Source organism: Streptomyces sp. CB01201, assembly GCF_002803085.1.
Classification (GTDB): Bacteria; Actinomycetota; Actinomycetes; order Streptomycetales; family Streptomycetaceae; genus Streptomyces; species Streptomyces hundungensis.
Genome location: NZ_NNBJ01000015.1, coordinates 110,466 through 168,136 on the forward strand (window position 1 = coordinate 110,466; position 57,671 = coordinate 168,136).

The window sequence follows — 57,671 nt, forward strand, 5'->3', positions numbered from 1 at the left end:
AGCTGATGACAGAAACGGGCGGTATTGGACATGGGTTGGCTCGTGCGCAAGAAGGCGGTCGGTGCGGCTCTCTTCGGTCTGCTGATGGTCGCGGGGTGCTCGTCCGGCGGCGGATCGGGCAGCACCCCCTCCGCGTCCGCCCCGTCCGGCAAGGCGAGCGGTACGCCCTCGAAGGCGTCCCCGAGCGATGACGCGGCCGCCACCGGGGCCGCGTACCGCAAGTGGGGCCTCAAGCCGTTCGCCGCACCGCCCGCGCCGCCCGCCGAGAAGCCGGTGCACGGCAAGCCCGGCGAGGTCCCGGTGGTGAGCGACATCCCCACCAAGGAGAAGATCGTCTTCGTGACCTTCGACGACGGGGCCGAGAAGGACCCCAAGTTCGTCGAGATGATGCGGGACCTGAAGATCCCGTTCACGATGTTCCTGACCGATGACATCATTCGCGGCGATTACGGCTACTTCAAGCCGCTGCAAGAGCTCGGGAACTCCATAGAGAACCACACGCTCTCGCACCCCAATATGCGCACGCTCGGCGAGGCCGCGCAGAAGAACGAGATATGCACCCAGGAGAAGAAACTGGGCAAGGAGTACGGCAAGGCGCCCCGGCTCTTCCGGCCCCCGTACGGCAACTGGAACGAGAACACCCGCGCCGCCGCCAAGTCCTGCGACGTCCAGGCGATGGTGCTGTGGCGCGAGTCGATGCAGATAACCAACATGCAGTACCAGCGCGGCGACAAGAAACTGCACCCCGGCGACATCATCCTCGCGCACTTCCGCGGCCCCAAGGAACTCAAGGGCACGTCCATGACGGAGATGACCGCGAACATGCTCCGCCACATCCAGGAGCAGGGCTTCACGGTGGCCCGCCTGGAGGACTACGTCTAGGACGAACTGGACGTACGTGACGTCCCGGAAAAGGCGCTGCCGGCACGGGAAGGCGCCGGGAATTCCGAAGGCGCCGGAACAACAAAGAAGGCAAGGAGCCCGTACTCTCCTCGCCACTATCAAGATATAGCGCACCGGGGGGCTTGCGGCAAGGCCCCCATCGTGCCGCAGAATCACTGGCCTCGGGCCAGTACCTGCGGAATTGGGAGATTCACGAAGTGCGTGTGCAGTTGTCGGTTCCTGGATCCTCCAGCGCGTTCGACCTTCCCGACCGTCTTGCCGCCAAGGCCGATCCGGCGCTGATCGGGGGCGACGAGCGGCACTTCGCCGCCATCGCCCGCACCCTCGACCAAACGATCACCGAACTCTCCGCCCGCCTCGACGAGCTGCGCCGGTCGCCCGGCGGCATCGGCCGGGCCGCCATGGACCGGGACATCGAGGTCCACCAGCTGACCGGCCGGCTGCGCACCCTGCGCCGCTTCGGCCTGGACCTCTGCCTCGGCCGCATCGTCGCCGCCGACACCTCCGAGCCCCTCTACATCGGCCGGCTCGGGCTCACCGACAGCGAGGGCCGCCGGCTCCTCGTCGACTGGCGCTCGCCCGCGGCCGAGCCGTTCTTCGCGGCCACCCACGCCGGCCCGATGGGCCTCGCGAGCCGCCGCCGCTACCGCTGGACCGCGGGCCGGATCAGCGACTACTGGGACGAGGTCTTCAGCGCCGACGGCCTCGAAGGACACGCGGCCCTCGACGACCAGTCCGCGTTCATCGCCAGCCTCGGCACCAACCGCTCGGCCCGGATGCGTGACGTCCTGTCCACCATCCAGGCCGACCAGGACGCCATCATCCGGGCCGGTTCGCGCGGCGCTCTCGTCGTCGACGGGGGCCCCGGCACCGGCAAGACCGTCGTCGCCCTGCACCGCTCGGCGTACCTGCTCTACTCCGACCCGCGCCTGGGCCACCGGCGCGGCGGCGTCCTCTTCGTCGGGCCGCACCGCCCCTACCTGGACTATGTCGCCGATGTGCTGCCCAGCCTCGGCGAGGAGGGCGTCCAGACCTGCATCCTGCGCGACCTCGTCACCGAGGGGGCCGACGCCGAGCAGGAGGGCGATCCGGAGGTGGCCCGCCTCAAGGCGTCCGCCGACATGGTGGGGGCCATCGAGAAGGCCGTCGCCTTCTACGAGGAGCCGCCCACCGCCGCCCTGACCGTCACCACCCCGTGGGCCGACGTCCGGCTCACCGCCGACGACTGGGCGGAGGCCTTCGCGGCCCCCGGCCCCGGCACCCCGCACAACGAGGGGCGCGAGCTGGTCCGGGAGGCACTGGTGACGATCCTGCTCGACCAGTACGACGGCGACGACGTCCCGCCCGCGGAGTTCCGCAAGGCGCTGCTCCAGGACCGTGACCTCGCCGAGGCGCTCGGCAGCGCCTGGCCGCTGCTCGAAGCGGCCGACATCGTGGGAGACCTGTGGACGGTGCCGGCCTATCTGCGGATGTGCGCGCCGTGGCTCGGCCCCGACGACGTACGCCGACTGCGGCGCCCGGACCCGGGGGCCTGGACCGTGTCCGACCTGCCGCTCCTGGACGCGGCCCGGCAGCGGCTCGGCGACCCGGAGGCGGAGCGGCGCAGGCGGCGGCACGAGGCGCTGGTCGCCGCCGAGCGCGAGCGGATGTCGGGGGTCATCGACGAGATCATCTCCGCGTCCAACTTCCAGTCGGCGGGCGACGAGAGCGAAGGCGCGCTGCGGATGCTGCGCGGCAAGGACCTCCAGGACACCCTGATCGACGACAGCGCCCTGCCCGCCGCCGAACCCGACCTCCTGGCCGGCCCGTTCGCGCACATCGTCGTCGACGAGGCGCAGGAGCTCACGGACGCGGAGTGGCAGATGCTGCTGCTGCGCTGTCCGTCCCGGAGCTTCACCATCGTCGGTGACCGGGCCCAGGCCCGGCACGGGTTCACCGAGTCGTGGCGCGAACGCCTGGAGCGGATCGGGCTCGACCGGGTCGAGGTGGCCTCGCTCAGCATCAACTACCGCACCCCGGAGGAGGTGATGGCGGAGGCCGAGCCGGTCATCCGGGCCGCGCTGCCCGACGCCAACGTACCCACGTCCATCCGCAGCGGCGGCGTCCCCGTCGGCCACGGCTCCGCCGCCGACCTCGACACGGTCCTGGAGACCTGGCTCGCCGGGCACGACGACGGGATCGCGTGTGTCATCGGGGCTCCGGGCTTCCGGCCCACCCCGCGCGTGCGGTCGCTGACGCCGGAGCTGTCCAAGGGGCTCGAATTCGATCTGGTCGTCCTCGTCGACCCGGAGCGGTTCGGCGAGGGCATCGAGGGGGCGGTGGACCGGTATGTCGCGATGACCCGGGCGACCCAGCGGCTCGTCGTCCTCACGAGCTGAGGCCCGGGTGCGACCGGCCCGGAAGGGCGCTCCCGAAAAAAGTTCGGCGGATTCTCCCGGCGGTGTCGATCCGGCCGTCTCCCGTTCGACGCAAGGGTGAGAGGCGGGGAAGGACCCCCGCACCGCACGGGGTGCACCCGTACGGGATCCGCACAGCACGCAGAACAGAACGGAGAACGGCCATGCCGCGCTACCTGACGATGGTCCGCATCGACGAGAACAACACCCCCGCCAGCGGCGTCACCCCGGAGCTCATGGAGCGGATGGGCGATCTGATCGGCGAGATGACCAAGGCCGGCGTGCTGCTCGACACCGCCGGGCTCACCCCGTCCGCCGAGGGCGCCCGGGTGCGCTGGAACCACGGCGAGCTGACGGTCACCGACGGCCCGTTCACCGAGTCCAAGGAGGTCGTGGGCGGTTACGCGATGATCCAGGCCAAGGACAAGGCCGAGGCGATCGAATGGGCCTCTCGCTTCGTCAAGATCCACGGGGAGGGCTGGGACATCACCTCCGAGGTGCGCGAGGTGGTCGAGGGCTGAGCCCTGTGGGACGCGGCCGGGGCCTCGGCCCCGGCCACCGGGAAATGTTGCCGGGCGCCGGGCCCGGTGCTGTGCTGGAAAGCGCGATGAGTTTCGCGCGGGGTCCCGGTCTACCTGTTGACGCCGCCCGCACGGGGCCCGGCAACGGCTAGGAGGCCGACGATGTCCGCGCAGATCACGCAGAAGATCACCACCTTCCTCTGGTTCGACGGCCAGGCCGAGGAAGCGGCCGAGCACTACGTCTCCATCTTCGGCGGCGACTCGCGCGTCGCGTCGGTCACGCACTTCCCGGCGTCCGCGCCCGGCGAGACCGGCTCGGTCATGACGGTCGAGTTCGTCATCGCGGGCCAGCGCTTCATCGCCCTCAACGGCGGCCCCCAGTTCACCTTCAGCGAGGCGATCTCGCTCTCGGTGGGCTGCTCGGACCAGGAGGAGATCGACCGGTTCTGGACGCGGCTCGGAGCGGGCGGCGAAGAGGGCCCGTGCGGCTGGCTGAAGGACAAGTACGGGCTCTCGTGGCAGATCGTCCCGGCCGAACTGCCCGAGCTGCTCGGCCAGGGCGCGGAGAAGACCGAGCGGGTCATGGCCGCGGTCATGGGCATGAAGAAGATCGACCTCCAAGCCGTGCGGGACGCGTGACCCGGTGTCCCGGCGAATCGACCGTGAGTTCACCGCCGAGCTGGTCAAGAGCCCGAACGAGGGCGGCTGGACGTACGTCGTCTGGCCCGGGTCCGCGGAGTTCTTCGGCACCCGGGGTCTGGTGAAGGTCAGCGGAACCGTCGACGGGCATCCGTTCCGCAGCTCGTTCATGGCGCTCGGCGACGGCACCCACAAGCTGCCTGTGAAGGCCGAGGTGCGCAAGGCGGTCGGCAAGGAGGCGGGGGACACCGTGACCGTGCGCCTGACGGAGCGTCTCGACGGCTGAGCTGCCGCCCGGTCCCGCACAGTTGCCGCCGATCCTGCCGTACGTGCGGGAGCCGCACGTGCGGGAGCCGCACCTGCGGGACGATGTGCCGCCGGAGCGGGATGCGGAGAGCCGCCTCCTACCGATCGGGACGACCGCCGACGTCTCCGGGGCCACCGTCGCCCCGTTCGCGGCCGGCCCCGTGGCCGGTGCCCGGCCGGACCTGGTGACGGCCAGCCCCCCGAACTCGGCCGATAGCCACAGCAGTTGAGGGAGAAGGCGCCAGGGCGACGATGCCTCGCGCCCCACGGAACCGGCCAAGTGCCCCGCGTGTGTCCCAGGGTGGGCGCCGGAAGCAGGGGCACCCCCGATAACCTCTGCCGCATGACGCCCCGCTCGTCGCTCCCTCCTTCGCCGCCCCCGGCCGAGATACGTGCCTGGCCCGACCGCAACGCGCTGCTCGCCGACCGTGCGCTGGCCCTCGACGTGCTGGTCAAGGGCCACTTGGGCGCGAGTCGGCTCGGGCTGCTCTGGCTGTGGGCGGCGCTCTTCGCGCTGGGCTGGTCCATGGTCGGTACCGCGCTCATCTCGCTGACGGACATCCTCACCGCCATCGTCGGCGGCCTGTTCCTGCTGCTCGGTCTGGGCGTGATGATCCCGACCGGGATCGCCGTCGGGTTCGGCCTCCGCAGGGACCGGCGTATCCGTGAACTCCTGCGCCAATGGGGCGAGTTGGACCGGGACCCGATACTCGACCGCAATCTGCGCAGGCCCGGCCTCAGCCTGGCCTGGCTGGTGCCCTCGGTGCTGCTGTGCGCGGGTGGGCTCGCGGTCTGCCTGGTGCTGCCGGCGACGGCCGTGCCGGGCCGCGACACGTACGCGCTCGTCGTGTACGGCATGGGCTTCGGCCTGATCTGCTGGCTGACCGGCCTCGTCGGCGTGGTGAAGGCGGCCGCGCACCGGCGCTGGGTCCAGCGGTCCCTGCGGCGCCTATCCTGAAGGCTCCGCAGCGCGGCGCGATGCGGTGACATCACGGGGGAAGGACGGTCGCCATGGCCTGGTACTGGTGGATTCTGATCGTTTTCTGGATGGGCGGCTTCGGCTGGGCGATCGACAACGCCCGTACGGCGCTGCGGACTCGGCACGAGCGGAAGATGGAGCGGCTGGAGGCGGCGAAGCAGGAGCGCCTCGCGCTGGAGGCGGCTCACAAGGCGCCGGAGCCGGTGTGCGGGTGCACGCATCACCTCGCCAAGCATGACAAGGCGGGCAAGTGCCATGAACGGGTCGAGGTTCCGGTCGCGTGGGACGAGAACAAGAAGCCGCTGCGGTTCGAGTCCGGGCAGTGCAACTGCCAGCAGTATGTGGGGCCCCAGCCCCTCTCCCGGGTCTACGCGGACGAGCTGACTGATCTGGCGTGAGCGGCGCGGGGCGTGGGGGGCGCGGGGGTGCTGCTCGGCTGCGAGCCGTGGGGGCCGTTCGCGCAGTTCCCCGCGCCCCTAACCCCGTTTCCGTGTGCGGGCCGTGGTCGCTTTTCGCGCAGTTCCCCGCGCCCCTAACGCCGTTTCCGGGCGCGGGCCGTGGTCGCTTCTCGCGCAGTTCCCCGCGCCCCTAACCCCGTTTCCGGGCGCGGGCCGTGGTCGCTTCTCGCGCAGTTCCTCGCGCCCCTGTAGGTGGCCCCGAATGGCTCGGTGCTGGCCGGCGCAGGCATACCCAGCCCGTCCGGCGATTGAGGACGAGCGCCCTTTAGGCGCGAACGGGGGTGCAGGGGGCGGAGCCCCCTGCGGGGGGCCGAGGGCGCAGGCCCTCAGGGGCTCTGGGGCGGAGCCCCGGTGGTGTGGGGGAGGGGGTGGCCGACCAGCATCGTGGGGGCGCCGGCCACCCGGGTCAGGAAGACCGTCGCCGAGTTCGGCCCGGCCGGCTTCACGCGGCGCCGGATCTCCTCCGGCTCCACCGCCGACCCCCGCTTCTTCACCGTGAGCACCCCCACCCCCCGCTCCCGCAGCAGCGCCTTCAACTTCTTCAGGTTGAACGGGAGTTGATCGGTGATCTCGTACGCCGAGGTGTACGGGGACGCGTACACCTCGTCACTCGTCACATACGCGATCGTCTCGTCGATCAGCCGCCCCCCGCACCGCTCCACGATCTCGGCGACCAGATGCGCCCGGATGACGGCGCCGTCCGGCTCGTACAGGTAGCGCCCGACCGGCCCCACCGGCGGCGCGGCGAGCGGCGCGGCCGTCCAGAGATCGGCGGAGGCGGGCAGCAGCGTGGCGCGGACCGCGCCGGGGGTGACGCCGGTGCCGAACCACAGCACGGCCTCCTTCACGTCACCCCCGTCCGAGATCCACTCCGCCTCGGCCTGCGGCGGAATCGCCTCGTGCGGGATGCCGGGGGCGATCTTCAGCGCCGCGAAGGGGGCGGCCAGGGCGGCCGTGACCGCCCAGGAGAGCGGGGGCGAGTACGCCTCCGGGTCGAAGATCCGGCCCCGCCCGCCCCGTCGCGCCGGGTCCACGAAGACCGCGTCGTACGGGGCCGTGTCGATGTCGGTCACATCCGCGCAGCGCACCTCGATCAGGTCCGCGAGGCCCAGCGCCTCCGCGTTGGCGCGGGCCACCGCCGCCGTCAGCGGGTCGCGGTCGACCGCGAGCACCGCGATCCCGGCCCGCGCGAGCGCCAGCGCGTCGCCGCCGATGCCACAGCACAGGTCCGCCACGCTCCGTACGCCGCGCGCGGCGAAGGCCTTCGCGCGGTGGGTGGCGACCGAGGCGCGGGTCGACTGCTCGACGCCGTTGGGCGTGAAGAACATCCGGTGCGCGTCGGCCGCGCCGAATTTCGCCACCGCCCGCTGCCGCAGCCGCGCCTGCCCGAGCGCCGCCGACACCAGGTCCGCGTCGTGCTCGCGGCGCAGCCGGGTGGCCACCGCCAGCTCCTGGGACGGGTCGTACGCCCGCAGCGATGCGAGCAGGGCCCGGCCCTCGTCGGCCAGCAGGAGGGAGAAGGTGTCGAGGTCGTTCACCCCGTCATTGTCGCCCGGTCGCCGCCCCGCTGTGGGCCAGGTGGGCGATGGTGGGCCCGTGGCGGCGGTGTCGTACGGGCAGCGGGCCCCGCGCCTGACAGGATGCGGCGCCATGCAACTAGTACGACAAAAGGGAAAGTCCAGGACAAAGATCGCGTGTCTCGCGCTCGGGCTCGGCGCCGCGCTGCTCGCCTCCGGCTGCGCCTCCGAGGGCGGCGACGCCGGCCACCCCGGCGCCCAGGCCGCCAAGAAGGGCCCCGCCGGAGCGCTCGCGGGCTACTCCGAGCAGCTCAAGCAGGCCGAGACCGCGCGGCTCGCGGCCGTCAAGAAGTGGGGGCTCGCCAAGCCGCCGCTGCTCGCGCCCGAGGCGCCCGCCGTCAAGCCGAAGATCACCAACCGGCCGGGGTTCGAGACGGACGGCGGCGACTCGCTGCCGCCGGTCTTCACCACCGTCCCGACCAAGGACAAGATCGTCTTCCTGACGATCGACGACGGTGCGGAGAAGGACCCCACCTTCCTGAAGATGATGCAGGAACTGCGCATCCCCTACAGCGCGTTCCTCAGCGACTACCTGGTCAAGAACGACCACGAGTACTTCAAGAAGATGCAGGGTCTGGGCGTCACGCTCAACAACCACACGCTCAACCACCGGTACATGCCCGCGCTCTCCTACGACGAGCAGCGGAAGGAGATCTGCGACCAGCAGGACAAGATCGGCCAGTGGGCGGGCAAGCGGCCCCGGCTGTTCCGGCCGCCGTACGGGAACTACAACGAGGACACGCTCAAGGCCGCCCAGTCCTGCGGCATCCAGGCCGCGCCGCTGTGGGCGGAGGAGGCCTTCACCGACCACATGGAATGGCGCGAGTGGGACCGGGATCTGCACCCCGGGGACATCATCCTCACGCACTTCCGCGGGCGCGAGGACTGGAACGGGACGATGCCCGACATGGTCCGCCAGGTGATGAAGGTGATCACGGACAAGGGGTACGCCGTGGCCCGCCTGGAGGACTACGTGTAGTCCCCGGGGAACTGCGCCCTGTGCGCGGCTCCCGCGTGGTGGGCGCGACCGGTCTGCCGCCGGTCCGCCTATGGGGGGCGCGGGGAACTGCGCGACCAGCCCGGGACGGTCCGCAGTCGAAAACCCACACGCGGGAGCGTGACTCACCCTCACGCGTGGGGAGCTTCGGCTGCGGACCGTGCGGTGCGTGGCTGGTCGCGCAGTTCCCCGCGCCCCTGTAGGTCACCCGGCACCGGGCAGTACTGAGCCACCCGGGAGCCGCCTCAGCGAGCCGAGCCGAGCCGGGGGACGCTGGGCCGGGCCAAAGGGGTCGGGTGCGTCAACTCGGGCTCGGACGCGGCCCGTTCGGCATCCCGCTGCCGCTCCCCGCTGTCACTGATCCGGATCAGCAGCGCGATCATCACCCAGTTCGCGACCAGCGACGAACCCCCCTTCGCGAGGAACGGCAGCGCCTTTCCGGTCAGCGGGATGAGGCCGGTCACCCCGCCCGCCACCACGAACACCTGGAGCGCCAGGGCCGCCGCGAGCCCGGTCGCGAGCAGCTTGCCGAAGCCGTCGTGCGCGCCGAGCGCCGCCCGCAGGCCGCGCTGCACGAGCAGTGCGTACAGGACGAGGACCGCCATCACCCCGGCCAGGCCCATCTCCTCGCCGACCGTGGTCAGAATGAAGTCGCTGCGCCCGGCGAACCCGACGAGCTCGGGGTGGCCGCGGCCGAGGCCGGTGCCGGTCATGCCGCCGCTGCCGAAGCTGAACAGGGCCTGGGCCGCCTGGTCCGAGATCAGGCCCGCCGGGCGCCGGGCCGGCGGCAGATAGATGTCGAAGGGGTGCAGCCAGGCCACGATCCGGCCCTTGACGTGCGGCTCGGTCGAGCCGACGACGAACGCCCCGACCGCCGCCATCACCAGACCGGTCAGGATCCACCCCGCCCGCTCCGTCGCGACGTACAGCATCACCACGAACAGGCCGAAGAAGATCAGCGAGGTTCCCAGGTCGCGCTCGAAGATCAGGACGAGCAGGCTCAGCACCCAGATCGTCAGGATCGGCGCGAGCTGGCGGCCCGGCGGCAGCCGGACCCCGAACACCTTGCGGCCGGTCAGCGCGAGCGAGTCCTTGTGCACGACCAGATAGCCCGCGAAGAACACCGCGATCATGATCTTCACGAACTCGCCGGGCTGGAGCGAGAACGAGCCGATGAAGATCCAGCGCTTGGCGCCGTAGGTGTCGCCCGGGAAGAAGGCCGGTGCCATCAGCAGGACGAGGGCCGTCGCCATGCAGAGGTAGATGTACCGCTGGAGGCGCCGGTGGTCGCGCAGCACGGCGAGGGTGGCGAGCGCGACCGCGAACCCGATCACCGTCCAGATGAGCTGCCCCGAGGCGGTGGCCTCCGAATGGAACTTGCGCGCGTACGTCGGGTCGAGCCGGTACAGCAGCACCAGGCCGAGGCCCGAAAGGAGCAGGGCCAGCGGCAGGATCAGCGGGTCGGCGTAGGCCGCGAACCGGCGCACCGTGAGATGTCCGGCCAGTGCGATCAGGGCCATGCAAGCGGCGAACTCGTAGGTGGCGCGCGGCAGTTCACCCGTCATGGTCATCGCGGCCGCCGCATGGCCGAACGTGGCCACCGCGACGACGAGCGCCAGGAGCAGTGCCTCGGCGCGGCGGCGCCGGGCGGCGACCGGCCCGCTCCCGCCCCGGGTCAGTCCACGCACGGGATGCCGCCGCCGTCGATGACCGGAGTCGACGGGGCCGAGGACGCATGGCTCGGGCCCGGTGACGGGGAGTCCTTGCTCGGGCCCGGTGACGGTGAGCCCTGGGGGGCGGTGGGCGGGGTCGAGCGCACCGGGTGGAGGGCGTTCGCGACGATCCGCTTGATCTTCGCCGGGTCGACGATGTTGACGTCCTCGCCCCGGTGCTTCGCGAACTTCTCGATCGGCAGCGTCGTGAACTCCACGTTGCCGCCCGACAGGTTCCTGGCCTGCTTGAGGAAGGACAGCAGGTCCCAGCCCTTGTCGGTGACGAGGTCCTGCTTGGCGGTGTTCAGCAGGTGCAGCAGCCGGACCGGGTCGGTGAAGGTGCCGGCCGACGACAGCTTCTGCGTCGCCGAGGCGAGGAAGGCCTGCTGGCGCCGGGTGCGGTCCAGGTCGCCGCCGAGGAGGCCGTGCCGCTGGCGCACGAACGCCAGCGACTGCTGACCGTTCAGGGTCTGCTTCCCGGCCGGGAAGTCGGCGCCCGAGTACTTGTCCTTCACCGGATGCTTGAGGCAGACCGTCACCCCGTCCAGGGCGTCGGCCAAGTGGTAGAACCCGGCCAGATTGACCTCGGCGAAGTGGTCGATGGGCACGCCGAGGAAGTCGCGTACGGTCTCGATCTCGGCCCGGCGCCCCGCCTCGCGGCCCGCCGTCTCCAACTCCCTCTTGTCGCGGACTCCTTGGGCCGCCAGCTTCTCCTCGGTCCGGGCCTTCTCCAGGCCGTACGCCTTCTTGATCTTGTCCTGGCCGTGGCCCGGGATGTCGACCAGATCGTCCCGCGGCACCGAGAACGCCTTCGCCCGGCTGCCGTCGCCCGGCACATGCAGCAGGATCAGCGTGTTGGTGTTGTAGCCGCCGATGTCGGAACTGCCCGCGTGCAGCTTGTCGAGCACCTCGGGCGGCAGATCGTCGCCGTTCTGGTCCTTGCGGCTGTCCAGGCCCATCAGCAGGATGTTGGTGTCCCCGCCCACTGACTTGGGCGCGTCGTCGCCGAGCGCCCGCGAGGTGCCGATGCTGCCGGACAGATCGCGGTACAGGTACCAGGCGCCGACCGCCGCGCACAGGACCAGTACGGCGGCGCAGGCGGCGAACGCCCGCACCAGGCGCACCGGGCTCGAACGCCTGCGGCGGCGGGTGGTTCGGCTGCGGCTCGGTCGACGGCTCATTCGGCGGTGGCTCACGCCGACCGATACTCGGCCCTGCCCGCTGAAGGAAACCTGAGGGTCCTGAAGACGCCTTCAGGAACGCGGATGCGGCTCGGGCCGCCCCGGCAGCCGCACCGTGAACGTGGCCCCCGGTCCCGCCCCGGCCGTCAGCTCGCCGCCGTGCGCCCGGGCGATCTCGCGGGCGATCGCCAGCCCCAGCCCGGTGCCGCCGCTCTCCCGGGCCCGGGCCGCGTCCAGGCGGACGAAGCGCTCGAAGATCCGGGACCGGTCGGCGGCCGGGACGCCGGGCCCGTCGTCGGTGACCTCCAGGACCGCGTCGTCCCCGTCCCGCCGGGCCGCCACCCGTACTCGGGTACGCGCGTGCCGCACCGCGTTGTCGACGAGGTTGGCCAGCATCCGCTCCAGCTGCGCGGGATCGCCGCGCACCGGCACCGGCGCGTCCGCGGCGAGTTCGACCGGGACCCGGGCCGCACGTCGGCGGGCGGTGTCCTCGGCGGCGAGCAACGTGAGGTCGACGGGCTCGGCCGGCGGCTGCGGATGGGCGTCGAGGCGGGCCAGGAGCAGCAGGTCGGCGGCGATCCGCTGGAGCCGCTCGGTGTCGTCGAGCGCGGCCCGCACCGACGCCGAGTCCGGCGCGGCGAGGGCGACTTCGAGCCGGGAGCGGACCGCGGCGATCGGGTTGCGCAGCTCGTGCGAGGCGTCGGCGACGAACTCGCGCTGGCGGACATGGGCCTGTTCGAGCCGGTCGAGGGTGGCGTTCACGGTCCGGGCGAGCAGCGCGATCTCGTCGGCGCCGCCGGGGTCGGGGACGCGCCGGTCCAGCTCGCTGGAGCTGACCTCGGCGAGCTCGGTGCGGATCGAGGTCACCGGGCGCAGCGCGAGTCCGGTGCCGGCCCAGGCGATGGCGGCGGCCAGCGCGATCAGCGGCGGGGCGCTGGCGAGCAGGGCCCAGCCGATGGCGCCGGTCGCGTAGTCGACGTCGCTGAGCACGGTCGTCCCGTACACATAGCTCGCGGGGCCGCCGGGCAGCTGGGCGCGGACGACGACGGCGACCTCGTGGCGGCCGCCCTCGTTCAGGGTCCGGGACGCCGAGTCCTGGTCCTCGGGCGGGCGGAATCCGGCCAACTCCGGGGCGGCGCCGGTCTCCTGGCTCGCCGCGGTCACCCGTCCCCGCTCGTCCAGGACCATGACCAGGTCGACGCCGCCGTCCGGTGGGGGCAGCAGCTCGCGTGCGGTTCCGGTGTCGACCTGGGCCGCGACCTTGCGGGCGGCCAGTTCGGTGCGGCCCGTGGTGTTGTCGAGCAGGTTGGAGCGCAGCACGATGTAGAGCCAGATGCCGCCCGCCGCGAGCAGCAGCGCCATCGCGAGGGCGGCGGCCGCGGCGACCTTCCCGCGGACGGTCCTCGGCAGCGGCAGCGGCAGCGTCGGCCGGTGGCGCCGGGGCCCGGTCGGGAGCCGTCCGCGTCCGGCCCGGCGGGGCTCAGCCGCCATCGGGCGCCATCCGGTAGCCGACGCCGTGCACGGTCAGGATCGATCGACGGCCGAACGGAGAATCGATCTTCTTCCTGAGCGAGGAGACATAGACCTCGACGATGTTCGGATCGATCCCGCCGTCCGCGCCCGCGCCGCTGTCCCAGACCTCGTCCAGGATGTGCTGCTTGGACACGGCCCGGCCCGGCTCGGCCATCAGACAGGCGAGGACGGCCAGTTCGCGGGCGGTCAGCTCGATCTCCCGCTCGCCGCGTCGGCAGCGCCGGGCGCCGGTGTCCAGGGTGAGGTCGCCGGCCTGGAGCGGGCCGGGGCGTTCGGTACCGGCCCGCCGGCCGAGCGCCCGCAGCCGGGCGAGCAGCACCACGAACGAGAAGGGCTTGGTCAGATAGTCGTCGGCCCCCGAGTCGAGCCCGTCGGCCTCGTCGTACTCGCCGTCCTTGGCGGTCAGCATCAGGACCGGGGTGAGGTCGCCGAGCCCGCGCATCCGGCGGCAGATCTCGTAGCCGCTGAGCCCCGGCAGCATCAGATCGAGCACGACCGCGTCGTATCCGCCGGTGAGTGCGAGGTCGAGGCCCCGGTGGCCGTCGTGCGCGAGGTCGACCCAGTGCCCCTCGGCGGAGATGCCCCGACGCAGCGAGTCGGCGAGCCCGGTTTCGTCCTCGACGACCAGAATGCGCATGCCGTCCAGGGTCACACACGTCCCCGAGGACCTCCGGTGCTCCGCCGCGACGGTGGCAGATTGGCACTCCGCTTGACCGAGTGCTAATCGCCGTCCTAGTCTCGCTTCTGGCACTCCCCACCAGAGAGTGCCAAGTAGCGACGGGCAGGTCCGGCACCCGCGACGACGGATCCACCTGGTCGCCACCCCAGACAGTTAACCCCGTGAGATCTCCGAAGGGGGAGACCGGATCGTGACGACCGCCAGCTCCAAGGTTGCCATCAAGCCGCTTGAGGACCGCATTGTGGTCCAGCCGCTCGACGCCGAGCAGACCACGGCCTCCGGCCTGGTCATTCCGGACACCGCCAAGGAGAAGCCCCAGGAGGGCGTCGTCCTGGCCGTGGGTCCGGGCCGCTTCGAGAACGGCGAGCGTCTGCCGCTCGACGTCAGCACCGGCGACATCGTGCTGTACAGCAAGTACGGCGGCACCGAGGTGAAGTACAACGGCGAGGAGTACCTCGTCCTCTCGGCCCGCGACGTGCTCGCGATCATCGAGAAGTAATTCACCGGAGTACGTGAGTACTTCGACTTCGAAGCGAATGCTTTGAGAGCTGCGCCCCTGGTCACCCCGCTGATTGCCGGGCGGCGAGGGGCGCAGTGTCATTAACCCGAGTTTTCGAGAGGGCTGAACCGCTCCCATGGCGAAGATCCTGAAGTTCGACGAGGACGCCCGTCGCGCCCTTGAGCGCGGCGTCAACAAGCTTGCCGACACCGTCAAGGTGACGATCGGTCCCAAGGGCCGCAACGTCGTCATCGACAAGAAGTTCGGCGCCCCCACCATCACCAACGACGGTGTCACCATCGCGCGCGAGGTCGAGCTGGACGACCCGTACGAGAACCTGGGCGCCCAGCTCGTCAAGGAGGTGGCGACCAAGACCAACGACATCGCGGGTGACGGCACCACCACCGCGACCGTCCTGGCCCAGGCGCTGGTCCGCGAGGGTCTGCGCAACGTCGCCGCCGGTGCCTCCCCGGCCGCCCTGAAGAAGGGCATCGACGCCGCGGTCAAGGCCGTCTCCGAGGAGCTCCTCGCGACCGCCCGTCCGATCGAGGACAAGACCGACATCGCCGCCGTCGCCGCGCTGTCCGCCCAGGACAAGCAGATCGGCGAGCTCATCGCCGAGGCCATGGACAAGGTCGGCAAGGACGGTGTCATCACCGTCGAGGAGTCCAACACCTTCGGTGTGGAGCTTGAGTTCACCGAGGGCATGGCCTTCGACAAGGGCTACCTGTCGCACTACATGGTCACCGACCAGGAGCGTATGGAGGCCGTCCTCGACGACCCGTACATCCTGATCAACCAGGGCAAGATCTCCTCGATCCAGGACCTGCTGCCGCTCCTGGAGAAGGTCATCCAGGCCGGCGCCTCCAAGCCGCTCCTGATCATCGCCGAGGACGTCGAGGGCGAGGCGCTCTCCACCCTGGTCGTCAACAAGATCCGCGGCACGTTCAACGCCGTGGCCGTCAAGGCCCCGGGCTTCGGCGACCGCCGCAAGGCCATGCTCCAGGACATCGCCACCCTCACCGGTGCGACCGTCATCGCCGAAGAGGTCGGCCTCAAGCTCGACCAGGCCGGTCTTGAGGTGCTCGGCACCGCGCGCCGCGTCACCATCACCAAGGACGACACCACGATCGTCGACGGCGGCGGCAACAGCGCCGACGTCGAGGGCCGCGTCAACCAGATCAAGGCCGAGATCGAGGCCACGGACTCGGACTGGGACCGCGAGAAGCTCCAGGAGCGCCTCGCGAAGCTCGCCGGCGGCGTGTGCGTGATCAAGGTCGGTGCCGCCACCGAGGTCGAGCTCAAGGAGCGCAAGCACCGTCTGGAGGACGCCATCTCCGCGACCCGCGCCGCGGTCGAGGAGGGCATCGTCTCCGGTGGTGGCTCCGCCCTGGTGCACGCCGCCAAGGTCCTTGAGGGCAACCTCGACAAGACCGGCGACGAGGCCACCGGTGTCGCGGTCGTCCGCCGCGCCGTCGTCGAGCCGCTGCGCTGGATCGCCGAGAACGCCGGTCTTGAGGGCTACGTCATCACCTCCAAGGTGAGCGAGCTCGACAAGGGCTTCGGCTTCAACGCCGCCACCGGCGAGTACGGCGACCTGGTCAAGGCCGGCGTCATCGACCCGGTCAAGGTCACCCGCTCCGCCCTGGAGAACGCCGCCTCCATCGCGTCCCTGCTGCTCACGACCGAGACCCTGGTCGTCGAGAAGCCGGCCGAGGAAGAGGCCGAGGCCGGTCACGGCCACGGTCACGGCCACTCCCACTGACGCACCAAGTCAGCGGTAGCCGCACGTAGTTGAGGCCCGGCATCCCCTTCGGGGGGTGCCGGGCCTCAGCCGTTTCCGCGGCGGTCCGCCCGGCTACGCCGACCTGTCCAGTGACAGCGGATGCACCGGGTCCGCGAACGGCACCCCGGTCGCGAACCGCTCCACCTCGTCCAGGGCCTGATCCGCCATCCGGTACAGCTCGTTGCCCAGCGAGCCCGCGATGTGCGGGGTGAGCAGGACGTTGGGGAGGTCGTACAACGGGGATTCGCGGGGCGGCAGTTCGGGGTCCGTCACGTCCAGGACCGCGTGCAGCCGGCCGGAGAGGAGCTCGGCGAGCAGCGCGGGCTCGTCCACCAGGGAGCCGCGCGCGGTGTTGACCAGGGTGGCGCCCGTCGGCATCAGGGCCAGCTGGTGTGCGCCGATCATGCCGTGGGTCTCGGGCAGTTGGGGCGCGTGGACGGAGACGACGCTGCTGCGGGAGCACAGCGCGTCCAGGGACACCCGTTCAACGCCCAGGGCCACCGCTTCGGTTCCGTCCACGTACGGGTCGTGGAGCAGGACCTCGAAGTCGAAGGGGCGCAGGAGTTCGATCACGCGCCGTCCGATGCGCGACGCGCCGACGATGCCCACCGTGCGCCGGTAGTTGCCGGTGTGCTCGGTCCGGCTCAGCCACTCGGGGGCGGTGCGCAGCTCGGCGTAGCGCTGGGCCGAGCGCAGCACCTCCTTGCCGGCGAACAGGATCGCGGCCAGCGTGTACTCGGCGACCGGCAGCGCGTTGGCCGCGGCGGCCGAGGTCACCGCGATGCCGCGCTCCCAGCAGGCGTCGGTGATGTGGTGCTTGACCGAGCCCGCCGCGTGGACCACCGCGCGCAGCTTCGGGGCCGCGTCCAGGACGCCGGCGGTCAGCGGGGGAGCGCCCCAGCAGGTGAGCAGGACCTCGGCTTCGGCGAGGGCCGCGGCGACCGGTCCGGTGGGCGCGGCGAGCTCGTGCGCGACCAGGTACGGATCGGTACGGGTGAGGGCGGCGAGCCGGGTGCGGTGGTGCTCGGTGAGGAGCCGGTCGGCGATGCCGGGACCCATCGCGAGCAGCAGGGCGGGCCGGTTGTCAGTGGTGTGGTGCATGGTGGGACTCGGGCTCCTCACGAGGCGCTGGCCAGGGGTGGCGGCCGGGGGTAACTGAGCGTCCGGGCCGGTCATTTGACGCTGCCCGCGGTGAGTCCGGCCTTCCAGTGCCGCTGGAGGGAGACGAAGGCGACGATCAGGGGGACGACGGCGAGGAGGGAGCCGGTGACGACGAGAGGGTAGTAGCTCGGCTCCGCGTGGGTGTTGCTGTTCCAGGCGTACAGGCCGAGGCTCAGCGGGAAGAGCTTCTGGTCGCTGAGCATGACCAGGGGGAGGAAGAAGTTGTTCCAGATGGCGGTGAACTGGAAGAGGAAGACGGTCACGAAGCCCGGCATCACCATGCGCAGGCCGATGGACCAGAAGGTGCGCAGCTCCCCGGCGCCGTCGATGCGGGCGGCCTCCAGGGCCTCGTCGGGGATGTAGCTCGCGCTGAACACCCGCGCCAGATACACCCCGAAGGGATTGACCAGAACGGGGATGAGCACCGACCAGTACGTGTTGACGAGGCCGACCTTGCTGGCCAGGAGGTACATGGGCAGCGCGAGCGCGGTGGTCGGCACGAGCACGCCGAGCAGTACGACGCCGAACAGCTTCTCCTTGCCGCGGAAGGCGTACTTGTCGAAGGCGTACCCGGCGGCGACGGACACCAGGGCGCAGACAGCCGCGCCGCCGCCCGCGTACAGAAGGGAGTTGAGGTACCAGCGGAAGTAGACGCCGTCGTTGTACGCGGCGAGCTGGGACAGGTTGTTGGCGAGGTCGAAGCCCTTGAAGGAGAAGGCGTCGCCGGACAGCAGGCTTCCGGTGTCCTTGGTGGCGGCCGTGAGCAGCCACACCAGGGGGAAGAGGGTGTAGAGGACGGAGAGCAGCAGCGCGCCGTTGACCGCGGTCCGGGACAGCCAGCGGTTCGGTGAGCGGTGCGGCGTCGCGGTACGCGGCGGGGTGGCGCTCCCGGTGCGCCGGGCGCGTCCGGCGGTCCTCGGGGCGGCGTTCGCTTCGGTGGCCGTGGGGGAGGTCATGCCTTGGCCCCCTTCCGGTTGGTGAGGCGGGTGACGACGAAGGAGAGCAGGGCCGCGGCGAGCGCGAGGAGCACGGCCGAGGCGGCGGCGAGGCCGTAGTCGTTGCGGCTGAACGCGGCGGTGTAGGCGTACATGTTGGGCGTCCAGGTGGTGGTGACCGTGGAGCTGCCGCCCTGGTTGAGGATCAGTGGTTCGGTGAACAGCTGGAGCGAGCCGATGACGGTGAACAGCGACACCATTACCAACGAGGCCCGGATCAACGGGAGTTTGATGCCGAAGGCGGTGCGCCACTCGCCCGCGCCGTCCATGGTGGCCGCCTCCAGGACCGAGCGGTCGATGGCCTGGAGGGCCGCGTAGAAGATGACCATGTTGTAGCCGAGCCACTCCCACAGCGCGATGTTGACGACGGAGGGGAGCGTGCCGCTGGAGGAGAAGAAGTCGAACCCGAGGCCGCCGGAGTTCATGGCCTTCACGACCGGGCTGAGGCCCGGGGTGTAGAGGTAGACCCAGACCAGCGCGGCGATGATGCCCGGCACGGCGTGCGGCAGGAACAGCGCGAGCTGGAAGAAGCGCCGGGCGCGGGCCAGCGTCGAGTCGAGCAGCAGCGCGAGCGCGAGGGCGCCGCCGACCATCAGCGGGATGTAGACGACGCAGTATCCGGCGAGCACCCAGAAGCCCTCGCGGAAGGCCCGGTCGCCCAGCGCCGCCGTGTAGTTGTCGAGCCCGCTGAACACGGTCGTGGCCCCGCCGAAGCCGAGCCCGGACTGCTTCTCGGTGAACAGGCTCAGCCAGACCGCGTACCCGATGGGCACCACCGTGACGGCGGTGAACAGGACGAAGAACGGGGTGAGCAGCACGCCCGCGGCCGCGTTGGTACGGCTGCGGGCCCCGCGGGGCGCCCTGCGGGCCGGGCCGGATGCGGCGGCCCCGGCGCGTAGGTCCGCCGGTCCTCCGCTCCCGGTCGGGGCCGGGCCGCGACCGCCTCCTTCGCCCGGCGCCGGCACGCGCGGGGTGCCGACGCCCGCTCCGGTGTGTCCCGTGGGCCGCCCCTTCGTCCTCATCCGGTCAGCCCTCGACCTTCAGGCCGCGCTTCTTCAGCTCGGTGACGGTGGCGTCATGGGCGGACTTGATCGCGTCCGTGATCTTCACGGAGCCGCCCGCGACCTTGCCGAGCTGGTCCTTCAGGGTGGTGTTGGTGGTGCCCATGCTCGGGCCCCAGCCCCAGTTGGCGTTGATCGAGCCGCCGGCCGCGTCGAACAGCCGGTAGATGTCCTGGCCGCTGTAGAAGCTGGTGTCGAAGGCCTTCTTGGCGGCGGGCCGCAGCGCGATGTCGGCCGGGAAGGCGCTGGAGGTGCCGGACTTGATGCGGGCGTCGACGCCCGCTTCGGTGGTCGACATCCACTGGGCGAATTCGAGGGCGGCCTCGGTCTTGCCGCTGCCCTTGGGCACGGCCCAGGTGGAGCCGCCGAGCATGCCGCTGGCGGGCTTGCCGTCCCAGGTCGGCACCGGGGCCACCGCCCACTTGCCGCTCTGGTCGGGCACGGTGCCCTTGAGGACGCCCGCGGACCAGGAGGCGCCGAGGTAGCCGACGGTCGAGCCGTCCTTGAGGGAGGCCGTCCACTCGGGGCTGAAGGAGACCGAGTTCTGCACCAGCTTGTCGTCGATGAGGCCCTGCCAGTAGTCGGCGACCTTGTTGGTGGCGGCGTCGGAGGTGTTGAGCTTCCAGGTGTTGCCGTCGGCCTTGAACCACTGGGCGCCGGCCTGCCAGGCCATCGCCTCGAAGGTGGTCGGGTCGTCCGGGAAGAAGGTGCCGATACGGGCCTTGGGGTCGGCGGCCTTGGCCTTCTGGGCGGCCGCCCTGAACTCGTCCCAGGTCTTGGGCACTTCGATGTGGTTCTTGTCGAAGAAGTCCTTGCGGTAGAAGTACGCCTGGGGCGCCGCGTCGAAGGGGATCGCCCAGTTCTTGCCGCCGAGCGTGGTCTGCTGGATGGACTGCGGCAGGAACTGCTTCTTCACGTCGTCGGTGACGTACTTGCTGATGTCCTGGAACGAGCCCTGGCTGACGAACTCGGGGAGCATCGGGTACTCGACGGTGACGAGGTCCGGGGCGTTGCCGGCCTTCACCGCGTTGGAGATCTTGGCGTAGCCGCCGGCGTTGCCGGAGGGGATCTCCTCGAACTTCACCTGGATGTTGTTGTGCGAGGCGTTGAAGGCGTCCACCACGTCCTTGGTGCCCTTCTGCCAGGCCCAGAACGTGATGGTGACGGGCTTGTCGGCGGTGCCCTTGCCCGCGTCGCTCGTCTTGCTGTCCCCACCACCGCAGGCCGTGAGCACGGCGAGAGCGGTGGCGGTGCCGACGAGGGCGGAGGTCGATCTGGTCCAACTGCGGCTCACGGAACGGCTCCTGAACGTAAGGGGACGAGGCGATGGCCGCGATCCTTGGCCCAGTTCTGACCGAAGTCAAGAGCGAAAGTTCGATTGATCGAAAAAAGATCAGAGAGGGACTGAACGCTCGCGCCTCACGAGTGAACGCTCATTGGGCTCCGGAGCGTCTCGGAGGGCGCCCCGCACGAGGACCGCACGCGAAGGCGCGGCAGCAGATCGACATGGCGCCGGGGCGGCTCCTCGCCCCCGGCCGGACGGCGCCCGGCGGTGCCGCGCAGCCGCTCGATCAGGAGCTCGGCCGCGTACCGCCCCACCTCGTGCTTGGGCGGGGCGACCGCGGTGAGCGGGATGTCGGCGAGCGCCGCCACCTCGTCGTCGTAGGCCACGAGCGCCAGATCGTCCGGCACCCGCACGCCCAGCTCGGCCAGGCGCTGCACGATCCGGATGGCGTCCACGTCGTTGTGCACGAGCGCCGCGGTGGCCCGCCCGGACGCGACCGCGGTGCGCAGCGCCCGCACGGCGTGCTCGAACCCGTCGGGGTCTGTCTCCGCGGACACCGAACCGATGGGCGCGACGGGCGACTTGAGACCGAGCGCGTCGAGCGCGTGCCGGTATCCGGCGCGCACTGCGATCGCGGTGGGGCTGTCGGCGCGGGCCACGAGCAGGGGCGTGGCATGGCCGAGGCCGAGCAGATGGCGCACCGCGATGAGCACGCCGTGGCTGTGGTCGGAGCAGACCCGGTCCAGGTCGTCCAGCTCCCGGCCGGGGACCCCGCGCCGCTCCAGGAGCACCGTCGGCACCGGGAGCCCGGCGATCCAGGCGCCGTGCTCGACCGGGTCGTCCGGCTCCTTCCAGCCCGGCGCGATCAGCAGGCCCTCGGCGCCGGCCGCGAGCAGCCCGGCCGCCCGGCCCGCGTCCTCCTGCGGCCGGTAGTCCGAGATGCGCAGGATCAGCCGCGCCCCGGCCGCCGCCGCCGCCTCGTGCGCGCCCCGGATGACCTCGGCGAAGTAGTACGTGGCGTTGGGCGCGAGCATGCCGATGACGAGTTCGCGGGAGCCCGCACCGGCGGCGGGGGCGACGGCCGGTGCCGCCTGCCCGGCGCCCGGCCAGGACACCGAACCGTGCACCCGGTCCAGCCGGCCCTCAGTGGCGAGGAACTCCACGTCACGACGCACGGTCACCGGCGAGACCCCGAGGTGGCCGGCGAGTTCGGACACCCGGGCCGACCCCCGTGCGCGGACCAGCTCCAGCAGTCGGTCATGGCGTTCAGCGGCACTTTCGCGCACGGCGGCATCCCCTTCGCGGTGTGGTGGCCCGGTGGGCCCCGACCCTAATGCAACGTGATCGAACGATGGCTGTTTCGATCATTCGGTCCGATCCATTGACGTTCGATCAACGTGAGTCCTAAATTCCCAGAGATTTCGCGCACGTTCCCCCATCACGCACGCAGCACGTCCCGCCGATGCGGGCCCGCCCCGCCGATGCCGACGCCGCCATGCCTCCGCCGCCATCCAGCCCGCCGCCATCCACCCCGTCACCGAGGGAGCATCGCACCATGTTCATCGCGCCCGAGAACCGCGAGCTCAGCCCGTACACGGGCTGGACCCGCGCGCACTGGGAGCGGTCGGCGGACCAACTCCTGCTGGCCGTCCGGCCGTACGCCTCGCCCGGCCGGGGCCTGATCAACCTGCCGGGCGAGCGGCCCAGCTGGTCGGGGCCGCGCTCCGACGGCCTCGAAGGCTATGCCCGCACCTGGCTGCTGGCCGCCCTGCGGGTGGCCGGAGCCCAGGGCGAGGACCCGCACGGCCACCTCGACCGCTACGCCGAGGGCCTTGCCGCGGGCACCCGAAACCCGGTCGCCACCGGCGAGTTGAGCCAAGCGTCCCCCGACTCCTGGCCGCTGACCACCCCCGTCCGCCAAGCGCTCGTCGAATCCGCCTCCGTCGCCCTCGGCCTCCGGCTCACCCGCCCCTGGCTGTGGGACAAGCTCGACGACCGCACCCGCGGACGCGCCGTCGACTGGCTGCTGCCCGCCCTCGGCCCGTCCCCGGTCGACAACAACTGGTGGCTGTTCGGACTCACCGTCGCCGGATTTCTCCAGGACGCCGGCATCGAGACCGACCGCGCCGCGGCCACCATCGAACGTGCCCTGGACCGCGTCGACCAGTGGTACCTCGGCGACGGCTGGTACAGCGACGGCCCCAACCGCTCCTTCGACCACTACAACGCCTGGGCCCTCCACTTCTATCCCGTCCTGCATGCCCATCTGAGCGGCGACCAGGCGCTCCTGGACCGCTACGGGCCCCGGCTGCACGCCCAACTCGACGCCCACACCCGCCTGTTCGGCTCCGACGGGGCACCGATGCCGTACGGCCGCTCGCTCACCTACCGGTTCGCCGCGGCGGCCGCGCCCTGGCTCGGCGCGCTCACCGGCCACACCCCGCTCACCCCGGGCGCGACCCGCCGCCTGGCCTCGGGCAGTCTGAAGTACTTCCTGGACCGGCCCGGGAACCAGGGCGCCACCGACAGCGCCGGGCTGCTCACCCTGGGCTGGCACGGCCCGTACCCCCCGGTGATCCAGCACTATTCCGGCCCCGCCTCGCCGTACTGGGCGTCCAAGGGATACCTCGGCCTGCTGCTGCCCCCGGAGCACCCGGTGTGGACGGCCGTCGAGGAGCCGCTGCCCGCCGAGACCGCGGACGCCACGACGACGCTGCGGGCGCCGGGCCTGCTGATCCAGTCGACCGCCGACGACGGCCTGGTCCGCCTGCACAACCACGGCAGCAACAACCACGTGGGCGGCGCGACCGGCGAGGACCCCTGCTACTCCCGCTTCGCCTACTCGACCGGAACCGGGCCCACTTCGCACGGCGTGGCCGACAACCACTTCGGGCTCATGTCGCAGGGCGCCTGCACCACCCGGGGCCCCGCGGTGCCGCTCGGCTGCGGTGCGGGCTGGGCCGCGTCCCTGTCCGAGCCGAGGCCCGGGCCGCCCGGCGTGCGGATCGTCTCGCTCACCCTCGCGCACGGCCGCGCCGAACTCCGCGCCCATCTGGTCGTCGGGGCCGCGCCCGGCACCCCGGTGCGCCAGACCGGCTGGGCCGTCACCTCCGGCCGCACCGCCCAGCTGCACCCGGTGTACGGCTATGGCCCGGACGTACGCCAACTGGCCGCCGGATCAACCCTGTTCGGGCCCGCATCGCAGCTGCGGGCGCTGCACGGAACGACCGGCGCCACGCCGTCCCTCTTCGTCGCGCTCGCCTCCCTCACCGCAGAACCGGATCCGGGCCCGGTCCAGGCCCTCGCCGACATCGAGGTCACCGGCCACGCCGTCCGGGTCGCCTGGCGGGACGGCACCACCCATCGGCTCGTACTCGACTCGACCGCGCCGGCCGTCCGTACGGAGGACGGCTGAGGCGACGCAGCGGCGCCGCCCGCCGCGGCCCGGCCCCGCGGGCCGGTACGCGAACGTGCTCAACTCGGGCCGCGCTCGGCCTGCTTGGGCCAGTACCCGGGCTGCTTGGGGCCGCGCCTGGCCCACTCGGGCCCGTACCTGCCCTACTGGGGCCCGTACTTGCGGCCCGTCTTGGAGGTGATCCCGCCGAGCAGGCCGCGCGGCGCCAGCTTCACCGCGCCCATCAGCGCCTTGTAGCGCGGATCGGGGATGGAGAGGGACTTGCCGCGCGCGAGGTCGGTCAGCGCGGCCGCCACCAGCTTGTCGGCGTCCAGCCACATCCAGCCCGGAATGTTGTCGGTGCCCATCCCGGCCCGCTCGTGGAACTCGGTCCGCACGAACCCGGGGCACAGCGCCATCAGGCGCACGCCCGACCCGGCGAGGTCACGGGCCGCGCCCTGGGTGAACTGCACGACCCAGGCCTTGGACGCGCCATAGGTGCCGCGCGGTACGAAGGCCGCGACCGAGGCCACGTTGACGACGCCGCCCCGGCCGCGCTCGCGCATCGCGGCCGTCGCGGCCGAGGTCAGCCGCAGGACCGCCTCGATGTGCACCTTCACCATGGTCAGCTCGTCCGCCATGGACACTTCGAGATAGCGGCCCTTGTTGCCGAACCCGGCGTTGTTGACCAGGAGGTCGACCGGCCTCCTGGGCTGCGAGAGCCGCGCCTCGACGGCCGCGATGCCCTCGTCCGTGGACAGGTCCGCGGACAGGACCTCGGCCTCGATGCCGTGCCGGTCGTGTAGTTCGGTGGCCTGCTCGCTCAGCCGCTTGCCGTCCCGGGCCACCAGCACCAGATCGTGTCCATCGGCCGCGAGGCGCCGCGCGAACGCGGCGCCGATGCCCGCCGTCGCTCCCGTAATCAGTGCAGTCGTCATAGGCGCACGGTAACGCCCGCGCCGGACGCCCGATGACCGCCCCCGCCCGGGCGCCCGGCGGTCCGCGAACCGGTGCCGAACCGGTGCCGACCGTCATGAACTGCCGCAACAACGGCTGTTCTTCACCGCCCGGGCCGCTCCGCGAACCGTGCGCCCCGCCCCTGCCGGAGCCGTTACGAACCGTGCTGCGCCAGATACTTCCGCACCGTCTCGTGCGCCTCGGGCTCCAGGGCGTCGCCCGCGGCCAGGATGCGCGGCAGCAGCGCCCGCTCGGTCGTGAAGGCACGGAACCAGAACGCGACCGAGACTTCGTGATCCGGCCGTTCGATCACCTCGACTTGGTCGCCCACCTTGATCTCACCCGGTTCGATCACCCGGAAGTACGCGCCGGGGACCGCCGCCTGTGTGAAGCGCCGCACCCAGCCCTTCTGGTCGAGCCAGGCCGCGAACGTACGGCAGGGGATGCGGCCGGAGGCGACTTCGAGGACCGCGTCCCGCCCTATCCGCCAGCGTTCACCGATCCGGGCGCCGTTCACGTCCACGCCGTACGTCGTGAGGTTCTCGCCGAACACGCCGTTGGGCAGCTCGCGGCCCAGCTCCTTCGCCCACGCGTCCAGGTCCTCGCGGGCGTAGGCGTAGACCGCCTGGTGATCACCGCCGTGATGGCGCAGATCGCAGACGTCGTCCCCCTCGACACCGCTGGCGCCGACGCCCCTGGGGCCGGGGGCGAAGACGCGGACCGGGCGGCTCACCGGACGTTTGTCGATGCCGGTGACGCCGCCCTGGGCGTCGGAGTAGTCGACGGCCTTGGCGCGGCCGAGATTCACAGACAGAAGCTCCATGGGCGAACGCTAGCCGAGCCAAACTCAAAGCCGCGATCGAATTTATTCCGCGATGTCCAAGATTCGCTTATGCTCAAGGAATGATCGAGGCCCGTCATCTCCGCATCCTGCGCGCCGTCGCCGCCACCGGCTCCTTCTCGGCTGCGGCCCGCGAACTGGGCTGCACCCAGCCCGCCGTCAGCCAGCAGATGAAGGCACTCGAATCCTCCGCGGGCACGCCCCTGCTGATCCGCACCGGCCGCGAGATGCGCCTCACCCAGGCGGGCGAGGTGCTGGTCCGGCACGCCTCCGGAATCCTGGCCGGGCTCACCGCCGCGGAGGAGGAGATCGCCGCGATCGCGGGGCTGCGGGCCGGGCGGGTGCGTCTGGTGTCCTTCCCCAGCGGCTCCTCCACCCTGGTGCCGACCGCCCTCGCGGCCCTGCGCGCGGCCCACCCGGGCACCCGGGTCTCGCTCGTCGAGGCCGAGCCGCCGCGCTCGGTCGAGATGCTCCGCGAGGGCGACTGTGACATCGCGCTGGCCTTCCGGTACGGCTCGAACGCCACGGAGTGGGACGACCTCGTGGTCCGCCCGCTGCTCGTCGACCGCCTGGTCGGCCTGGTGCCCGAGGGTCACGCGCTCGCCGAGGCGGGGACCGTCGACATCAAGGACCTCGCGGACGAACCCTGGATCGCGGGCTGTCCGCGCTGCCGGCGCCAACTGGTGGAGGTCTGCGAGGAGTCCGGGTTCACCCCGCGCATCGACTTCGCGACCGACGACTACCCGGCGGTGATCGGCCTGGTGGGGGCCGGGCTCGGCGTCGCGGTGCTGCCGGAGCTCGCCATCGAGTCCGTGCGGCCCAAGGGCGCGCGTACGGTGGGCGTCGAGCCCGCCGTCGAGCGGGAGATCGTCGCGCTCACCCTGCCCGACCTGGCCCGGGTCCCGGCCGTCGCGGCCACCCTGGACCAGCTGACCAGGGCCGCCGCGCGCGACTAGCGGGCGACCGCGGGGCGTCGGCGACGCCGGGCCGGGGGCCCGGCCGTACGGCACGACCGTGCCGCGCCATGCGCTGCCCGTGCTGTCCGTGCCGTCCGTGCCTGGGCCAAACGGCGCAGGAACGTTTCTTCTGGTCCGGTCCGAACCGGAAACCCCTCAGGCGGGGCCCATGCCGCCGCCGGCCGGTGCGGCGGCGGAGACCAGGCGGTTGCGCGCCCGGCCCATGAGCTCTTCGCGCTCGTCCTCGGTGAGCCCGCCCCACACCCCGTAGGGCTCGCGTACCGCCAGGGCGTGGGCCGCGCACTGCGCACGCACCGGGCAGCGCATGCACACCTCTTTCGCCGAGCTCTCGCGCGCACTCCGTGCCGCGCCGCGCTCGCCCTCCGGGTGGAAGAAGAGCGAGCTGTCGACGCCACGGCAGGCCGCGAGGAGCTGCCAGTCCCACAGATCGGCGTTCGGTCCGGGAAGGCGGGAGAAATCTGCCATTGCTCTTGTCCCCTTGAAACCGTGCTGAGGCGGATGGGAGGGCCGGTACGGGACGGGTGGGCGCGGGGGCACATCCGACACGTACGTACCGACGAAGGTACATCTCCTGTGTAAGTAGATGTAAATATGACTCATTGGGAATCTAGCCACAGACACCAGCAAAAGGGAAGAAAAGCCGCTAAATGGGGCATAGCTCAAAAAGTTGGGCGGCCGACCGGCGGCACTCTGCTGTGTGCACGGTTCCTCACGTAGAGTGCCGAACGTGCCCGCCCGACCCGTAACTCTTTCGAGTGACCGTCGTTGAGAGTGCGGAGGCGGTTGAAACGACAAGCGCTCGGGCAGGTGTCCGAGAGCGTCAATCGCTCAGGTGACACATGTACCCAGCCTGGAGGCTCAAGGTGACGCGCATCAGCTGCGGAGGGCGGCCATGACATCAGTCCTCGTCTGCGACGACTCCCCGCTTGCCCGCGAGGCGCTCCGCCGCGCGGTTGCGACCGTGCCCGGCGTCGAGCGTGTGACGACGGCGGCCAACGGCGAGGAAGTCCTCCGCCGCTGGGGTGCCGACCGCTCGGACCTGATTCTGATGGACGTACGCATGCCCGGTCTGGGCGGCGTGGAGACCGTCCGTCGGCTGCTGTCCGCGGATCCGGGCGCCCGGATCATCATGCTCACGGTCGCCGAGGACCTCGACGGGGTCGCGCTCGCGGTCGCCGCCGGGGCCCGGGGCTATCTGCACAAGGACGCCTCGCGTGCCGAACTGCGCGCGACCGTCACCCAGGCGCTCGCCGACCCGACCTGGCGGCTCGCCCCGCGCAGACTGCGGTCGGCCGAGATGGGCGCGGCGCCCACGCTCACCGCGCGGGAGATCCAGGTGCTCGAAGGCATGAGCCACGGCCGCTCCAACGCCGAGATCGGCCGGGAGCTGTTCCTCTCCGAGGACACCGTCAAGACCCATGCCCGACGGCTGTTCAAGAAGCTCGGCGCCTCGGACCGGGCGCACGCCGTGGCGCTCGGTTTCCGCTGGGGCCTGGTGCGCTGACGGCAGGTGAGACAGCCGGTCGGAGCCCCGTCCGCCACCGGGCGGACGGGCCCGGTCGTCCCGCGAACGGCAGCAGTAGGTGTTGCTTCCGCCGCGATGCCGCATCCTTGTAGGTGTGGAGTTCCTCGGGGACAGGTCGGTCGAGCGGGAGGGGGGTGCAGGGAATGAGTTCCGGCGCACCCGCTCATAACGCTTCGGTGCACAACTACGGACGCGGTGCCACGGACGGGACGACGCCGGGGCACCATGGATCGATGCGCGACGACGAGGCTTCGGCCCAAGGGGTCATCGGTGCACTCGTCCACCGTGCCGTCGACGGCGACGAGCAGGCTACGCATGATCTGCTCGCGCATGTTCACCCCCTCGCGCTGCGCTACTGCCGCACCCGGCTCAACCGGTTGCCGGGTGATGCCCGCCACTTCGTGGAGGACCTTGCCCAAGAGGTCTGCGTCGCCGTTCTGATGGCGCTGCCGCGCTACCGCGACACCGGACGGCCCTTCGAGGCCTTCGTCTTCGCCATCGCCTCGCACAAGGTCGCCGACCTCCAGCGGGCCGCGATGCGCCATCCCGGTTCCACGGCCGTGCCGTCCGACGAGATGCCCGAGCGGCCGGACGACTCGCTCGGCCCGGAGGAGCGCGCGCTGCTGAGCAGCGACGCCGAGTGGGCCAAGAAGCTCCTCGCCAACCTCCCCGAGAACCAGCGCGAGCTCCTCGTGCTGCGGGTCGCCGTCGGCCTCACCGCCGAGGAGACCGGCCAGATGCTCGGCATGTCGCCCGGTGCCGTCCGGGTCGCCCAGCACCGCGCGCTGAGCAGACTGCGCGCCCTGGCCGAGCAGTAGGCGGGCCCCGAGGCGCGTGCCGGGCCCGAACGGGCGCGCGGCCCAACACGCGTGTACGTACCCAACACGTGTGAACGTACAAAGAATCCCGATGATCTTGCTCGTGGAATGAGACACCCGCACAGCCCGTTAGCATGGACATCCGCACCGATCAAGGCCATTGGGGAAGGTGTCATGACTGCAAACGTCGACGGAGTGCCCGAGAAGTTCGCGACGCTCGGGCTGACATACGACGACGTCCTGCTCCTGCCGGGCGCGTCCGACATGGCGCCCGACCAGATCGACACCTCCTCGTACCTCTCCAAGAACGTCAAGGTGAACGTCCCGCTGCTGTCCGCGGCGATGGACAAGGTCACCGAGGCGCGCATGGCCATCGCGATGGCGCGGCAGGGCGGCGCGGGCGTGCTGCACCGCAACCTCTCCATCGAGGACCAGGCCAACCAGGTCGACCTGGTGAAGCGCTCCGAGTCCGGCATGGTCACCGACCCGATCACGGTGCACCCGGACGCGACGCTGCGCGAGGCCGACGAGCTGTGCGCCAAGTTCCGCATCAGCGGCGTCCCGGTGACCGACTCGGCGGGCAAGCTGCTCGGCATCGTCACCAACCGCGACATGGCCTTCGAGTCGGACCGCAGCCGCCAGGTGCGCGAGGTCATGACGCCGATGCCGCTCGTCACGGGCAAGGTCGGCATCTCCGGTGTGGACGCCATGGAGCTGCTGCGCCGCCACAAGATCGAGAAGCTGCCGCTCGTCGACGACGCCGGCATCCTCAAGGGCCTCATCACGGTCAAGGACTTCGTCAAGGCCGAGAAGTACCCCAATGCCGCCAAGGACAAGGACGGCCGCCTCCTCGTCGGCGCGGCCGTCGGTGTCGCGGGCGACGCCTACGAGCGCGCCCAGGCGCTGATCGCCGCCGGGGTCGACTTCATCGTCGTGGACACCGCGCACGGCCACTCCCGCCTGGTCGGCGACATGGTCGCCAAGATCAAGTCGAACTCCTCGGGCGTCGACCTCATCGGCGGCAACATCGCCACCCGCGACGGCGCCCAGGCGCTCATCGACTCGGGCGTCGACGGCATCAAGGTCGGCGTCGGCCCCGGCTCCATCTGCACCACCCGCGTCGTGGCGGGCATCGGTGTTCCGCAGGTCACCGCGATCTACGAGGCCTCGCTTGCCGCCAAGGCCGCGGGCGTCCCGGTCATCGGTGACGGCGGCCTCCAGTACTCGGGCGACATCGCCAAGGCCCTGGTCGCCGGCGCCGACACGGTCATGCTGGGCTCGCTGCTCGCCGGCTGCGAGGAGTCCCCGGGCGAGCTGCTGTTCATCAACGGCAAGCAGTTCAAGTCGTACCGCGGCATGGGTTCGCTCGGCGCGATGCAGTCCCGCGGCGACCAGCGCTCGTTCTCCAAGGACCGGTACTTCCAGGAGGCCGTGTCCACCGACGACAAGCTGATCCCGGAGGGCATCGAGGGCCAGGTGCCCTACCGCGGCCCGCTGTCCGCGGTCGTGCACCAGCTCGTGGGCGGTCTGCGCCAGTCGATGTTCTACGTCGGCGGCCGTACCGTCCCCGAGCTCCAGGAGAACGGCAGGTTCGTCCGGATCACCTCGGCGGGCCTCAAGGAGAGCCACCCGCACGACATCCAGATGACCGTCGAGGCGCCGAACTACAGCAGGAAGTAAGTCCGCAGCACCCGACGAGGGGCGGCCCGGGAGTTCCCGGGGCCGCCCCTCGCCCGTGTGTCGGGGATACTGGAGCATGCAGACGTAGAGGGAAAGGCCCACACAACGTGACTGAGATCGAGATCGGGCGCGGCAAGCGCGGCCGCAGGGCGTACGCGTTCGACGACATCGCCATCGTCCCGAGCCGGCGTACCCGGGACCCGAAGGAGGTCTCGATCGCCTGGCAGATCGACGCCTACCGCTTCGAGCTGCCCTTCCTGGCCGCCCCCATGGACTCCGTGGTGTCGCCGCAGACGGCGATCCGCATCGGTGAGCTCGGCGGCCTCGGCGTGCTGAACCTTGAGGGTCTGTGGACCCGGTACGAGGACCCGCAGCCGCTGCTCGACGAGATCGCCGAGCTGGACGAGGCGACGGCGAGCCGCCGTCTCCAGGAGATCTACGCGGCGCCCATCAAGGAAGAGCTGATCGGCCTGCGCATCAAGGAGGTGCGCGACTCCGGTGTGGTCACCGCCGCCGCGCTCTCCCCGCAGCGCACCGCCCAGTTCTCCAAGGCGGTCGTGGACGCGGGCGTGGACATCTTCGTCATCCGCGGCACCACGGTCTCCGCCGAGCACGTCTCGGGCGCGGCCGAGCCGCTCAACCTGAAGCAGTTCATCTACGAGCTGGACGTCCCGGTCATCGTCGGCGGCTGCGCCACGTACACCGCGGCCCTGCACCTGATGCGCACCGGCGCGGCCGGCGTGCTCGTGGGCTTCGGCGGCGGCGCCGCGCACACCACCCGCAACGTCCTGGGCATCCAGGTCCCGATGGCCACCGCCGTCGCCGATGTCGCCGCGGCCCGCCGCGACTACATGGACGAGTCCGGTGGCCGTTACGTCCACGTCATCGCGGACGGCGGCGTGGGCTGGTCCGGCGACATCCCGAAGGCGGTCGCCTGCGGCGCCGACGCGGTGATGATGGGCTCCCCGCTGGCCCGCGCCACCGACGCGCCGGGCCGCGGCCACCACTGGGGCATGGAGGCCGTCCACGAGGACGTGCCGCGCGGCAAGCTCGTCGACCTGGGCATCGTGGGCACCACCGAGGAGATCCTCACCGGTCCCTCGCACACCCCGGACGGTTCGATGAACCTGTTCGGCGCCCTGCGCCGCTCGATGGCGACGACCGGCTACAGCGAGCTCAAGGAGTTCCAGCGGGTCGAGGTCACGGTGGCGGACGCCCAGCACAAGCGCTGACACCCGGCACCGGGCTGACGCCCAGTACCGCGAAGGGCCCGGATCACCTGGTGATCCGGGCCCTTCGCGTGCGTGCGCCCGTTCGGCGGGCGGCGGCGTTTCTAAGCGGCGGCCTTCTTGGCGCCGGAGAAGGCGGCCACCGCGGCGACCGCGAAGAAGAGGAAGGTGAGCGGGTCCGCGTCGGCCTTCCAGCCCTCGTTCAGGAGGCTGAAGTGGTCGAAGAACAGCTCGGAGACGGTCACGGGAAGCGCCTTGCTGGCGATGATCGCCTCGCCCAGGAGCTGGCCGAAGTAGACCGCGACCAGCGAGAGCACCGCGCCGAGGACGGGCAGCGCGGGGTTGCGGCCGCCGACCTTGCCGGCCGCGAAGCCGACGAGGAAGCCGACACCCACGGCCGCGTAGCCGATCTCGTGCTTGGTGGCGCCGATGATCGCGCCGTAGATGCCCGCCGTGACGACGGCGGCCACGACCGCGGCGATCAGGCCGAGCGCGAAGTTGTTCCGCACCGGGGCCGGCGGCGGTGCCACCGGGTAGCCGAAGGCCCCCTGCGGCGGCTGGCCCTGGTCGAACGGGCCCTGCTGCTGCGGCTGCTGCGGTGGCGGAAAGGACTGGCTCATCTTCGCGTTCCCCCCTGGAAACAAACATGGGCAAGCGCACGGCTGTGCGATTGCGGTCCCGAAGAGTAACAGCCGCACCACGCGTCACATAAGAATTATGTAAGGCAGGGCTCACAACCGGTGCGCCGCCCCCGCCGGGGTCGCGCCACGGGTGTCGAGCAGGAGCTGGGCCTTCACCGCGAGGCCCTGGAGGTCGTAGGTGTGGTGGTGCTGGAGCAGCACCGTCAGATCGGCGTGCGCGGCGGCCTCGTACAGCGAGTCCGCGCGCGGAACCGGCTGGTCGCGGACGCGCCAGGTGGGCACATGGGGGTCGTGGTACGTGATCTGCGCCCCCAGGTCCATCAGGCGCCCGGCGATCTCGCGGGCGGGTGAGCCCTCCTGGTCGGCGAAGTCGGGCTTGTAGGTCACGCCGAGCAGCAGGACGCGGGCGCCGCGGGCCGACTTGCCGTGCTCGTTCAGGAGCGTGGTGGAGCGCTGGACGGCGTAGCTCGGCATGTGCGCGTTGATCTCGCGGGCGAGGCCCACCATGCGCAGGCCCGCGTACGGCAGCGGGGTCGGGTCGAGCGGGAGGCCGTGGCCGCCGACGCCGGGCCCCGGGCGGAAGGCCTGGAAGCCGAACGGCTTGGTCTCGGAGCAGCGGATGACGTCCCACAGGTCGACGCCCATGTCGTGGCAGAGCACGGCCATCTCGTTGACCAGGGCGATGTTGACGTGCCGGAAGTTGGTCTCCAGGAGTTTGGACATCTCGGCCTCGCGCAGGCCGCGGGCGCGGACCACCTTGTCGGTGAGCCGGCCGTAGAACGCGGCGGCCGACTCCGTGCAGGCCGGCGTGAGCCCGCCGATCACCTTCGGGGTGGCCGCGTAGGTGTGGGCGCGGTTGCCGGGGTCGATGCGGCTCGGCGAGTAGGCGAGGTGGAAGTCCCGCCCGGCCCGCAGTCCCGAGCCCTCTTCGAGGATCGGGCGCACGAAGTCCTCGGTGGTACCGGGGTAGCCCGCCGACTCCAGGATGACGGTGGTGTGCGGGCGCAGCCGCCCGGCCAGGACGCGGGCGGCGTCGGCGACCGCCCCGAGGTCGAGGGTGCGGTCGGGGGCGAGCGCGGTGGGCGCGCAGATGACGGCCGTACGCACCCGGCCCAGCTCGGCCGGGTCGCCGGCGGTGTGGAAGCCGCCCGCGAGCATCCGGCGCAGTTCGGCGGGGGTGAGCGAGCCGTCCACGGGGGTGCGGCCCGCGTTGAGCTCGGCCATGGTGCGGGGGTCCGTGTCGTGGCCGACGGTCTGGATGCCGGCGGCGACGGCGGCTTGGGCGAGGGGCAGGCCCAGGTGGCCGAGTCCGATGACGGCGAGGTCTGCGGGCATGTGACCGTCCTTCCCTTAGCCGGAGGGGACATGGAGCGCAAGCCCTGTGGACAGAATGGGCGTGCGGAATGTCAGACTAAGAGGAAATATGACTGATTTGCCGCATTGTGAGGGCCCGGCAAGCCGAGTGTTGTCCACAGGCGGTGGCCGATGTCGGTGGTCCCGTCCAGAATCGAGGGTGTGAGCCGGACCACCCGGTCCGCGCGACCACCCCGATCCACGGGAGGCAAGCCGTGAGGACAGCGACACTGGGACCCGAGCAGCGCGCACAGGCGCTCGCCGCCATGGCCGATCGCGAGCTGGACGTGCTGGTCGTGGGCGCGGGGGTGGTCGGAGCGGGCACGGCCCTCGATGCGGCGACCCGGGGCCTGGCCACCGGTCTGGTCGAAGCGAGGGACTGGGCATCGGGCACCTCCAGCCGCTCCAGCAAGCTGATCCACGGCGGGCTGCGCTATCTGGAGATGCTGGACTTCGCCCTGGTGCGCGAGGCCCTCAAGGAGCGCGGGCTGCTGCTGGAGCGGCTGGCCCCGCATCTGGTGAAGCCCGTCCCGTTCCTCTACCCGTTGCAGCACAAGGGCTGGGAGCGGCTGTACGCGGGCTCGGGCGTCGCGCTCTACGACGCGATGTCCGTCTCCTCGGGCCACGGCAGGGGCTTGCCGACGCACCGTCATCTGAGCCGCCGCCACGCGCTGCGCGTCGCCCCCGCGTTGAAGAAGGACGCGCTGGTCGGAGCGTTGCAGTACTACGACGCCCAGATGGACGACGCCCGTTATGTGACCACTCTCGTGCGCACCGCCGCCGCCTACGGGGCCCATGTCGCCAACCGGGCCCGGGTCGTCGGCTTCCTGCGCGAGGGCGAGCGGGTGGTCGGCGCCCGGGTGCAGGACGGCGAGGCGGGCGGCGAGTACGAGGTCCGCGCCAAGCAGGTGGTGAACGCGACGGGCGTGTGGACCGACGACACCCAGGCCCTGATCGGCGAGCGGGGCCAGTTCCACGTACGCGCCTCGAAGGGCATCCACCTGGTGGTGCCCAAGGACCGGATCCACTCCAACACCGGGCTGATCCTGCGGACCGAGAAGTCCGTGCTCTTCGTCATCCCCTGGGGCCGGCACTGGATCGTCGGCACCACCGATACCGACTGGGACCTCGACAAGGCCCACCCGGCCGCCTCCAGTGCCGACATCGACTACCTGCTGGAACACGTCAACTCGGTGCTCGCGGTGCCGCTGACCCGGGACGACGTCCAGGGCGTCTACGCCGGTCTGCGGCCGCTGCTCGCCGGGGAGTCCGACGCCACCAGCAAGCTCTCGCGCGAGCACACCGTCGCGCATCCGGTGCCGGGGCTCGTGGTCGTCGCGGGCGGCAAGTACACGACGTACCGGGTGATGGCGAAGGACGCCGTGGACGAGGCGGTGCACGCGCTCGACCAGCGGGTGGCGGACTGTGTCACCGAGGACATTCCGCTGCTCGGCGCCGAGGGCTACAAGGCGCTGTGGAACACCCGGGCCAGGATCGCGGCCAGGACCGGGCTCCATGTGGTGCGCGTGGAGCACCTGTTGAACCGGTACGGCTCGATGGCCGAGGACCTCCTGGAGCTGATCACCGCCGATCCCACGCTCGGCGAACCCCTCGCCGCGGCCGACGACTACCTGCGCGCCGAGATCGTCTACGCCGCCTCGCACGAGGGTGCCCGACACCTGGACGACGTACTGACCCGGCGCACCCGCATCTCGATCGAGACCTTCGACCGGGGCACGCTCTCGGCCCGGGAGTGCGCGGAGCTGATGGCGCCGGTGCTCGGCTGGGACAGCAAGCAGATCGACAAGGAGGTGGAGCACTACGAGAAGCGGGTGGAGGCGGAGCGGGAGTCGCAGCGCCAGCCGGACGACCTGACGGCGGACGCGGCCCGGCTCGGCGCGCCGGACATCGCCCCGGTCTAGCGCGGCCGCGCGCGGTTCGGCGCTGGGGATCAGGGAGACAGGCCTCGCCCTCTGCGTACTCGCCCTCGATGTTCGGCGGAAGTCGGCTTCGGGGAGCGCGAGTTCGAGGAGGTACGGCGCCCTCGGGCCGCGGGGCGCCCCCGGTGCGGGGTACCACGCGGGGCGCAGGGGGAGCAGGGGAGCGCGGGGCGCGGACGGTTCGGGTGGGAGTGGGGGAACCGGACCGGTGCTGTCCGCCGTGTAGTTGAAGAGACCGCTGGTGCGAGAGGGCAGGGAGGGCAGGGAACGCCGGGTGAGGTGGCGGTCGACGTTGCCGTGCCCGCGTACAGGACCGGGCGAACGCCGGTCCACGGCGCCGTCGAGCCCAAGGCTGCCCTGGCCGCCTGCCGCAGTACTACGGTGGCCACGAACGACTTGGCAGGGCTGCCCGTAGGGAAGTGGCCGTCGCCGCGCCGAGCAGGGCTCGGAGCATCGGCACGGCGGTCGTCCCTTCCCCCACCGCCAACTTGGCGGAGGCTCGGACCCGGGACCATCACCGGTCCCGGCGTGAGGGACAATGGGGGCTCTGCCAGGGCGGGTTACGGGCCTCGCGCGGACGCCGGGTTCGACGACGGCTCCGGTGCGGCCGGGCACCCGGCAGGACAGACAGGTCGGAGCGGTGAGCCGGTCCGCCACCACGAGGGCAGGTCGCGGAGGGCAGGTCGCGGCAGGCCGCGGGCCGAGGCCGGCGCGGGCGAAGATCAGGAATCGCAGAGGGGACGCATGTCGCAGGCGGAGCAGTCGCGGGAACCCCAGCGGGACGAGCGGCAGGAACCGGAGGCGTCGTCGGCGCCCGCAGAGTCCGCCGCGGACGCGGCGGGCACGAAGTCCGGGCGGCGCCCGGCGGACGCGGCGGGCGCCGCGACCCCGGCCGACCGTTCGGACCGGGTCGCCGAGCCCGAATCCGGCGCTGACGCGACGGCGAAGCCGGGCGCGGGCAAGTCGGTTGATTCCGGACGGAATCCGGCTTCATCCGAGGACAACTCGGGCTCCCGGGAGGGAGATGCGAAGTCCGGCTCGGCCGCAGCCGCCTCGAAGGGCAGGCCCGATCCCCGGGCGTCGGTGGCCAAGTCCGGTGCCGCCGCCTCGGACGCCGAGCCGAGTGCTTCGGCCGCGAAGGCCAAGTCGCCTTCGCGCCCCGGCGGAGCCAAGTCCAGGCAGGGCGGCGGCTCGGCGTTCGCGGCGCCGGGTACGGGTGCGGGTACCAGTGGGGCCGGGGGCGCGGGCGGGCGTGCCGGCGCCCCGGGCGCCGAGCCCGCCGCAGTCCCCGCTGAGCCGAGCCCCGTTGACGCCACGTCAGCATCGAAGCCGGGCTCCGGCCCGAGCGACGCCAAGCCGGCCACCAAGCCGAGCCCCTCGGCCGCCGACGCCAAGGCGAGCCCCTCGGCCGCCGACGCCAAGCCGAGCCCCTCGGCCGCCGACGCCAAGCCGGTTGCCAAGGGCGCCTCCGCGGCTCCGGCCGACGCCAAGGCGAGCCCTGCCAAGTCGACCCCCTCGGCTGCTGCCGCCAAGGCGAGCCCCGCCAAGGGCGCCGCTCAGGCCGCCGCGCCCCTCGTCGAGAACGGCGAAGGGCGGCTGCTCGCGGGGCGGTACCGGCTCGGTGGGGTGCTCGGGCGGGGCGGCATGGGTACCGTCTGGCGGGCCGTCGACGAGACGCTCGGGCGGACCGTCGCGGTCAAGGAACTGCGCTTCCCCTCCAGCATCGACGACGACGAGAAGCGCCGCCTCATCACGCGCACCCTGCGCGAGGCGAAGGCGATCGCCCGGATCCGCAACACCGCCGCCGTGACCGTCTACGACGTCGTGGACGAGGACGACCGGCCGTGGATCGTCATGGAGCTCGTCGAGGGCAAGTCGCTCGCCGAAGCCGTGCGCGAGGACGGCACGCTGACGCCCCGCCGGGCCGCCGAGGTGGGCCTCGCGATCCTGGACGTACTGCGTTCCGCACACCGCGAGGGCATCCTGCACCGCGACGTCAAGCCGTCCAACGTGCTGATCGCCGAGGACGGCCGGGTCGTGCTGACCGACTTCGGCATCGCCCAGGTGGAGGGCGACCCCTCCATCACGTCCACCGGCATGCTCGTCGGCGCGCCCTCGTACATCTCGCCCGAGCGGGCCCGTGGCCACAAGCCCGGCCCGGCCGCCGACCTGTGGTCGCTCGGCGGGCTGCTGTACGCGAGCGTGGAAGGCGTGCCCCCGTACGACAAGGGCTCGGCGATCGCGACGCTGACGGCGGTGATGACCGAGCCGGTCGACCCGCCCAAGAACGCGGGCCCGCTCCTGGAGCAGGTCATCTACGGACTGCTGGCCAAGGACCCGGCGCAGCGGCTCGACAACGCCGCCGCGCGCAAGCTGCTCACCGAGGTGCTCAACGCCCCCGAGCGCCCCGAGCCCGCGCCGGAGCCGGTCTCCGCCGAGGCGACGCGGGTCATTCCGCTGCCCCGCGAGCCGAAGACCGACGCGGCCGCCGAGCGGATGCGCGGCGCGCTCAAGTCCGTACGGAACGCGGCGGCCGAGGCCAAGGCGTCCGCCAAGGAGAAGGCGCAGAGCACCCGCGAGGCGAGGGACGTCCGGTCCAAGGCGGTGCCCGCGCGGACCAGGTCCGGGGCGCCGTCGGGCCCGGTGCCGCCGCCGCGCGCGTCGCTCACCGACGTGGTGCCGCGCCGCACCCTGGTGATCATCGCGGTGGTCGCCGCGCTCGCCGTCCTCGGCACGGTGCTGGCCATCACGCTCAGCTCCGGGGGCGACTCCTCGGGCAAGGCCAAGGGGGACAAGTCGGCTTCCAGCGGGCCCGCGGCCGCGGGCTCTCCGGCGAGCAGCAAGCAGGGCGGCGGCGGCCAGAAGCCGTCCGGCGGGAGCACTCCGTCGGGCCAGGGCGCATCGGCCGGGCAGAGTGAGGGCAAGGGCGACGGCGGCACCAGCGACAACACCGGCACCGGTAGCAGTGCGGGTACCGGCGACGGCAGCAAGGGCGGCGACACCGGCAACGCCGCCACCACGCCCTACAAGTCCGCGCAGGGCTTCTCCATAGGACTGCCCGCGGGTTGGTCGTTCAGCAAGACCGACGACGCGGGCGACCGCTTCAACGGGCCCGACGGGCAGCGGCTCCTCATCGGCTGGACCGACAGCCCGAGGAAGGACCCGGTGGCGGACTGGACGAGCCAGGAGTCCGGCATGACCAGGTCCGGATACAAGCGCGTGAAGATAGCCGCGGTGAACTACCGGAACTGGCCCGCGGCCGACTGGGAGTTCACCTACAACGACGACAGCGGGGCCAAGTACCACTCGGTGGACCGCGGCTTCGTCGTCAGCCTCAGCCAGGGGTACGGGATCATGTTCTCGGCCAAGGACGCGGACTGGTCGAAGCCGGAGACCCAGCGGACACTGGCCACGCTCTTCGCCACCTTCCAGCCCGCCTGACCCCGTCGGGCCCCAAGGCGGCCCCGTCGGGCCCCAAGGACGGCCGGTCCGGAGTAAACGGGCATCCCGAGGGCACGATGTGGCAAGGCCACGTATCGTGAGAGCTCGCGGACCGTACGCAGCCACAATGGGCCGGTAATCGACCGGAATTGGCGTGTTGTGCGGTGCCGAGGGCCATGGTCCGGGGGTACAGCGCGCTGTGGGGAGGCGTCGTGGACGAGTATGCGGGTCGGGTGCTCGCCGACCGCTTTCGGCTGCCGCTGCCCCCTGATGACGGCTACGACCTGATCGAGACCCGCGCCTTCGACACCTACAGCGGCCAGGAAGTCCTGGTCCGCCAGATCCCGTTGCCCGAGATCGTCGATGCCGAGATGCTCGACGGAGACGTCGATGACCCGTACGGGACGCCCGACGCCTATATGAGGGGCGGGCCCGGCAGTGGCCATGGTGCCGCGCCCGGCAGTGGTTACGGTTCCGCGCCCGGTTACGGGCGGACCACGCGCCGGCCCGCGGATCCGGATGTGCGCCGGGCCGTCGAGGCGGCTCAGGCGGCCGCGCAGATCCCCGATCACCCCCGCCTCGACCAGGTCTTCGACGTCTTCGCGCAGGACGGCTCGCTGTGGATCGTCAGCGAACTGATAGCGGCCCGGCCGCTCTCCGCGCTGCTCGCCGAGCGGCCGCTGAACCCCTTTCGCGCGGCGGAGGTCGCCTCCGATGTGCTGACCGCACTCGCGGTGCTGCACGCGCACGGCTGGACGCATCGCAACATCACCGCCCGTACGGTGTTGATATGCGATGACGGCCGGGTCGTGCTGACCGGCCTGGCGGCGGGCGCCGCCGAGGAGGCGCTGTGCGGGTACGCCCCGGTGCCGTTCCCGCAGGACGGCAACGGCTTCGGCGAAGCCCCGCCCCCGTTCCCGCCATCGGTGCCGCCCGGCTTCAACGACCTTGCCCCGCAGGCCACTTCACCCGGACCGTCCGAGCCGCCCCACGGGTCCGAGCCGCCCGCCCCGCAGCCGTCCCCCGGGCCGCCCGGCCCGGCCGTACCGCCCGGCGCCGCCGCGCGGGCCGGGGTCGTCGCCGCGTACCGCGCGGGCGCCAGGGCCGCGGCGGCGCGCTCGGCCGCGGACGCCGCCCTCCCGGCCCAGCGCCCCGACCCGGAGGCCGACCACGGCGACGGGACCGGCCGGACCGATCACACCGGCCGGACCGACTACACCGACAGGACCGACCGCACCGGCCGCGCCGAGCACGCCGACCGGGCTGACGAGGGCATGTACGACCCCGTGCGCGGCGTACGGGTGCCGAACGGTGCCATCGCCAGCCCGTACGCCGACGAGGACGGGCCGGACTCCGGCCGCACGCGCCGCCAGTACGACCCGGTGACCGGCCGCTGGGTCCCGCGCCCCGCGCCCCGGCAGTCCGAAGCGCGGCCGGAGGGCCCGCGCCAGATCGGCCCCGGGCCGTCCGAGGAATGGCAGGGCTCGCCACGTCCGGCCGCGGCCGGTCCGAGCGGGCCGCGCGAGCGGGACGACGCCCCGGCCGTCAACTCCGGCCGCCAATCGGCCGGTTCGGCCGCCAATGCGCCCGCGCCCCGAACTCCCGCGCTGCCCCCCGGCTTCCGCGCCGACGCCTTCCGTGCCGACTCGCAGCGCCGCCCGCACCCCAGCGCGCCGCTGCCCGTCCCGGCCCGGGAGCGCACGCCCGCACCGGAGCGCGGCCAGGCCCCGGCCGAGCCGGGCTCCGCCCCCTATCGCGGCCCGGCCAACCGGCTGGCCGCCGAGCGCGCCCGGCACACCCGGATCGCCGTGATCGGCGCGGTCACCGAACGCTGGGCGCCGGAGCAGGCCGGGCCCATACACGAGAACTGGCGGCTCGCCCCGCCGATCGGCCCCGCCACCGACCTGTGGGCACTCGGCGCCCTGCTGTTCCGCGCGGTGCAGGGCCACGCCCCCTACCCCGAGGACAGTGCGGCCGAGCTGGTCCAGATGGTCTGCGGTGAGCCGCCCGCGTTCGCCGAGGAGTGCGGCCCGCTACGGCCCGTCGTCGAGTCGCTGCTGCGTCAGGACCCCACCGAACGGCCCGAGTTCGAGGAACTGCGCGGCTGGCTGCGCTCCCTGGTGCGCTCCGCGCCCGAGCCGGACGCGGGCGCCCGCATCACCCCGCTGATGGTGCCCGACGCCAAGCGGCTGCCCATTGTGCGCCGCCGGGGCGAACTGGTGCGCCGCAGAAGGCGATCGGCAGCCGTGGCCGCCACCCCGTCCGTGGAGCACGGGCGCCATCGCCACCGCCAGGCCGCCCCGCAGCGCGGCCGACCGCGATCGCTGGGACGGTGGTTGCTCGTCCTGATCCTCCTGCTGCTCGCCGGGGCGATCGCGTACGCGGTGCTGCTCATGCCCCGGAACGACTCCGCGCAGAGCGCCGGCAGCGCCAACCCGCCCCGCCCGAGCGGGCAGCAGGGGACGGGCGCACAGCCCGGCGACTCCACCGTGCCCACGCCCCGCGGCACCCCGCCCTCCCAGCAGACGCAGACCACCGGTCCCGGCGGTCCCAGCCCCACTCCGGCCGCGGGGTACGTCGTGCGCAAGGACGAGGAGGGCTTCCAGGTCGGCGTCGACCGGAGCTGGCAGCGCCAGCCGATGAACGACGCCGGGCAAGTCCGTTATGTCGGTGGTGACTTCACGCTGATCGTCGTTCCCGGTAGAGATTCGGTGAAGGACAACGGCTCGGACCCGCTGGCCTATCAGGCCGACAAGGAGCGCGAACTTCAGCCGTTCCGGGACTCCAGCTGGTCCACTTCCACCGGCCTCCGGAGCATCCAGGTGGGGCAGCAGGTCATGGCCGAAGGGCAGTTCACCTGGCGTGACAGCAGTGGTCGGCAGGTGTACGTCCGCAATCTCGCCATGATCATCAATGGCCGGTATCACGTGGTCCAGGTCATCGGCCCGGAGTCGCAGCGTGACAAGGTGACGGAGATCTTCGGGCAGGCAACGGGCGCCTATCGGGCCACCCGCTGACGGTCGGTCACACTCCGCAGTCTCCTAAATCACCCTGCCTGTACGGGATTCGGCCGATTCGCTCGGTGGGGTGCCGGGGCGAATGGCCTGATCACTGCGGGACCAAGGGCCCGTATGGTCACGGTTGGGTGCCCCAAGGTTCCCTGGCCGGATTCCGCTCCGTAATCTGGCTCCGAAGGAAAGTCTGGTCGGGCGGGGGACGTGGAAAACACTCACAGCACGAACGGCTCCGGCGCAGGACTGCTGCTGGCCGGGCGCTATCGGCTCGGCGACGCGATAGGCCGCGGCGGGATGGGCAAGGTCTGGCGTGCCCACGACGAGGTGCTGCACCGCACCGTCGCCGTCAAGGAGCTCACCGCCGCTCTATACGTGGCCGAGGCCGACCGGGCGATCCTGCACGCGCGTACCCAGAAGGAAGCCCGCGCCGCCGCCCGCATCACTCACCCCGGCGTGGTCACCGTGCACGACGTGCTCGACCACGACAACCGGCCCTGGATCGTGATGCAGTACGTCGACGGGCCCTCGCTCGCCGACGCCGTGAAGGCCGCCGAAGGCCATCGCATCGACGCCCGTGAAGCCGCCCGCATCGGCCTGCACGTCCTCGGCGCGCTGCGCGCCGCGCACGCCGCAGGGGTGCTGCACCGCGATGTGAAGCCCGGCAACGTCCTGATCGCGAGCAACGGGCAGGTGCTGCTCACGGACTTCGGGATCGCCGCCATCGAGGGCGACGTCACCATCACCAAGACCGGCGAACTCGTCGGCTCCATCGACTATCTGGCGCCCGAGCGCGTCCAGGGCGGCCACCCGGGGCCCGCCTCCGACCTGTGGTCGCTGGGCGCGACCCTGTACGCCGCGGTGCAGGGCGAGTCGCCGTTCCGCCGGGACTCGCCGATCTCCACCATGCAGGCCGTGGTCGCCGAGGAGCCCCCCGCGCCGGACCGGGCCGGTGCGCTGGCCCCCGTCATCGTCGCGCTGCTCCGCAAGAAGCCGGAGGAGCGCCCCTCGGCCGAGGAGGCCGAGCGGATGTTCCTGGAGGCGATGGAGGGCCGGGCCGCCAAGTCCGCCCAGGCCTATGTGCCGACGCGTCAGGTGTCCGAGCAGGAGCTGCGCTCGGCCGACGCCTCGCGGACGGGGCCCACCGAGAGGCAGTCGCCCCCGCTGCCGCCCCCGGCCCCGGTGCGGCCCGCGCCGGAGCCCTTGGCCGGCCGCCCGGAGCCGCGCAGGCGCCGCTGGCGGACCGCCGCGCTCGTGGTCGCACTGGCCGCGGTGGTCGGTGTGGGCGCCGGGTTCGCGGTGATGAAGTACCAGGAGCACGGCGGGAGTTCGGGTTCCGTGAACTCCGGTACCCCGTCCGTCTCCCGGACGCCCACCACCCCCGATGCCGGGCACCCGTCGGGCGGGGGCGACAATTCCGTCCCCGCCGGCTGGCAGCGCGTCAAGGACCCGGTCGGCTTCAGCCTGCTCGTGCCGAAGGGCTGGAAGCGCCAGCTGGACGGCAACGAGATCGACTACACCCCGGACAACGGCAAGCACCGCATCCGGATAAGCGTCGACAAGCTGCCCGACTTCGAGAACCCGTACATGCACATGCTCAACATGGAGAAGTCGCTCAAGGACCGGCTGCCCCAGTACAAGCGCGTCACCCTGCACAGCAACACCTACCGCGACCAGGTGAAGTCGTCCCTCTGGGAGTTCACCTACGTGGAGAAGCAGGACTTCCCGGGCAAGCGGCACGCCATCGACCAGATGTATTACGGGGACGGCGGCAGGCCCGAGTACGCCCTCTACATGTCCGGTCCCGAGGAGGACTGGGCGACCACCCGCCAGCAGTTCGACACGGTGCTCCAGGGCTGGCAGCCCCCTTCCTCGACCGCGGGCTGATCCGCCCGCTCCCGCCCGCGGCGAACGCCGCCGGAGCCGCCCGGGGTGCGGCATGATGGGCCCTTGCAGGTGTGCGGGGGAGATCGAGGGGGGCCCGGTGCCCACAGCGGAGCAGGATCCGAAAGAACCCCAGGACCGTCAGGGGCGCCTCAACTCCCGTCTGGTGGCCGGACGTTACCGGCTCGTCGGGCGGCTCGGCCGGGGCGGGATGGGCACGGTGTGGCGGGCGCACGACGAGCTGCTCGGTCGCCATGTGGCCGTCAAGGAACTGCACCCCGACAGCGGCGTGCCCGCGACCGCGGCGCTGCGCGAGGCCCGCGCGGTCGCCCAGATCAAGCACCCGCATGTGATCGTCGTCCACGACGTCGTCCAGGAGCCCGCCCCCGAGGGGCCCCCGGGGGCCCGGCGTTCGTACATCGTGATGGAGCTCGTCGACGGCGGTTCGCTCGCCGACCGGCTCGCCTCGGCCGGACCCGTCGGGGTCCAGGAGGCCGCGCGCATCGGGGTCGCCCTGCTCGGCGCGCTCGCGACCGCGCATGCCCGGGGGGTACTGCACCGCGACCTCAAGCCCGCGAACGTCCTCATCGAGGAGGAGGGCGGACGCGTCGTGCTCACGGACTTCGGCATCGCGCAGGTGCCGGGCACCTCCACGATCAGCGAGGAGGGCGCGTTCGTCGGCTCGCCCGAGTACACGGCACCCGAGCGGATGCAGGGCGCCGGCGCCGGACCCGAGTCGGACCTGTGGTCGCTCGGTGCGCTCCTGTGCGCGGCCCTGACCGGTGAATCCCCCTTCCACCGCGACTCGTTGGGCGGGGTCCTGCACGCCGTCGTACTCGACGAGATCCGTCCGCCCCGGGCCGCGGGTCCCCTGCTGCCCGTCGTGCACGGCCTGTTGGAGCGCGATCCCAAGCAGCGGCTCGGCGCGACCGAGGCGGAGTCGCTGCTGCGGGCCTTCGCCGACGGGGGCAGCGGCTCGCGACCGCGCTACGTGCCGACCGAGCGGGTCGAGTCGCCGCCGCCCCCGGCCGGCGCGGTGACCCCGGCCGATGCCGTCCCCGCGCCCCCGGTCGCCCCGCCGAGCCCCGCCGCCCGACCCTGGGGAGCCCGCCGCATCCTGGTGGGGGCCGCCCTGGTGATCGTGCTCGCCGGGGCGGGCGCGGCCGTCGCGGTGTTCGCGCTCGGCGGGGGCGGGGGGCACCGGCACGCGGCCGAGCGTGCGGCGCGGACCGCGGCCCCGCCCGTCGCGTCCTGGCGGCCGCCTCCGCCGCCACCGCCCCCGCCTCCGCGTCAGGCGCCGCCGCCGGTGCCCGACGGATTCCACTTCGTCCGCGACCCGGACGGCTTCGGGATCGTCCTGCCCGACGGCTACACCCGCAGCACCGACGCCCAGCGCGTGTTCTACATGTCGCCGGGCGGCGCCCTGCGGGTCGGCATCCGGACCCAGAACGCCGTGTCCGGCGGGCCGCTCGGCGTCATGCGCCAGTCCGCCGCCAACGGGGCCACCACCAACCCCGGTTACCGCGACGCCAAGGTCACCGCGACCACCCACCACGGACGCGACGCGGCCCTGTGGGAGTTCACCTGGAACGGCTTCACCAGGGCGGAGGGCCCCCGCCACACCTACGACGTGTCCTGGGACGACTCGGGCCGGATGTACGACGTGTGGGTCTCGGCCCCCCTCGGCCGCCTCGACGAGGCGAAGCGCACCTTCGACACCGCCCTGGACTCGTTCGTCCCGGGGCCTTGACGCGGTTCTCCGTCACGGCTGTGCATCCGTGTCCGGCCGGAAGTGGCAGCCGGGACCGGTGTTCGTCAGGATGTGGGCATGATTGACGATGGGGGAGGGGCCGACGAGCCCACCAGCTACGCCTTGCGGCCCCCGGAGCCCGCTCCGGTGCCGCACCAGCAGACGGTGGCGGAGCCGACGCACCAGCGGACGGTGCCGGAGCCGGCGCAACGGCGGACACCGCCGGCCGGGCCGGACGGCTACGAGCCGACGCGGCAGCAGTCAGCCGACGGCACCGGCCGGCTGCTCGGCGGGCGCTACCGTCTCGTCGGCCGGCTCGGGCACGGCGGCATGGGCACCGTGTGGCGGGCCCATGACGAGGTGGTCGAACGGGACGTCGCGGTCAAGGAGCCACGCGTTCCGGACCACTTGGGGGAGCGCGATCGCGCGCATGTATATCTGCGCATGCGGCGCGAGGCGCGCGCCGCCGCCCGCATCGACCACCCCGGCGTGGTCACCGTGCACGACGTCGTCATGGAGGACGGCAAGCCCTGGATCGTGATGGAGCTGGTGCGCGGCCAGTCGCTCGCCGACCGGCTCCAGGAGGGCACCCTCGACGTCCGCGAGGCGGCCCGGACGGGGCTCGCGGTGCTCGGCGCGCTCACGGCGGCGCACGAGGCGGGTGTCCTGCACCGGGACGTCAAACCGGACAACGTGCTCCTCGGCCGCGGCGACCGCGTCGTGCTGACCGACTTCGGCATCGCCCAGGTCGAGGGCGAGCAGGGCCTGACCGAGACCGGTGCCTTCGTCGGCTCACCCGAATTCATCGCCCCGGAAAGGGTGTTGGGCCGGCGGCCCGGACCCGAGTCCGATCTGTGGTCGCTCGGCGTCGTCCTGTACGCGGCGGTCGAGGGCATGTCGCCCTATCGGCGCAGCAACGCTGCGGCCACCCTCCAGGCGGTGCTCTCGGCCGAACCCCAGGTGCCCGCCCGTGGCTCCGGAGCGTTCGGCGCCCTCGTCATGCGGTTGCTGCGCAAGGACCCGGCGGCCCGGCCGAGCGCCGCCGAGATCCGCGCGGCCCTGGAAGCGGTCGCCGACCCGGCGCCGGACCCGGCGGCGGCCACCCGGCCGGACCCCCGGGCCCCGGCCCCGGCGGTCGGCAGCCGCTGGGTGCCGCCGGTCCTGGCGAGCAGCCGCGGGGCGCGGTTCGGGCTCGGGGGCGGGGCGCTGGCGGTGGCGGTCGCGCTCGTCCTGCTCCTGGCGAATCCGTTCGGCGGCGGCGGGCTTCCGGCCGGCTGGCAGGTGCGGCCCGAGAACGAGGTGCTGCACGCGGACCTGACGGTCCCCGACGAGTACGCGCGCACCCAGAGCAGTGCCGGGGACAGCGTCACCTACGACGATCCGAGCGCCGTGTTCCAGATCTACGCCGACCGGCCCGACCCGGCCACCGACACCACGCACCAGACGCTTCCCGCGGACCCGGCGGCCTGGAAGGCGTACTACGAGAAGGGCGGCAGGAACGGCATCGAGTTCACCCGGGCCGAGGTGACCACCACCGACGCCCGGCACCAGGGCACGAAGGCGTACGACATCGTCACCGAATACACCCCCAACGCGGAGGTCTCCAAGCCGCATCCGACCCGCTACCGCTACCACGAGCTGCTCGTGCCCGGTAAGGGCTCCGGCTACTGGCGGCTGCGGGTGTCGATGCCGGCGGCGGGCCGGGCGGCCGTGGACGGCGAGGCGCTGTTCGACCGGGTCGCGGACGGTTTCGAGATCCACGATCTCTAGGCCGAAAGATCCACGATGAGGAAGCCCTCGCGCCTCCGGCGTGCATCCGGCGTGCTCCGGTACGCGTAACCCGCTGATCAGCAGTTATTCAGCCAGTGATCGCTGGCGCGGTTTCCGGGGTCCTGAAAAGCTGTTACCGACGGGTACCGAAAGTGCTCCGGCGGGCATACGCTCGGCGCATGACGGACTCGCAGGCCTCGCCCACGACCACCCGCACGCCCGCCGGGACCAACCCGGTCGCCCCGGCACCAGCCGGTGCGCGGACCGCCACCGATGTGGTCACGGGCCAGCTCGTCGCCCAGCTGACCCGGGGCGTGGCCGGGTCCGGGCGGACCGCCAACCACACGCCGTTCACCGGTGAGAAGCTGGCCGACCTGCCCGAGTCCACCCCCGAGGACGTCGCCGACGCCTTCGCGCGGGCCCGCGCCGCGCAGCGCTCCTGGGCCGCGACGCCGGTCCGTGCCCGCGCCGCCGTGCTGCTCCGCTTCCACGACCTGGTCCTGGCCCGGCAGGCCGAGGTGCTCGACCTGATCCAGCTGGAGACCGGCAAGGCCCGGCTGCACGCGCACGAAGAGGTGCAGGCCGTCGCCGTCGCCGCCCGCCACTACGGGCGCAAGGCACCGGCCTATCTGAAGCCGAAGCGCCACACCGGCGTCGTGCCCACCCTGACCAAGGTCACCGAACTGCGCCAGCCACGCGGGGTGGTGGGGCAGATCGCGCCCTGGAACTACCCGCTGGAACTGTCGGTGGGCGACGCGCTGCCCGCGTTCGTCTCGGGCAACGCCGTCGTGATGAAGCCCGACACCGAGACCGCGCTCACCGCCCTGTGGGCACGCGATCTGCTGATCGAGGCGGGCCTGCCGGCCGAGGTCTTCCAGGTCGTGCTCGGCGAGGGCCCGGTGGTCGGCCCCGAGGTCGTCCGGCACGCCGACTACGTCTCCTTCACCGGCTCGACCCGCACCGGCCGCGAGGTCGCCCAGGGCGCGGCGGCCCGACTGGTCGGCGTATCACTGGAGTTGGGCGGCAAGAACGCCATGCTCGTGCTCCATGACGCCGATGTGGAGAAGGCGGCCGCGGGCGCGGTCCGCGCCTGCTTCTCCTCGGCCGGCCAGCTCTGCATCTCGATCGAGCGGCTGTACGTTCATGAATCGATCGCCGACGCCTTTCTTGAGCGATTCGCCGCACGGACGAAGGCGATGCGGCTCGGCCGCTCACTCGCGTACGGCGCCGACATGGGCTCCCTGGTCGGCGAGCGCCAGCTGGAGACCGTCACCCGGCATGTCGAGGAGGCCGTCGCCAAGGGGGCGAGGCTCATCGCGGGCGGCGTGGCCCGCCCCGACATCGGCCCGCTCTTCTACGAGCCCACCATCCTGGACGGCGTCGAGGCGCCGATGGCCGTGTGCACCGAGGAGACCTTCGGCCCGGTCGTCTCCGTCTACCGCTTCACGGACGAGGGCGAGGTGATCGAGCGCGCCAACGCCACCCCCTACGGCCTCAACTCCTCGGTGTGGACCAAGGATTCCAGGCGCGGCCACGAGGTCGCGGCCCGGCTCGGCACCGGCACGGTGAACATCAACGAGGGCTATGCCCCCGCCTACGGCAGCGTCCAGTCGCCGATGGGCGGCATGAAGGACTCGGGCCTCGGCCGCCGGCACGGCTCCGAGGGCATCCTCAAGTACACCGAGGCCCAGACCGTCGCCCAGCAGCGGCTCATCCCGCTGGCCCCCTCCTTCGGCATGGACGACGAGAAGTATGCCGCCTTCATGACCCGCAGCCTCAAGGCCATGAAGGCACTGCGCCTGCGCTAGCTCCCGAGTCCGCCCCGACCTCGCCAGGAAACCCGCCCCGCACCACCGCCCCCCCCCGTGCACGAGGAGAGCCATGTCCCAGGTACCCCCTGCCCAGAATCCGGACGAGGACGGCGGATACGACTACGACGTCGTCGTGGTCGGCTCGGGCTTCGGCGGCTCGGTGACGGCACTGCGGCTGACCGAGAAGGGCTACCGGGTAGCCGTCCTGGAGGCGGGCCGCCGCTTCACCCGGGCCACGCTGCCCAAGAACTCCTGGGACATCAAGAACTACCTGTGGGCGCCCAGGCTCGGCCTGTACGGCATCCAGCGCATCCATCTGCTCGGCAATGTGATGGTGCTCGGGGGCGCGGGGGTCGGCGGCGGCTCGCTCAACTACGCCAACACCCTGTACGTCCCGCCGAAGCAGTTCTTCGACGACCCGCAGTGGAGGGACATCACCGACTGGCAGGACGAGCTGGCGCCCTACTACGACCAGGCGCGGCGGATGCTCGGGGTGCGGCTCAACCCGACGATGACGCCCTCCGACGTCCACCTCAAGGCCGCGGCCCAGCGCATGGGCGTCGGCGACACCTTCCACATGGCGCCGGTCGGGGTCTTCTTCGGCGACGGCCAGGACGGTGACGGTGCGTCAAAGGCCAAGCCCGGTAAGGCTGTTGACGACCCCTACTTCGGTGGTGCGGGCCCCTCGCGCAGCGCGTGCACCGAATGCGGCGAGTGCATGACGGGGTGCCGGCACGGGGCGAAGAACACCCTGAACGAGAACTACCTCTACCTCGCCGAGAAGGCGGGCGCCGTGGTCCACCCCATGACGACCGTGGTCTCGGTGACCGACGACTCGCGCGGCGGCCATGCCGTCGCCACCCTGCCCACCGACCGCAAGGACGCCCCGGGCCGGCTGTTCACCGCCCGACGCGTCGTCATCGCGGCCGGTACCTACGGCACCCAGACCCTGCTCCACCGCATGAAGGCGAGCGGTCAACTCCCGTACATCTCGAAGCGGTTGGGCGAGCTGACCCGCACCAACTCCGAGGCGCTCGTCGGAGCCCAGACCACCAGCCGCCGCTACCGCAGCCGGCACGGTGCGGCCGACGTCGACTTCACCCGGGGCGTCGCCATCACCTCCTCGATCCATCCGGACGAGAACACCCACATCGAGCCGGTCCGCTACGGCAAGGGCTCGAACGCGATGGGCAGCATGTCGATCCTCCAGGTGCCCTACGGCGTCAACCGGGTACGCAACTGGCTCGGCAACGCGGCCAAGCACCCGCTGCTCCTCGCACGTTCGATCAGCAACCACCGCTGGTCCGAGCGGACGATCATCGGCCTGGTCATGCAGTCGCTCGACAATTCGCTCACCACGCATCTCAAGCCGGACGGCGTCGGCAAGGGCCTGCTGACCGCTGAGCAGGGCCACGGCGCGCCCAATCCGAAGCAGATCCGGGCGGCCACCGACGGCGCCACGGCGATCGCCGCGGAGATCAACGGCTTCGCGGGGTCGAACGTGGGCGAGCTGATGGGCACCCCGCTCACCGCGCACTTCCTGGGCGGCTGCCCGATCGGCGACTCGGCCGAGACCGGCGTGATCGACCCGTACCACCGGCTGTACGGACACCCCGGCATCTCGGTCGTGGACGGCGCGGCGGTCTCGGCGAACCTCGGCGTGAACCCGTCCCTGACGATCACCGCACAGGCCGAGCGCGCGATGTCGCTGTGGCCCAACAAGGGCGAGGCCGACCTCCGCCCGGCGTCGGGCGCGGCCTATGTCCGGCTCGCCCCGGTCGAGCCGAAGTCCCCGGCGGTCCCGGCGGAGGCGTTCGGCGCGCTCAAGCTCCCGTTCCTGGGCATGCCGGCGGTCCCGCCGAAGCCGGGGGAGTGAGCCGCGCGGACCGTCCCGGCGGATCAGGGCCGTCGATGAGCCGTGGGTGATCGCTTACGCAAACGATCACACAAGCAATCGAAAGCCGGCCGGACACGCCAGAGGCGCTGCACCCCCCTCCGAGTGCAGCGCCTCTCACGTATGCGGAGACCTGGTGGAGCCCCGTCGGCGGAAACGGAACGCGGACGGGGCTGTTGGTTCCACATGCATGACCTGTGGCTCCTGTGAATGGTTGTCCAGCCTTCACGAAATCCTTATGTGATCCACACCACTCCTTTTGTGCGGCAACCATCGGCCCGCTCCACGGGTCGAACCGCTGCCGCGGCGTGTGCCGCCCAGTGCATGTCAAAAGGGGTCATCAGAAGTGAGCGAGAAGCCGCCGGTCTCGAAGGAGTCGTCGGGTGACGACTCGGTGCCGGACGACGTCTGGGACCGGTTCATCCGCGACACCGAGCTGGACATCCGGGCGTCCGCGCCCAAGGAGCCCTCGGCCCGGGCCCGGATGGTGACCGACCGGCTGCGCAAGGAGCAGGAGGCGGCCGGGGCCGCCGGGGCCCGTGGCCGCACGGGCAGGCGCGGGGGCAGGACCAAGGGCCGCCCCGCCGAGCCGGCGGGCTGGCGGACCGGTCCGGCCTGGCAGGAGATGAACGGGCGGGCCGCACGCAAGCGCCGGATGTGGGGCGTGCTCGGCGTCTTCCTCGCCGCGGGCGTCCTGATGGTGGCCCTCAATCCGTCCCGGGCGCTGTCCGTGGTGACCGGCGGCGACGGCTCGGACGGCACCGCCGTCGCCCCGCTCCCGGCGGAGACCGCGGCCCCGACCGGCGCGCCGCCCTCCTTCGACCCGGACCGGCCCACCCTGAAGGAGCCGTTCCGCGGCTCGCCCGCGGTGCAGTACGCGGACGGCGCCGCCGGCATCGAGCTGCCCGACGCCACCGCGCTCGGCGGCCTCTCCAAGGAGCGGGTGGCCGCGGCCCTGGCCGCCACCCGCACCCTCCTGGTCGAGTCGAACCTGTCCCCGGCCACCCTGCGCGGCGAGCGCCCGGAGGCCGCGCTCGCCCTCATCGATCCGCTGGAGAAGGAGGTCCTCGACCGGCTCAACACCGGTCTGGTCAAGCCGGACAAGGGCAACGATCCGCTGACCCTCTTCTCCCGTTTCGACCCGAAGAAGGTCAAGCTCGTCGGTGACGTGGTCAAGACCCGCGGCCGCATGACGTTCGACAAGGGGTCCGACGGCGAGGTCGTCGTGCACGCCGACTACACCTTCGTCTACCCGCTGGTGAAGGCCGCGCCCGGCTCGACGGAGGTGGCCCGCACGATCGTCCGCCGTGTCCTCGACGTCCAGGTCTCCGACCCGTCCCGCGTGCGCTCCACCCCGGGGAAGCTCTGGCTCGTCTCCTACGACGAGAGCATCGGCAACTCGCAGTGCGACCTCTACGACGGCTACCTGACCCCCGGGTTCGCCGACGAAACCCCCTCGGGCCCGTCCCCGAGCGGCTCCCCGCTCGACCCGTACGACCGGCACAAGCCCCTGGACGCGGACCGCTCGGAGGGCTGCGGGACCGTGACGCGCACCTGAGCGAGAACGCCAACGCCCTTATCAGGAAAGGGAGTTCTGATGAGCCCGCGCTTGAACGCGCGCTCCTGGAACCCTCTGCCGCGTCGCCCCTGACGCAGGCGAAGGGCCCCGCGGTTCGGCCCGTACGGGGTGTGTACGGGCGGCCTGCGGGGCCCTGGGCCGTCAGCACCGACGTCAGGGCAGCGTCGGTGCCGCGGGGGGCGGCGCCGGGGGGTGCGCCGCTGGACTGGTGCGGGCGCCAGGTGGCCGCCCCGGCGCGTGCGGGGCGCGCGAGTGGTGTCGACCAATGGCAACGGGTGTACGGGGTAAGGGACTTGTCTCTGCATCGTGCTGGATGGGCCGCGCCCGGCGCAACCGTTTCGACCGGATGCGGCCGGCCCCGGGCGTCCCCGGAACCGACCGCCCTTATGGGGTGACCGGGCTGCTGTCCCCTGCCGTCCGGTCACACACACCGGGGCGAGGTCCCACGACGCACTTGCGATGCGTCACACGCCCCAGCGGAGCCACGCGTGGTTTTTTCGGGCCCGCCCCTGGCTGGCACGGACACCCCACCAACGAAGCCGGGCCGGACCCGGTCACGGCGCCGTACGGGTGAGGAGCGCCCGAACTCAGATACGGCCCCGGCACAGCTCCAGGAGCGTCATCGCGAGGGCGGTGCCGGGCTTGCCGAGCGCGTCGCTGAAGTGCGTCAGGACCTCCATCTCGCGGTTCAGGTTGACCCGGCGGCCGCCGGAGGCGATGCGGGACTCCTGGATGACCGCCGAGACGGCCATGCGTTCCTGGACGAGACCGATGATGCGGTCGTCGAGCGCGTCGATGCGCTCGCGCGCTCCGGTGATCACCGCGGCGGCCTCGTCGGTGCGGGCGCCGGTCTTCTCGGTGACGGAGATGCTCATGGGGGCTCCTCGGGAGGGATGCGCGCCCCGGATCGGCAAGGACCGGAAACCACTGAGCGCCCCGGGCCTTGTCGGCCCGGGGCGCTCAGTGGAAGTCGCTTGTCAGTTGCTCAAGCAGCACGACCATGGCGCCCGGCGGGCCGGGTGCCATAGGTAAAGACGAAGGTCTGGTGCTTGCGCATGCCGACAGTATGGACCGACGCCCGGGAAGCGGGCCAATCCGGGTTCGGATGGTGAGACGAAGCCGGACCCGCGCGCCCCGGTAGAATCGACAAAACCGACCCCCTCCCACCGCCGGAAGGCCGCCACCCGTGCCAGCAGCACCCTCCGCAGCCGCGCCCGACAGCAACCCGGACGTCGTCCTGGTTGTCGACTTCGGCGCGCAGTACGCCCAGCTCATCGCCCGCCGCGTCCGCGAGGCCCGGGTCTACAGCGAGATCGTCCCGAGCAGCATGCCGGTGGCCGAGATGCTGGCCAAGAACCCCAAGGCGATCATCCTCTCCGGCGGCCCGTCCTCCGTGTACGCCGAGGGCGCCCCGCGCCTGGACCGCGCGATCTTCGAGGCCGGGGTGCCGGTCTTCGGCATGTGCTACGGCTTCCAGCTGATGGCGACCACGCTCGGCGGCACGGTCGACGACAACGGCGCCCGCGAGTACGGCCGCACCCCGCTGACGGTCTCCCAGCAGGGCTCCACCCTCTTCGAGGGCACCCCGGCCGAGCAGTCGGTGTGGATGTCGCACGGCGACGCCTGCTCGGCCGCCCCCGAGGGCTTCACGGTCACGGCCTCCACGGACGTCGTCCCCGTCGCCGCCTTCGAGAACGACGAGAAGAAGCTCTACGGCGTCCAGTACCACCCCGAGGTGCTGCACTCCACGCACGGCCAGCAGATCCTGGAGCACTTCCTCTACCGCGGCGCCGGCATCGAGCCGACGTGGACGACGCACAACGTCGTCGAGGAGCAGGTCGCCCTGATCCGCGAGCAGGTCGGCACCAAGCGCGCGATCTGCGGCCTGTCTGGCGGCGTGGACTCCGCGGTCGCCGCGGCCCTCGTCCAGAAGGCCATCGGCTCCCAGCTGACCTGCGTGTACGTCGACCACGGCCTGATGCGCAAGGGCGAGACCGAGCAGGTCGAGAAGGACTTCGTGGCCGCCACCGGCGTCCAGCTGAAGGTCGTCGACGCGCAGGAGCGATTCCTCACCGCGCTCGCCGGGGTCTCCGACCCGGAGACCAAGCGGAAGATCATCGGCCGCGAGTTCATCCGCGTCTTCGAGCAGGCCCAGCTGGAGATCCTCCAGGAGGACGGCCCCGAGGTCGCCTTCCTCGTGCAGGGCACCCTGTACCCGGACGTCGTCGAGTCCGGCGGCGGCACCGGCACCGCGAACATCAAGTCGCACCACAACGTGGGCGGTCTGCCCGACGACATCGAGTTCGAGCTCGTCGAGCCGCTGCGCAAGCTGTTCAAGGACGAGGTCCGCATGGTCGGCCAGGAGCTCGGCCTGCCCGACGAGATCGTCCAGCGCCAGCCCTTCCCCGGCCCCGGCCTCGGCATCCGCATCGTCGGCGAGGTCACCAAGGAGCGTCTGGACCTGCTGCGCGAGGCCGACGCGATCGCCCGCGAGGAGCTGACCGCGGCGGGCCTGGACCGCGAGATCTGGCAGTGCCCGGTCGTGCTGCTCGCCGACGTGCGCTCGGTGGGCGTGCAGGGCGACGGCCGCACCTACGGCCACCCGATCGTGCTGCGCCCGGTCTCCTCCGAGGACGCCATGACGGCGGACTGGACGCGGATGCCGTACGACGTGCTCGCGAAGATCTCCACCCGCATCACCAACGAGGTCGCCGACGTCAACCGCGTCGTCCTCGACGTGACGAGCAAGCCCCCGGGCACCATCGAGTGGGAGTAGTTCCCACCGGCTCAGCGAAGGCGACGGCGTCGTCCCCGTACCGGGGGGCGGCGCCGTCGCCGTTGGCCCGGGTGCGGGCGCCGCCCGCCGCCGTTGTCACCGACGCCCGCACGACTCTGTTCACCTGCGGTAACGCGAGGTAGCTTCCGGCCATGACTGAGATGCCCGAGCCGATACCCGTGGACCAGCTGCGGTTCGATCTGCCACCCGTGCACGACGACCCCGCCCAGGAGCGGCAGCACCGCAAGGAGCGGCTCGCGGGCGCGCTGAGACTCTTCGCCCGGTTCGGGTACGAGGAAGGCGTGTCGGGCCATGTCACCGCGCGCGACCCGGAGTTGGCCGACTGCTACTGGGTGAACCCGTTCGGGGTGCCGTTCGCGCACGTCACCGCGGGCGAGCTGGTCCTGGTCAACGGGGAGGGCCAGGTCGTCCAGGGCGGTCACCATGTCAACCAGGCCGCGTTCACCGTGCACGCCCAGGTGCACCGGGCCCGCCCGGACGCCGTCGCCGTCGTCCACACCCACTCCACGTACGGCAGGGCGCTCGCGGCGCTCGGCGACTTCGTCGAGCCGTACACGCAGGAGGCCTGCGCCTTCTTCGAGGACCACGCGGTGTACGACGCCTACACCGGGGTGATCGTGGACGCCGAGGAGAGCCGGCGGATCGCCGCGGCGCTCGCCTCGCACAAGGCCGTCGTGCTGCGCAACCACGGGCTGCTCACCGTCGGGGACTCGGTGGACGCGGCGGCCTGGTGGTTCATCTCGATGGAGCGGTGCGCGAAGGTGCAGCTCGCGGCGCGGGCGGCCGGCAAGCCGGTGCTCATCGACCGGCGGGACGCGGTGGCCACCCGTGACCAGCTCGGCAGTGATCTCGTGGCGTGGATCAACTACCAGCCGCTGTGGCGGCAGATCAGTCGCGCGGAGCCCGAACTTCTGTCGTAGTACGTCAATTTGATGGTGCGTCAATCACCCTTCGGGCCGGGCAGCGCCGGTCTTGGGGCGGTCTCGGTGCGCGACAATTCCCTGACGGTTCAAGGGATGTGGCGTAGGGACGGAGTGCCCGGTGGCAGTGCAGGAGGCTCGGCAATGCGGAGGTGACTGCGTGCACGGCGCGCGCGACGGGCACCGGCGCGCGGTGGCGGAGTTCCTCGCCAAGCGGGACGGACTCGCCGCGGGCGAGGGGCTGCCGGCCGTGCTCGCCCACTCCGTCGGGGCGTCGCGCCAGTGGGTGTCCGACGAGCTGACCCAGTCCGCGAGAGCGGTCGCCGAACGCGGCCGGGAAGCGGGCCGGGTCTGGCCCGAGCGGGTCTGGTGGGGCACTCTCGGCACGGTCTGGGGCGGCGTGGTGACGCTCTCGCTGGCCGCGTCGGCGACCGCGATCGGCGCGGGCTGGACGCCCGCCCGCACCGCGGGACTGCTGGCCGCCCTCGCCGTGGCGGCCCCGGCGACCGCGGCGGCGCATGCGCACCGCGCGCACGGCGGGCTCCTGGCGCCCCTGCTCGGCGAGGACAACCGCCTCTCGACCTCGCGGGCGGTCGCGGCGGCCTGGGCCCTGTTCGCGGTCTTCGCGACGCTGGTCCTCGCCCTGCGGCTGGCCGCAGCCGCCGATCCCGCCGAGCGCGAGCAGGTCCTGAAAGGTCTCCAACTGGCCCACTGCAGCGGCCTGTTGGCGGTCCTGTCCGCCACCTCGGTGATCGCGGTGGTGGCCCGCCTGGTGGTGACGTCACGCATTC

45 protein-coding genes (1 of these 45 only partly in view) are annotated in these 57,671 nt (G+C 72.0%); 29 read left to right on the forward strand and 16 right to left on the reverse strand.

Annotated features, from left to right (window positions below):
- Nucleotides 1-30: 30 nt before the first annotated feature.
- The 8 genes from CG740_RS28575 to CG740_RS28610 all read left to right on the forward strand — a co-directional run bounded on the left by CG740_RS28575 (nt 31) and on the right by CG740_RS28610 (nt 6,142).
- A complete protein-coding gene (locus CG740_RS28575) occupies nt 31-882 on the forward strand; it encodes a polysaccharide deacetylase family protein (protein WP_100578151.1) in 852 nt (283 codons plus the stop codon).
- Between the two features lie 218 nt (nt 883-1,100).
- Nucleotides 1,101-3,281, forward strand: coding sequence for an RNA polymerase recycling motor ATPase HelR (helR, locus tag CG740_RS28580; protein WP_442802858.1), 2,181 nt, complete (start codon nt 1,101-1,103; stop codon nt 3,279-3,281).
- 182 nt (nt 3,282-3,463) lie between these two features.
- Nucleotides 3,464-3,820, forward strand: coding sequence for a YciI family protein (locus tag CG740_RS28585; protein WP_100578152.1), 357 nt, complete (start codon nt 3,464-3,466; stop codon nt 3,818-3,820).
- 162 nt (nt 3,821-3,982) lie between these two features.
- Complete coding sequence (locus CG740_RS28590) at nt 3,983-4,459, forward strand: VOC family protein (RefSeq protein ID WP_100578153.1); 477 nt, start codon at nt 3,983-3,985, stop codon at nt 4,457-4,459.
- A gap of 16 nt (nt 4,460-4,475) precedes the next feature.
- The gene (locus tag CG740_RS28595) at nt 4,476-4,745 is read left to right on the forward strand and encodes a DUF1905 domain-containing protein (protein ID WP_100578224.1); all 270 of its coding nucleotides are present in this window, start codon (nt 4,476-4,478) and stop codon (nt 4,743-4,745) included.
- Between the two features lie 43 nt (nt 4,746-4,788).
- On the forward strand, nt 4,789-4,995 hold the full coding sequence (locus CG740_RS41145) for a hypothetical protein (RefSeq protein WP_234376522.1): 207 nt from the start codon (nt 4,789-4,791) through the stop codon (nt 4,993-4,995).
- A gap of 113 nt (nt 4,996-5,108) precedes the next feature.
- The gene (locus CG740_RS28605) at nt 5,109-5,723 is read left to right on the forward strand and encodes a hypothetical protein (RefSeq protein ID WP_100578154.1); all 615 of its coding nucleotides are present in this window, start codon (nt 5,109-5,111) and stop codon (nt 5,721-5,723) included.
- Nucleotides 5,724-5,776: 53 nt separating this feature from the next.
- Nucleotides 5,777-6,142, forward strand: a complete 366-nt coding sequence (locus CG740_RS28610; protein WP_100578155.1) for a hypothetical protein — start codon at nt 5,777-5,779, stop codon at nt 6,140-6,142.
- Between the two features lie 386 nt (nt 6,143-6,528).
- Here the strand turns inward: CG740_RS28610 and CG740_RS28615 are convergent, their stop codons facing one another.
- Nucleotides 6,529-7,740: a class I SAM-dependent methyltransferase gene (locus CG740_RS28615; protein WP_234376523.1), complete on the reverse strand. Its 1,212-nt coding sequence runs from the start codon at nt 7,738-7,740 to the stop codon at nt 6,529-6,531.
- A gap of 112 nt (nt 7,741-7,852) precedes the next feature.
- On the opposite strand from CG740_RS28615, the gene CG740_RS28620 reads away from it, so the two are divergent.
- Nucleotides 7,853-8,758, forward strand: a complete 906-nt coding sequence (locus tag CG740_RS28620) for a polysaccharide deacetylase family protein (protein WP_100578157.1) — start codon at nt 7,853-7,855, stop codon at nt 8,756-8,758.
- A gap of 263 nt (nt 8,759-9,021) precedes the next feature.
- Here CG740_RS28620 and CG740_RS28625 read toward each other — a convergent pair whose 3' ends face one another.
- From CG740_RS28625 to CG740_RS28640, 4 genes are all read right to left on the reverse strand, one after another.
- Nucleotides 9,022-10,464 (reverse strand): FtsW/RodA/SpoVE family cell cycle protein, encoded by a 1,443-nt coding sequence (locus CG740_RS28625; RefSeq protein ID WP_234376524.1) that lies wholly within the window; start codon nt 10,462-10,464, stop codon nt 9,022-9,024.
- Complete coding sequence (locus CG740_RS28630; RefSeq protein ID WP_100578158.1) at nt 10,452-11,669, reverse strand: LCP family protein; 1,218 nt, start codon at nt 11,667-11,669, stop codon at nt 10,452-10,454. The genes CG740_RS28625 and CG740_RS28630 overlap by 13 nt, the downstream gene beginning before the upstream one ends.
- Before the next feature lie 72 nt (nt 11,670-11,741).
- The gene (locus CG740_RS28635) at nt 11,742-13,160 is read right to left on the reverse strand and encodes a sensor histidine kinase (protein WP_100578159.1); all 1,419 of its coding nucleotides are present in this window, start codon (nt 13,158-13,160) and stop codon (nt 11,742-11,744) included.
- Nucleotides 13,150-13,839 carry a response regulator transcription factor gene (locus tag CG740_RS28640; protein WP_100578226.1) on the reverse strand — a complete coding sequence of 230 codons (690 nt, stop codon included), beginning with the start codon at nt 13,837-13,839 and terminating at the stop codon, nt 13,150-13,152. Before CG740_RS28640 ends, CG740_RS28635 begins: the two co-directional genes overlap by 11 nt.
- Nucleotides 13,840-14,071: 232 nt before the next feature.
- Here CG740_RS28640 and groES point away from each other — a divergent pair, with 232 nt between their 5' ends.
- Together groES and groL are read left to right on the forward strand one after the other, a co-directional pair.
- A complete protein-coding gene (gene groES, locus CG740_RS28645; RefSeq protein WP_053727656.1) occupies nt 14,072-14,380 on the forward strand; it encodes a co-chaperone GroES in 309 nt (102 codons plus the stop codon).
- Between the two features lie 136 nt (nt 14,381-14,516).
- On the forward strand, nt 14,517-16,145 hold the full coding sequence (gene groL / locus CG740_RS28650; protein WP_100578160.1) for a chaperonin GroEL: 1,629 nt from the start codon (nt 14,517-14,519) through the stop codon (nt 16,143-16,145).
- Nucleotides 16,146-16,238: 93 nt separating this feature from the next.
- Here groL and CG740_RS28655 read toward each other — a convergent pair whose 3' ends face one another.
- The 5 genes from CG740_RS28655 to CG740_RS28675 all read right to left on the reverse strand — a co-directional run bounded on the left by CG740_RS28655 (nt 16,239) and on the right by CG740_RS28675 (nt 21,954).
- On the reverse strand, nt 16,239-17,267 hold the full coding sequence (locus tag CG740_RS28655) for a hydroxyacid dehydrogenase (RefSeq protein ID WP_100578161.1): 1,029 nt from the start codon (nt 17,265-17,267) through the stop codon (nt 16,239-16,241).
- Nucleotides 17,268-17,338: 71 nt separating this feature from the next.
- Nucleotides 17,339-18,283 carry a carbohydrate ABC transporter permease gene (locus tag CG740_RS28660; RefSeq protein ID WP_100578162.1) on the reverse strand — a complete coding sequence of 315 codons (945 nt, stop codon included), beginning with the start codon at nt 18,281-18,283 and terminating at the stop codon, nt 17,339-17,341.
- Nucleotides 18,280-19,344: a carbohydrate ABC transporter permease gene (locus CG740_RS28665; protein ID WP_100578163.1), complete on the reverse strand. Its 1,065-nt coding sequence runs from the start codon at nt 19,342-19,344 to the stop codon at nt 18,280-18,282. The genes CG740_RS28660 and CG740_RS28665 overlap by 4 nt, the downstream gene beginning before the upstream one ends.
- Before the next feature lie 4 nt (nt 19,345-19,348).
- Entirely contained in the window at nt 19,349-20,677 is a 1,329-nt protein-coding gene (locus CG740_RS28670; RefSeq protein WP_100578164.1) for an ABC transporter substrate-binding protein, read from the reverse strand.
- A gap of 125 nt (nt 20,678-20,802) precedes the next feature.
- The gene (locus tag CG740_RS28675) at nt 20,803-21,954 is read right to left on the reverse strand and encodes a substrate-binding domain-containing protein (RefSeq protein WP_100578165.1); all 1,152 of its coding nucleotides are present in this window, start codon (nt 21,952-21,954) and stop codon (nt 20,803-20,805) included.
- 269 nt (nt 21,955-22,223) lie between these two features.
- On the opposite strand from CG740_RS28675, the gene CG740_RS28680 reads away from it, so the two are divergent.
- A complete protein-coding gene (locus CG740_RS28680) occupies nt 22,224-24,083 on the forward strand; it encodes a DUF2264 domain-containing protein (protein ID WP_100578166.1) in 1,860 nt (619 codons plus the stop codon).
- Between the two features lie 143 nt (nt 24,084-24,226).
- Here the strand turns inward: CG740_RS28680 and CG740_RS28685 are convergent, their stop codons facing one another.
- Together CG740_RS28685 and CG740_RS28690 are read right to left on the reverse strand one after the other, a co-directional pair.
- Nucleotides 24,227-25,000, reverse strand: coding sequence for an SDR family NAD(P)-dependent oxidoreductase (locus tag CG740_RS28685; RefSeq protein WP_100578167.1), 774 nt, complete (start codon nt 24,998-25,000; stop codon nt 24,227-24,229).
- A gap of 173 nt (nt 25,001-25,173) precedes the next feature.
- A complete protein-coding gene (locus tag CG740_RS28690; RefSeq protein WP_100578168.1) occupies nt 25,174-25,842 on the reverse strand; it encodes an MOSC domain-containing protein in 669 nt (222 codons plus the stop codon).
- An 80-nt stretch (nt 25,843-25,922) separates the two neighbouring features.
- Here CG740_RS28690 and CG740_RS28695 point away from each other — a divergent pair, with 80 nt between their 5' ends.
- On the forward strand, nt 25,923-26,816 hold the full coding sequence (locus CG740_RS28695) for a LysR family transcriptional regulator (RefSeq protein ID WP_100578169.1): 894 nt from the start codon (nt 25,923-25,925) through the stop codon (nt 26,814-26,816).
- A gap of 156 nt (nt 26,817-26,972) precedes the next feature.
- Here the strand turns inward: CG740_RS28695 and CG740_RS28700 are convergent, their stop codons facing one another.
- Nucleotides 26,973-27,302, reverse strand: coding sequence for a WhiB family transcriptional regulator (locus CG740_RS28700; RefSeq protein WP_100578170.1), 330 nt, complete (start codon nt 27,300-27,302; stop codon nt 26,973-26,975).
- A gap of 427 nt (nt 27,303-27,729) precedes the next feature.
- On the opposite strand from CG740_RS28700, the gene CG740_RS28705 reads away from it, so the two are divergent.
- The 4 genes from CG740_RS28705 to CG740_RS28720 all read left to right on the forward strand — a co-directional run bounded on the left by CG740_RS28705 (nt 27,730) and on the right by CG740_RS28720 (nt 32,092).
- Complete coding sequence (locus CG740_RS28705) at nt 27,730-28,341, forward strand: response regulator transcription factor (RefSeq protein ID WP_003948568.1); 612 nt, start codon at nt 27,730-27,732, stop codon at nt 28,339-28,341.
- A 254-nt stretch (nt 28,342-28,595) separates the two neighbouring features.
- Entirely contained in the window at nt 28,596-29,180 is a 585-nt protein-coding gene (locus CG740_RS28710) for a sigma-70 family RNA polymerase sigma factor (protein ID WP_100578171.1), read from the forward strand.
- 174 nt (nt 29,181-29,354) lie between these two features.
- Nucleotides 29,355-30,860 carry an IMP dehydrogenase gene (gene guaB / locus CG740_RS28715; RefSeq protein ID WP_100578172.1) on the forward strand — a complete coding sequence of 502 codons (1,506 nt, stop codon included), beginning with the start codon at nt 29,355-29,357 and terminating at the stop codon, nt 30,858-30,860.
- A gap of 107 nt (nt 30,861-30,967) precedes the next feature.
- On the forward strand, nt 30,968-32,092 hold the full coding sequence (locus CG740_RS28720) for a GuaB3 family IMP dehydrogenase-related protein (RefSeq protein ID WP_100578173.1): 1,125 nt from the start codon (nt 30,968-30,970) through the stop codon (nt 32,090-32,092).
- A 101-nt stretch (nt 32,093-32,193) separates the two neighbouring features.
- On the opposite strand, the gene CG740_RS28725 is transcribed toward CG740_RS28720, so the two are convergent.
- Together CG740_RS28725 and CG740_RS28730 are read right to left on the reverse strand one after the other, a co-directional pair.
- On the reverse strand, nt 32,194-32,709 hold the full coding sequence (locus CG740_RS28725; protein WP_100578174.1) for a hypothetical protein: 516 nt from the start codon (nt 32,707-32,709) through the stop codon (nt 32,194-32,196).
- Between the two features lie 111 nt (nt 32,710-32,820).
- Nucleotides 32,821-34,065 (reverse strand): nucleotide sugar dehydrogenase, encoded by a 1,245-nt coding sequence (locus CG740_RS28730; RefSeq protein ID WP_100578175.1) that lies wholly within the window; start codon nt 34,063-34,065, stop codon nt 32,821-32,823.
- 233 nt (nt 34,066-34,298) lie between these two features.
- Between CG740_RS28730 and CG740_RS28735 the strand changes: the two genes are divergently transcribed.
- From CG740_RS28735 to CG740_RS28775, 9 genes are all read left to right on the forward strand, one after another.
- Nucleotides 34,299-36,005, forward strand: coding sequence for a glycerol-3-phosphate dehydrogenase/oxidase (locus CG740_RS28735; RefSeq protein WP_100578176.1), 1,707 nt, complete (start codon nt 34,299-34,301; stop codon nt 36,003-36,005).
- A 762-nt stretch (nt 36,006-36,767) separates the two neighbouring features.
- Entirely contained in the window at nt 36,768-39,464 is a 2,697-nt protein-coding gene (locus CG740_RS28740) for a serine/threonine protein kinase (protein ID WP_100578177.1), read from the forward strand.
- Between the two features lie 212 nt (nt 39,465-39,676).
- A complete protein-coding gene (locus CG740_RS28745) occupies nt 39,677-42,481 on the forward strand; it encodes a protein kinase (protein ID WP_100578227.1) in 2,805 nt (934 codons plus the stop codon).
- Nucleotides 42,482-42,682: 201 nt separating this feature from the next.
- Nucleotides 42,683-44,362: a serine/threonine-protein kinase gene (locus CG740_RS28750; RefSeq protein WP_267895427.1), complete on the forward strand. Its 1,680-nt coding sequence runs from the start codon at nt 42,683-42,685 to the stop codon at nt 44,360-44,362.
- Nucleotides 44,363-44,570: 208 nt separating this feature from the next.
- Nucleotides 44,571-46,109 carry a serine/threonine-protein kinase gene (locus CG740_RS28755; protein WP_234376530.1) on the forward strand — a complete coding sequence of 513 codons (1,539 nt, stop codon included), beginning with the start codon at nt 44,571-44,573 and terminating at the stop codon, nt 46,107-46,109.
- Between the two features lie 78 nt (nt 46,110-46,187).
- On the forward strand, nt 46,188-47,879 hold the full coding sequence (locus CG740_RS28760; protein WP_100578178.1) for a serine/threonine-protein kinase: 1,692 nt from the start codon (nt 46,188-46,190) through the stop codon (nt 47,877-47,879).
- 179 nt (nt 47,880-48,058) lie between these two features.
- Nucleotides 48,059-49,687, forward strand: a complete 1,629-nt coding sequence (locus CG740_RS28765) for a succinic semialdehyde dehydrogenase (RefSeq protein ID WP_100578179.1) — start codon at nt 48,059-48,061, stop codon at nt 49,685-49,687.
- A gap of 73 nt (nt 49,688-49,760) precedes the next feature.
- On the forward strand, nt 49,761-51,566 hold the full coding sequence (locus CG740_RS28770) for a GMC family oxidoreductase (protein WP_100578180.1): 1,806 nt from the start codon (nt 49,761-49,763) through the stop codon (nt 51,564-51,566).
- 364 nt (nt 51,567-51,930) lie between these two features.
- Nucleotides 51,931-53,142, forward strand: a complete 1,212-nt coding sequence (locus tag CG740_RS28775) for a hypothetical protein (protein ID WP_100578181.1) — start codon at nt 51,931-51,933, stop codon at nt 53,140-53,142.
- A gap of 608 nt (nt 53,143-53,750) precedes the next feature.
- On the opposite strand, the gene CG740_RS28780 is transcribed toward CG740_RS28775, so the two are convergent.
- Nucleotides 53,751-54,038, reverse strand: a complete 288-nt coding sequence (locus CG740_RS28780) for a chorismate mutase (protein WP_199846603.1) — start codon at nt 54,036-54,038, stop codon at nt 53,751-53,753.
- A gap of 311 nt (nt 54,039-54,349) precedes the next feature.
- Between CG740_RS28780 and guaA the strand changes: the two genes are divergently transcribed.
- The 3 genes from guaA to CG740_RS28795 form a co-directional block, all read left to right on the forward strand.
- Nucleotides 54,350-55,939 carry a glutamine-hydrolyzing GMP synthase gene (guaA, locus tag CG740_RS28785; protein ID WP_100578183.1) on the forward strand — a complete coding sequence of 530 codons (1,590 nt, stop codon included), beginning with the start codon at nt 54,350-54,352 and terminating at the stop codon, nt 55,937-55,939.
- 152 nt (nt 55,940-56,091) lie between these two features.
- On the forward strand, nt 56,092-56,880 hold the full coding sequence (locus CG740_RS28790) for a class II aldolase/adducin family protein (RefSeq protein ID WP_100578184.1): 789 nt from the start codon (nt 56,092-56,094) through the stop codon (nt 56,878-56,880).
- 121 nt (nt 56,881-57,001) lie between these two features.
- Nucleotides 57,002-57,671, forward strand: partial view of a hypothetical protein gene (locus CG740_RS28795; protein WP_100578185.1) — the 5' portion only. Its footprint extends 575 nt past the window's final position; the window shows 670 of its 1,245 coding nt (coding positions 1-670); the start codon lies at nt 57,002-57,004; the stop codon falls past the right edge of the window.

Coding starts and splice junctions, on each gene's coding strand:
- CG740_RS28575 (WP_100578151.1), top strand. CDS start 31: ATGGGTTGGCTCGTGCGCAAGAAGGCGGTCGGTGCGGCTCTCTTCGGT.
- CG740_RS28585 (WP_100578152.1), top strand. CDS start 3,464: ATGCCGCGCTACCTGACGATGGTCCGCATCGACGAGAACAACACCCCC.
- CG740_RS28590 (WP_100578153.1), top strand. CDS start 3,983: ATGTCCGCGCAGATCACGCAGAAGATCACCACCTTCCTCTGGTTCGAC.
- CG740_RS28605 (WP_100578154.1), top strand. CDS start 5,109: ATGACGCCCCGCTCGTCGCTCCCTCCTTCGCCGCCCCCGGCCGAGATA.
- CG740_RS28610 (WP_100578155.1), top strand. CDS start 5,777: ATGGCCTGGTACTGGTGGATTCTGATCGTTTTCTGGATGGGCGGCTTC.
- CG740_RS28620 (WP_100578157.1), top strand. CDS start 7,853: ATGCAACTAGTACGACAAAAGGGAAAGTCCAGGACAAAGATCGCGTGT.
- CG740_RS28630 (WP_100578158.1), bottom strand. CDS start 11,669: ATGAGCCGTCGACCGAGCCGCAGCCGAACCACCCGCCGCCGCAGGCGT.
- CG740_RS28635 (WP_100578159.1), bottom strand. CDS start 13,160: ATGGCGGCTGAGCCCCGCCGGGCCGGACGCGGACGGCTCCCGACCGGG.
- CG740_RS28640 (WP_100578226.1), bottom strand. CDS start 13,839: ATGCGCATTCTGGTCGTCGAGGACGAAACCGGGCTCGCCGACTCGCTG.
- groL (WP_100578160.1), top strand. CDS start 14,517: ATGGCGAAGATCCTGAAGTTCGACGAGGACGCCCGTCGCGCCCTTGAG.
- CG740_RS28655 (WP_100578161.1), bottom strand. CDS start 17,267: ATGCACCACACCACTGACAACCGGCCCGCCCTGCTGCTCGCGATGGGT.
- CG740_RS28660 (WP_100578162.1), bottom strand. CDS start 18,283: ATGACCTCCCCCACGGCCACCGAAGCGAACGCCGCCCCGAGGACCGCC.
- CG740_RS28665 (WP_100578163.1), bottom strand. CDS start 19,344: ATGAGGACGAAGGGGCGGCCCACGGGACACACCGGAGCGGGCGTCGGC.
- CG740_RS28680 (WP_100578166.1), top strand. CDS start 22,224: ATGTTCATCGCGCCCGAGAACCGCGAGCTCAGCCCGTACACGGGCTGG.
- CG740_RS28685 (WP_100578167.1), bottom strand. CDS start 25,000: ATGACGACTGCACTGATTACGGGAGCGACGGCGGGCATCGGCGCCGCG.
- CG740_RS28690 (WP_100578168.1), bottom strand. CDS start 25,842: ATGGAGCTTCTGTCTGTGAATCTCGGCCGCGCCAAGGCCGTCGACTAC.
- CG740_RS28695 (WP_100578169.1), top strand. CDS start 25,923: ATGATCGAGGCCCGTCATCTCCGCATCCTGCGCGCCGTCGCCGCCACC.
- CG740_RS28700 (WP_100578170.1), bottom strand. CDS start 27,302: ATGGCAGATTTCTCCCGCCTTCCCGGACCGAACGCCGATCTGTGGGAC.
- CG740_RS28705 (WP_003948568.1), top strand. CDS start 27,730: ATGACATCAGTCCTCGTCTGCGACGACTCCCCGCTTGCCCGCGAGGCG.
- CG740_RS28710 (WP_100578171.1), top strand. CDS start 28,596: ATGCGCGACGACGAGGCTTCGGCCCAAGGGGTCATCGGTGCACTCGTC.
- guaB (WP_100578172.1), top strand. CDS start 29,355: ATGACTGCAAACGTCGACGGAGTGCCCGAGAAGTTCGCGACGCTCGGG.
- CG740_RS28725 (WP_100578174.1), bottom strand. CDS start 32,709: ATGAGCCAGTCCTTTCCGCCACCGCAGCAGCCGCAGCAGCAGGGCCCG.
- CG740_RS28730 (WP_100578175.1), bottom strand. CDS start 34,065: ATGCCCGCAGACCTCGCCGTCATCGGACTCGGCCACCTGGGCCTGCCC.
- CG740_RS28740 (WP_100578177.1), top strand. CDS start 36,768: ATGTCGCAGGCGGAGCAGTCGCGGGAACCCCAGCGGGACGAGCGGCAG.
- CG740_RS28755 (WP_234376530.1), top strand. CDS start 44,571: ATGGGCACGGTGTGGCGGGCGCACGACGAGCTGCTCGGTCGCCATGTG.
- CG740_RS28760 (WP_100578178.1), top strand. CDS start 46,188: ATGATTGACGATGGGGGAGGGGCCGACGAGCCCACCAGCTACGCCTTG.
- CG740_RS28765 (WP_100578179.1), top strand. CDS start 48,059: ATGACGGACTCGCAGGCCTCGCCCACGACCACCCGCACGCCCGCCGGG.
- CG740_RS28770 (WP_100578180.1), top strand. CDS start 49,761: ATGTCCCAGGTACCCCCTGCCCAGAATCCGGACGAGGACGGCGGATAC.
- CG740_RS28780 (WP_199846603.1), bottom strand. CDS start 54,038: ATGAGCATCTCCGTCACCGAGAAGACCGGCGCCCGCACCGACGAGGCC.
- CG740_RS28790 (WP_100578184.1), top strand. CDS start 56,092: ATGACTGAGATGCCCGAGCCGATACCCGTGGACCAGCTGCGGTTCGAT.